Here is a 55,511-nt window from a genome sequence, read left to right as displayed (position 1 = left end):
GGAGGCCTCGCGAGCGGGATATCCGGAAGTCACTCGCTATGCTGACCTCGACACACGCGCCCCTGTAGCTCAGCTGGCCAGAGCACTCGCCTTGTAAGCGAGATGTCGCCGGTTCGATCCCGGCCGGGGGCTCCATATCTACAAGGCTTTTCCCGACGGGCACTGCCACAAGTCGACCGGTTGACAGCAACGCTGACAGCAACGGCCCTCACGAGAGCTTCCCGTCGAGCTTGCCGAGCGCCTGACGCATCGCGTCGAGGTTGGTGTGAGCGTAGACCTTGAGCGTGATCTTCACGTCGGCGTGCCGAGCGATGGCCTGTACGACGTGCGGCGGGACGCCCAACTCCATCAGCAGCGATACGACGGTGTGCCGCAGATCATGTAGGCGGACACCGGGCAGACCGGCGGTTTCCCGGAGCCGGGCGAACGAGCGGCTGAGGTTGGTGGGCTCCATCGGAGTGCCCCGTTCCGAGGGAAACACGAGATCGTGGTCCTCCCACACCTCGGCGAGGGCGGCTCGCTCGGTCTGCTGCCGTTCTTGGTGTTCGAGGAGAGTGAGCCAGGTGACCTCGGGGAGCGGCAACACCGCCTCCGAGTCTTCGGTCTTGGCGTCCTGGACGTGGAGCTGCCCGGCAACCCGCTGCACGGTCTGCTGCACGCGTAGCGTGCCCTCGTCCAAGTCGAGATCCGACCAACGGAGGCCTACCAGCTCACCTCGACGAAGGCCCATGGTCGCCGCCACGACGTAGAGCGCATGGAGTCGGTGACCCGTAGCGGTATCCAGGATCTTTCGTACCTGGTCCACTGAGAGCCCTTTGCCGATCTTATAGCGAGGCGACGGGATGCGAACCAGCCTGGCGACGTTGCGCGACACCAGCTCTTCCCGCATGGCGTGTTGAAGCGCGTTGCGGAGCACGGCGTGCACGAATTGGATCTGGCGGGCGCTGGGGTAGTGCTGGCAGCAGCGGCTGACTGAGCAGCAGCGGCGTTCAGCCGGTCGGATCTTGTCGAGGCCGTTGGTGCAGCAGAGGCACTTTCGGCGGAACTCGTCCATGAACGCCTTGACGTGCTGGACCTGCAACCCATCGAGGCGCTTGGTGCCGAGGGCTGGAACGATGTGCAGCCGTACGGCGCTTTCGTACCCCCGGGCGGTGGTGGGCTTGAGGTCGCTGACGTAGGTGGACAGCCAGTAGGGCAGGTAGTCCACCAGCTTCCAAGCCCGGTCGGTAACAGGGATGCCGCGCTGAGAGCGGGACTTCAGGTCGATGAGCTTGGTGTGAGCTTCTTCCCAGGTCGCACCGTAGACGAACTTGCGCTTGCGGGTGCCCTCGGTAGTGATCACATAAGCCTGCCCGACCCAGCGGCCGTCGCTGGACCGCTGGTAGATCGAGCCTTCGCCGTTGGGATTGCGACGGGCGGTGGACTGGCGTGGCTTGGCTTCTCTGGGCATCAGGCGGCTTCTTCCGTGAGCGTGGCGATGACTTCGTCGATGGCGACGGACGGGATGAGCCGGCGGCTTCCGACCTTGAAGGAGCGGAGGCGACCGGAGCGGATCAGGTCGTAGACGAGCGAACGACCGATGCCGAGCGCTTGGGCGGCTTCCTCCACGCGCAGCACGCGAGGAGTGATCGGAGTGGGGGCGTCCATCGGTTGGCCTTCCTCGTGCGGCGTGGTGGGTGGTCAAGCGGCGGCCGACGCGGTGCCGGCGAGGGTGGTGCCGAGTTCGTGGGCGAGTTCTTCGCGGCCGGTGGTTCGTCGTTCGCGTGCCATGGCGGCGGCGGTGTTGGCCAGGAGGGCATCTCCGGTGGTGTGCCAGCCGACTCCGGCGAAGGTGAGGGTGCCGACGATGAGCGTCGTGTCGTTTTCGTCGAGGTGGTCGACGGCGCGGAGGATGCCGGGTTGCTCGTCGGCCTGGTGCTCGTGCTCGTGGCGTCGGTAGGTGACGCGGGTGTCGCGCAGGAGTTGGAAGGTGACGGAGTAGCGGCGGGCTTTGGTGAGGAAGTGGCCGCCGAAGCCGAGCATGTGCGCCCACCGACGCAGCCGGGCGTAGGGATTGGTGGCCTGCGGTCTTATGGCCGGTCGAGTGTCAAGGGCGGCTTGACGCTGGGCGATGCAGACGGGGCAAGCGGCATATCGGGTATGGGTGCCGCAGTCGGGGCACTCCCAGCGCTTCACGTAGCCGGGTGCGGGCCGGTGGTCCCTGGGCCGTTCCGAGAGTGGGACGGGTGTGGTGGTGGGTCGGCCGGTGTGCCAGCAGGCGTTGATGAGGCGGGCGGTGTGGTCGCCGTCGGGGTCGGCGTAGTCGCCGATGGTGTCGGCGTCGAGCCTGACGGAGCGGTGCCCGGTTACCTCGGTGCTTTTGGTGGCGTACTTGGCAAGGTAGCCCGCGACCATGCTGTCGGTGACCTCGCCGTCGCCGGTGAGGCTGATGGAGCGGATGTCGAGGCCCTTGCCCGGGTCACCCCACGCGATCGGCCACCCTTCGGGCCAATCGGGGTGGGTCGGGGTGGTGAAGGCGACTTGCTCGACGGCGGCGCGGATCGCGTCGTCGAGGTCGGCGACGGTGAAGGCGGCCGGTGGTGGGATGACGGCGGTGGGGTCGTCGGGGTGAACGCCGTCGAGGCGCACCAGGGCGTGGAAGTGCACCGCCCCGCGTGCCTGGAACTCAGCGACCTTTCCGTGCGACATCCGGACCGGTGGGACGGTGCGGATGTTGCCGGAGGCGGTGACGACGTGGACGCGGGGGATCCCCCGTCGGCGGGCGAGTTTCGCGAGGTGGCGTTCCGCGGCTTGCTTGGTGCGGTGCCACAGTTCGCCGGAGAACAGGTTCCACACGACTTGGTGGGTGTGGTCGTAGCAGTCCAGGCACAGCGGCTGCCCGAGCACCTGGTCCCCGGCTTCGTGCCTGGCCCAGCAGACGGCCGGTCGGCCATGCTCGCACAGCCCGGTGTCGCGGCGGGCGTGGCAGGGGTCGGCGCGGCAGTCGCAGCTTTTCCGGTTGCCGCAGGTGTGCCGCTTGACCGCCCGGGTGTGCACGGTCCCGAAGGACGGTGCGGTGAAGGTAGCGAACACGGCCGGATGCTGGGTGACGGTGTCGGGGACGCCTTTGCCGCCGATGAGGCCGGCGCGCAGGAGTTGGAAGGCGTCGCGTTGGTAGGTGTGGGCGCAGGCGGGGCAGACGGTGGCGCGGCGATTGCCGCAGGCGGTGTAGATCGCCGCATCCGGCATCGCGTCGGTGTGCCGCTGGTCCAGGACCCGACCGGTGCCCTGCTCGACGGTGAGGAGTTGCCCGGCGAGGCGGATCGGTCGGCTACACCCGGCGGCGGCGCGGACATGTTCCAGCCACCCGAAGTAGTCCGGGCGGGTGGCGCGGGTGAAGGCGGAACCAGTGGCGGTGTAGTCGTAGGTGGGGATGGTGTCGGCGTTCAAGCCCACACCCCGGGCCGTGATGGTCCGGGGTGTGAGGTCCAGCGTCGAGGCCATCAGCCGCCAACCTCAGTGGTGGGGTGGCGGGTGGTGATGGTGTGTTCGGTGACGATGACCCGGCAGGCGCCGCAATGGCGCTTGACCGGTTCGTGCCGACGGCAGGGGATCACGGCGGTGGTGTCACCGCAGCGGATAGTGACCGGTGCCCGGCAGGGACCACCGGGGATGACGTCAACCAGGGTCCGGCGGATGTCGAACGGGTGGGCGTCGGGGTAGGCGGGGCAGGTGTGGGTGACCTGCTCGATGTCGACCAGGACGATGGTCATCGGGCACCCCGGGGAATGGTGGCGAGGAGTTTCCCGGCGATGACGGTGCTGACGTCGAGTCGGTCGGCAAGTTCGTCAGGGGTGATGGGTTGACCGGTGGCTTGTTCGTGCTGCACGGCCGCGAAACGGGCGGTGGGCAGCAGGTGGGCGGGGACGTCGACCGGCTCCGAGGCCGGAACGGTGACGGGCTCCGGCTCAACGGCTGGGGTTGGCTCGGGGGCCGGGGTGATGGCGGCCGGTGGTGCCGGCTCGGTGGTGACCTGCTCGGCCACCTGAACGCGGATCGGCTCCATCGGCTCAGGAGCCGGTGTCATGGGTTGCGCGGTGGGCGCGGGGGCGAGGACGAGTTTGACCAGGGCCATGAACGCCAGCGCGGGAACAGCCGAGAGGAGCCACCCGGACGGTCCGGGCTTGGCGACGGCGAGTTGGGCTGCGAGGGAGAGGCCGGCGGCGGCGATGAGCAGGACCATCGGGTAACCGATGGGTGCGCCGGTGCGGCGGCGTCGGCGGATGGTGAGCAGAGCGGCGATGGGGACGAGTTCGGAGATGACGGCGTTGGCCCAACCGAACCATCCCGGGGTGTTGGCCGGACTGTTGGCCATCGTCCAGTCGTGAACGTGGGTGAACGATGCGGCTCCGGCGGAGCCGCCGACGACGATGAGGATGAGGACCAGGACCAGGCCTTCCAGGCGGGTGCCGGCGCTGGCCGGAGAGTGAGCGGGCATCAGTGGCCTCCGTGGCAGTCGAGGCAGCAGCCGTAGCGGCGGGGGATGTAGTAGGGCTTCACCTGCTTGCAGTGGCGGCAGGTGCGGCGGGCGAGCAGGGCTTTGGCGATGGCCTCCCGCTGTGCGGGGGTGGCGGTGCGCTTGGGTGCGGCGAGGTCGGTGCGGTAGAGGTAGGCGACCCGCCGGTTGGTGCGGTGTCGCCAATAGATCTGGGCGACGGGGTCGTGTCCTCCGGGGCGGAGGCCGGCGGCGCGCAGTTGCCGCAGGGTGGCCAGCCCATGAGGGGCGCAGTGGTAGGGGAAGGTGGGGAACCCGTAGCGGGTGCCGAGCGGGTCGTAGAACTCGACCCGGATGCCGGTGCGTTCGGCCAGGTTGTCGAGGTCGCGGCTGCGGAGGTCGGTCATGGCTTGTCACCGCCCCAGCGCTGTTGGGCGGCTTGGCGGGAGATGCCGAGGCGGGAGCCGATTTCGGCCCAGGAGTAGCCGAAGGCCCGCAGGCCGATCACGGCTTCGCCGATGGCGTCGTCGATGACGGAGGACAGGGCGATGAGGTCGCGCAGGGCTTCGACGTCTCCGGTGGCGACGCGTCGGCCGTGGGCGCGGATGATGCGCCGAGCGAACGAGGCGAAGGCGTCGTTCTCGACAACGTCCCGACGCCGTTGCCGGGGCAGGTTGGGCGTCAAGGGCTTCTTGACGGTGTTCATCGCGTCTCCCCTTCCGCCCTGCGGAGGGAGTCCCACTCGTCAGCGGCCGTTTCCAGGGCGGTGATGACCTGCTCGGCGGTGCGGGTCGGGTCGTCGTTCCACGAGTAGGGGGAGGTGTGCTCGTCGAGGAGGTAGCCGTCCTCGTCGATGAAGAAGACCGGGGCGGTGGTGTCGAGGTAGTCGACGAACACGCCCAGGGCGGCGAGGTAGTCGGCGAGGGCGTCGGGGTCGAGCTGGGAGAAGTGCTCGACGGTGTGTCCGGCGCAGGCGATGCCGATGGCTCCGGCGGCGCAGGCCGGCGGGGTGAGGGTGTCGGTGTTTTTGGCGTAGTAGGTGCCCTGGGTCCAGCCGTGCCGGCGCAGGTAGAGGGCAGCCATCCGCAGCAGGTCAGCAGGTGTGACCTCTGCTGCGGTGGGTGGGTTTTGGGTAGCCTTCATGGCAACCACGTCCTTTCGAGGTTGTTGGTGGAGGTCGGCAGGACCAGCTCTGCTGGCAGGCGGTCGTCTGGTCCTGTCGGCCGGTTATCGGGCGCGTAGCCGCAGGTAGCGGCGGTGCCGGTTGTCGTCGCCCGGCATCTGCGTGGGTGCGGAGAGGTAGACCAGTCGTCCGCTGCGGGCGACGGCCTGGACCAGGGCGGCGATGTCCTCGGGACTGCCGGTGATCCACAGTTCGGTGAACTGGGCGGCCCGCTGGTTGTTGGCCTTGGCATAGGCGCGTTCGCGGGTGGTCATGCCGCCATCTCCCACTCGGTCGGGTTGACCGCCTGGGCACTGGTGCCGTTGGGGCGGCGGGTCCAGGCGGCGTAGTCGGCGATGTTGTAGATGTCGGTGTCAGTGAGGTAGGCGGCCTTGATGCGACGGGGAACGCCGCCTTCGGCCAGGAGGTAGGCCGCGCCCTGGTTGGTGGGCGCAATGTCGGAGGCGGTGTAGCCCTGCTCGGCCCAGCCCTGACCGAGGATGATGTTCGAGCTGTTCAGCGAGGTGCACCGGAACGCGGCCCGGTAGCCGAACAGGTCCCGCAGGCTGGCGGGGATGATGTCCCACGACGGGCGCTGGGTAGCGGCGATGACGGGCATACCGCAGGCCCGACCGAGGGAGACGAGCCCTCGCAGGAGGGTCGAGAACTCCTCCTGCTGTGCCTTGGTGCCGAGCACCGTGGAGAACATGGCCAGCTCGTCGATGATGGTGACGATGACGGACATGCCATCGCCGTCGGCGAGCTTCCGGCGCCGGTTCGCGAGGAGCCAGGCGTAGCGGTTGGTGGCGACGACCAGGAGGCGACGGAGAACGTCGATGCCCTGGTCGATGTCGGGACCGATGAACGCGTCGGCGAGGTCGCGCCAGGGGCCGAGTTCGACGAGCTTCGCGTCGAACAGCACCAGGCGAGTGCTGTCGCACAGGGCGGCGTGGCCGCAGATGTTGTTGATCAGCCCGGACTTACCGCCGCCGGGTTCGCCTGCGGTGAGCAGGTTGCGGTAGACGACGTCCAGGTAGACGGGTTGGCCGAACTCATCGATCCCGATAAAGATCGGGTCGAACATCGACAGGCCAGGACCCACCGGCACCGCGTCGGCGGTGGTGGGAATCGTGGTGGTCATGGGTGCCCTCCTGGGCGTTGTGGACGCGAGGAGCCACACGAACGAGCCGCCATGGCTCCTCGCATCCGGGTTGGATTGGGGTCAGATCCAGTCGGAAACGTCGTCCGCTTCAGGCGACGCGGAAGAAGCCGCGGGCTTACTGCCGTTGGCCGTAGTAGCCGGGGCCAGCTTCTTGCCGGCGGGCTTGCCCTGAGCCGGGAGGGTGATCGTCGGAGCATCGACGTCCGGCAGGTCCAGGGCGGTGGGGACTGTCAGCGGCGATGCCGAGACGGGCGCGGCCGGGTCGATCACGTCGACCAGCGGAGAGCCGACGTGGGCGGTCAGCACCTCGCGACGTTTGATGTCGAACCGCAGGTAGGCGGCGTTGTTCTCCGAAGCGCGCTCAATCAGCACGGTCGAGGCGTGGCAGGTCACCGCGATCTTGTCGAGGCGGCCTTCCAGGTCCTTCTCGGACAGGCCAGGGCGCAGGTAGACCCAGACCCGCTCACCAACAGGGGTGGGGCGAGCCCACAGGATCAGCGGCAGCGAACCGGACTGGTTGGCGATGATGAACTGCGCGAAGCACACGCGCAGCCGGTGCCGGACGATCAGGCACCATGTCCAGGCTTTGACCTGGCGGCGGACCGGGCGGATGGCGGCGGGGACGCCGACGACCAGGGCGACCACGAGCAGGGTCACCAGGGTTGGGGTGTGGTTGGCGAGCTGCACCCACGCGGTAAGCAGCAAGACGGCGAGGGTGGTTTCCGGGGTCCACCACCACAGCAGCCGGATCACCGGCCAGATCCGCACCAGCACCCAGGCGAGGCCGCCGGTCGGGATGCCGATCAGTGCGCCGACGAAGATGGCGAGGATGGGGTGGATGGAGGAAGCGGCCACCACGGCCGACAGAAGGCCGACGATGACCGCCGTGAGGATGAACGCCATCTTGGCGTTGCGTGCGGAGGAGCGGTGAACTTTGGCCTCGATGACCGTCACCGTTCCGGTTGACCTGCCGGCGAACCGGCGAGGGCTAGACTTGGACATGACGAGTCCTCCCAAGCACATTGGGTTGGATGAGTTGGAGGGCACGGGGTCGGCAGATGTAGGAGTCGGACCGACCCCGCGCCAGCTCTTGCGGGGGATGCCACCACCACTGGTGGTGACGGGCCGGGAATGTAGGAGTCGGAACCACTCCCGGACCTTGGATCTCAGATCAGCGGACCATCAGGCCGCCTTGTGCCAGACACCAGAAGCTCACGCAGTGCAGATGAGCGAGAACCTACTTCGCCGCCGAGTTACCAGCCTTCGGCTTCAGCGTGATCGCACGGAACGCGACGCCGTTACGCCCGTTGGTCGCCCACGGAATAGCCTCCAACTGCTCGACAGCGACGAGCTGTCCCACCGTCACGCCCGGCTTCTCACCCGCCGTGGTGATGGTGATGATCTCGCCGCCAGTCTCGTCGAGCACGAAGACCTGGGTCGACCACATGAGCCGGCCAGTGTTCTTCTCCGACCGCTGATTGCCGTTCTGGTCGTTCTTCGGCTCCGGGTCCTTCGTCACCTGAACCTGCTTGCTCTGGGTGTCCACGTACAGCTTCACGAAGATCTCCTTCGTCTAGAGGATCCAATGGATCCTTTGCTTGTCTGGACCGATCGGCCCGTGACTCAAGGAGACGATGCGCTGGCTTCAGATGCCAGATGAGGCAAGTTAACAAGGCAACAGCAGGTGGTATTAACTTCTTCAAGTTGTCGCATCGACCAGGCATAATGACTTCCACGTAGCTGTTACCAATTTCGGGGAGAGTCATGACGGCTAGGCGGGTCGAGGAAGCAGCGACACTATTGCAACGAGTGCGGCTCGACCTGGGCTGGAAGCAGTCAAAGGTGGTCGCGGCGCTGCTGGCGGCAGCCCGGAGGGAGGGCGTAACGATCGCCGGCCAGGCCAGCCTCAAGACCATGCTGTCTCGGTGGGAAAACGGCACCGGGAAGCCTGACGTGGTCTACCGCCAGCTCTTCTGCACCGTCTACGAGCGAGACGAGGACGAGCTGGGCTTCACCGAGGCGGGCCGAGGGAACCCGAGAGTGGCACCGTCCGTCGATCGGGAGACGATTGATTACTTCCGGTCAGTCTTCGACCAGCACGTCAGAGCCGACAATCTGATGGGTCCGCATCATCTCGTCGATGTTGTCCGCGCGCAGGCAGCGCTTATCGACGACATCCTTCCTGGGGCCAAGAACGACGTGAGGAACGACTTGCTCTTGTGGGCATGCCGCTACAACGAATTCGCCGGATGGCTCTACCAGGACGCGGGCGATCCCAAGAGCGCGATGCATTACTCCGATCGTGCCATGGATTACGCCATGGCCATTGGTGACCCGACCGAGACGGCATACCTGCTCATGCGTAAATCGAACATCGCGAACGACCTTGGCGGGTTTGACCGCGCGGTCGGCCTTGGCTCCGCAGCCCTGCGCGAAGCCCGGCATGTCTCACCAAGGGTTCGCGCTCTGGTACTTGCGCAGCAAGCACGGGCGTACTCGTTGCGCGGACTCGGGGACGACGCCCGTCGGGCAATCGACGCTGCGACCCACGAGCTTGAGCGACCAGGAGCCGACGCCGACGATCTGGCGTCCTACTGCACCCCGGCATACATCGAGATGCAGGCAGCCAGTTGCTGGGCAGACCTTGACGCTCCGGACAGGGCCATTCCGGTATTCCGGCGCGCCCTGGCAACCATGCCTACCGGGATGCGCCGTGATCAAGGCTTGTGCGAGACGCGGCTTGCGCTGGCTCACGCGGTGGCAGGCGACAAGGCGACAGCCTGCCGAGTGGGACACCACGCGGTCCGTACCGTTCGGACGGCCACGTCAGCACGCGCACTGTCAGAGCTGCGTCGGCTACGCGATCGCCTGGCGCCATGGCGGCGCGATGAGGAAGTATCTGAACTGAGCCTCGCCATCAAGCAGTTGACGACAGCGTGAAGGAGCCAACCTCTGGTGATGGAGCTGGTTACGGCTGCCACGGCAGCCGACGAGAAGGAGCGAAACGCCAAGGTCGCGCTGCTACCAGTCGGCAGCTTTGAACAGCACGGCGAATTCCTGCCGCTGGTCACAGACACCGTCGTTGCTGCGGCGATAGCTCGCGACATCGCGACAGTCCACACGGTCATGCTTCTTCCGCCCATCACCATCTCCTGCTCCCACGAACACTCAAGCTGGCGGGGAACAGTCAGCATCAGCTCCCGCACCCTCTCCGCGATCGTGACCGACGTCGCGGACTCCCTGACTCGATCCGGCGTCGAGCACCTGGTCCTCATCAACGGACACGGCGGCAACTACGTCCTGTCGAATGTCGTTCAGGAGTACACCGCAGCCAACGGACCCACGATGAGCCTCTACCCGCAAGGGCATGACTGGACCAAGGCCCGCACCGATGCCGGGATGAAAACCGGTAGCCACGACGACATGCACGCAGGCGAGCTGGAGACATCGCTACTCCTACACGTGGCCCCCGAGCTGATCCGAGCAGGCAATGAAGCCGCGGACTGGACGGCCGACCACCGGCCGCACCTCCTGACACTCGGCATGGCTGCCTACACCACCAGCGGCGTCATCGGCCGACCTTCACTCGGCACCGCCGAGAAGGGCAAAGCCGCTCTAGACAGCCTCACCCGATCGTTCGGCGAGCATCAGGGAAGCCTTGGCCTCTGACCGGGCCGGCCGGACTGCCGGCGAAGTCGTTCAAACTTTCTGTACGTCTTCAAGGCGGCCCTTGACGGGCCGCACGCGCCGCCGCCAGGGCGCGCGGCCTGCACTTCGCTGTCGCTCCGTTCCGGCCACGCAAGACGCCCGGCGCCTGGCGCAGACAGCGGGGAGCCCGGAGGACCGCCGCAGAACGACAGGCCGGTGACCGATGAGGGGGTTGGGCCGGCAGCCGGCCGGGCCGCGCGGCCACGAGCCCGCGCGGCGTAGGGCAGGGCACGCCGGCCGCGTCGGCGAGCTGGCGGGGGTCGCGGGGTCGCGGTTACTGCGCCTCCGGCGGGGGCGCTCCGGCTCCAGGATGGCCGGGGCTGCGTCGGCGGGTCGCGGTCCGTGGGTGGTGGCGGTAGGCCATCCCGCCTGCCATCGACCCGGGCGAGCCGAGCAGACCACCGCCCGACCCGCCAGCGTCCGAACCTGCGTCAAGGTCCGCTTGACGTGGCGGGCCGGGCGGCGGCCCGCTCCCCGGGAGGGCGGGTCGACGGCGAACGGGATGGCGGCCCCTAGCTCAGGTCTTTATCATGCATCTCATTCACGAGCATGTTGGTACTCGTCAAGCTGGAGGGGCGGAAATGCGGCGAATTCCGGCGAGTTGGCGACCCATGCTGCGAGAAGCGGGAATAGGTGCTTCGTCCATTTACTCCGGCCTTACTGCTCTGAGAAAGGCGAACTACGCCGAACAGAGCCTGTACGACCAGGCATTCTTTGGCATCAGCATCGGCCTGGAAAGGATGATGAAGCTAGCGATCCTGATACACGCAAGAACCGCAGCCGGGACGGGGCCTCCAACAGAGAAGCAGTTCAGACGCGAGTACTCCCACGACCTGTTGAAGCTGTTCGCAAAAATAGAGGAAATCCGAGTTTTGTATGCGGGAAGGCTGCATTGGAGCCTTCCCAATATCGATGTTTCGCTCAAGGCGTTGGGCATAATCTCCGACTTTGCCCAGATCACTCGGTACTACAACATGGATCTCCTCGTTGGAAGTGCTCGTGTGACGAGTATGCGAGATCCGGTAGAAGCCTGGTACTCAGAGATTGCGTCTTGGATCCTAGAAGTCAAGTACCCCGAAAAAAGGAAGGCGCGTGACGAGAGGTGGGCGGAATTTCTAGATGCCACGATTAGCGAGTTCTCGGCCGTCGCCTTTACCGCAGAGGATGGGACGCCGATAAGCACAATTCGTGAGGCCACGCTTCGATCGAGCCAGATGGAGATAATCCAGCGTGAGGGTACTGTCGTTTGCGCCTGCCTTGCACGGCACGTCTCAGAACTATTTTTCCCGCTCGAAATGGACGCAAGAAAAAATGGTGCAGCGGACGTTCCTAGCCTTCATGAATTCTTCGCGTTCCTGAACAACAAAGAATCATTTTTTCGATCTCGGAAGACTTTCGGCTAGCTCGTGGAACACGGATGAGCGGGTTCCCTGCCGTCCGGACCGCCGCAAGCAGAGGGCGCGCTGCCTCGGGTAGAGGTGGCTAGAAGAGGAGCATCTGTCGCGCCGGAAGCTTGGCGTACAGCTTGGTTAGACGCATGTTCTCACGGTCCCAATCTCGGTACTCCGGCCTCCGCTCAGCCCGCGGTTCGGCCCATCGCTTGCGGTAGTGCTCGGCCAGGTCGTCGAGGGGATAGGAGAGGGGGGATATTACGTCAGTCTCGCCCCGAAGGAACGCGCGCCAGCCAATAGAGAGGGGCGCCAGAAAGACTTCTCGCCTGATTCCATGCTTGAGCATGTCTCCGGGGAGCCCGAGCCTCTCAAGGGCCGTTCTGATCGTCCGCATCTTCCAGTTTGGTCCGTCACCGTACTTGTGACTGCGGTACGACTCGTCCTCGGAGATGGTATCTACGAGATCCCGGAACAACTCGTCGGAGAATTGAAAGTGCCCAAAGCCCTCTGTGTACCCTACGGGCTGGAAAACTTTCCGGCCGGAGAAAACCACGCGGTTATAGATGGAAGAACGACCTAAGGCTGAACTGGTGGTTACAAGAACGGGGCGGGAGATCTTCTCCTCCCCTCTAATCTTTGTCACCTTGCCTTTGTACTTCTCCTCGAGGAACGAGGTTACCTCATCAGAGACTGTGCACAGGGCGGCCAACTTGCCCGCGATTAGTTGCCGGTACGGGTCAAGCGCACCCAGCACAAAGGCATCGAAAATGTTGTACAGTCGCGCCTCTCGCTGGGCTCCGTCCCAGCCAATCAAAGAGTCACGTACTCGCAAATTGAAGACGGGGTCGCCGAGTGCAAAGATGCCGATCAGCTTACCATTGCTTCGATCGGTAATGAGGAATCGGGTCCGTCTGCCGTAACCCTGGGATACAGGCACTGCCCAGTGCAGGCTCGCGAAGCGAAAAAGAGCCGACTGTTCTTCGGTGGTCACGGGAGTCACTACGGGATGGATCGCCGAGGGGTTAACTTCTCTGCCGTCGGCGAAGTAGTCAATGAGCCTGTCCTCCCACTCGATAATGAAGTCGAGTGACTTTGCCAGCACCTGTGCTCGTTGCTGAGCGTGGAGACTCCGAGCGACTTCCTTCGGGTCACCTTGAGGGGGAACTAGCAGCCCTCCGCGCAGCTCGAAGCCCGCTGCCAACATCTCGGCAATGACACGCCGCCGGACTTCCGCCGCCTCTGGCACCTTCCCCCCTCATGAAGGTGGGGGAGGCTTAGCCTCCCCCACCCGTTGCTACTCGCCCAGACCGTCGTCCAGGTCGTCCTCGGTCTCCCTGACCAGGTCGATGTGCTCGTCGAGCAAGGTCAGGGCCATGTTCAGCCTAGTCGACCACTCGATCCGCTCGGACATGTACACCACCCGCACCGGGCCGGTCGCGTCGAGCTCGCACTGGCCGATCGCGAACAGCAGCAGCTCGAGCCCGGCGCGGGTCTTGGCGCCGTCCGCGCCCGGGACCGCCGCATAGATGTCGGTGTAGAAGCGGTGCGCCCGGTTGAGGATAAGGAGCATCTGACCGCCGTGCTGCTCCGCCCGGAAGAAGGGGCCACCCGTGACGTGTTCGGTGGTGACCTTGAAGGGGTGAGCCTGCACCTCTTCCTTCTTCTTCTCCGCCACGACCTCGGTGGGCAGTCCAGTCTCCGCCGCCGCCCGCTCGATCTCGCGCTGCAGGTTCTCCTCGGCCTCGCGCTCGGCCTCTTCGCTGGCCGGGCGCCGGCGAAGAAGGTCGTTCACCTCTCCCATCACCGTCTCGGACGGGCGCTGCACACTGGGCGTCTTCTCCAGCTCGGCGGACAGGTCGCCCTCGTCCTCCCGGTAGCGCCTCCGCAGGTCCTTCATGATCCGCATGAAGCCCTTCTCCTTGAGGATCTCCCAGATCCGAGGGGAGATGGTGATCTGCTGCTTGGCGGTCGTGACGCCGAACTCCTCATCGAGCTCGGCCGGGAAGTCGAGCTCCAGGCCGATGTACCGGTCGTTGGTCAGGAAAGCGGTCAGCGGATTCTTCGTGACCACGTCGATCTGCCGGCCGTTCCGGCACACGATCAGGCCGGAGTTCTCGCGTCGGACCTGGAGGCGCGGGTTGGCGTTCCTGGCGGTCGCCTTCTTGGTCTTGTCCACCGCGAAAAAGGTGTACGGCATGTAGGAGATGCGCAGCCTGCACAAGTGCTCCGTCTTGCCGTCCTGCCCTTTGACCTTGAACTCGAGCATCGGCAGAGCTTCGGCTCGATCCTGGTCGATGTCGTAGAACCGTCCGTTCGGCGTGGTGAACAGCGGGTCGATGGGCTCACACTTCTTGCCGTTGACCACGATCTTGGTCTGTCGCAGGAAGTTGCGGTACGTCAGACCGAGGTGCTCTAGGAACTTCTGCTCGAGGACATTGGTGGTCTTCCACGTGATCCTGTCGAGCTTCTCCCATACAACCACCGTCCGGAGAACCCCCGCACCGCCGGGGAAGGACTTCTCGGCGTACTTCTCTACCCACTCGGGTAGCGGGTTGACGGTCGGCTCCGGCACAACCACCCGGTTGTTCACGAGGTGCTTGCCGTCGCCGATCTCCTCCACATCCAGGCTGACCGCGTGGAAGTCGCCGCCGTCGATCCGCGAGTAGACGGTGAAGCGCTGGCCCTGACTCACGGACGCGCTGGGCAGCCCATAGCCGTACCGGCCGAAGAGGTCGCGGCTTCCCTCTCGATCGGTTCCGCCCCAGACCACGGCGGCTCGGATCATCGACGGCACCATGCCCCAGCCGTCGTCCATGATGGCAACAGACTCGGGCTTGGCGTTGGACTTGCCGTAGCCGAACGCGATGTGAACATTCTGCGCACCGGCCTCCACGGCGTTGTCGACCAGTTCGTCGACCGCGGTGGCCGCGCTCTTGTATCCGAGATCCCGGATGGAGCGCACGAAGGCGCTGGCGACCGTCAGGCCGTAGTCGAACCCGCTCTTCTCGACCCGAGCGATGTACTCACGCTGCCGCTCGTGCACCTCGGCACTCTTAGGCTGCTTAACCACTTGACTTCTCCTGTTCTGCAGCCATTTGGCCGCGTTGCGTTACGAAGTGTTGGTTGTCAGGGCTTTTGCCCAAGACGCCTCTGTCGAGGCAGAAGGACCCGCGTCGCGCGGACCCTAGGTGAACTGACGCCGAGATACCAGATCCCTAAGGGATCTTTCGGGCATCTCCGGGCATGAAAAAAGCCTTCGCCTCCTCCTCAAGTTGCGAAGGTCGGCTCAGGCCTGGGACTCGATCGTCTCTGCTTCTGCAGCCACATTGGACCGCGTTGGAGGACGACCTCCGCTCATTCGGTTGTGGATGGAGGGTAGCACGGCATCGATGATTCGCGCCAGCATGGAGCGTGGCGGGATCGATCGTCGGTGGTCAACGCTCCGCAACTGCTTGTTGACGCAGGTTGGTGCCGGCCTTGGCCGCCGACAGTTGGAGGCCGCATCCTCCCTGTGGAGTTGGCGGGGCCACCGGCGGGGTGGCCGTCGACAGCAACGCTGACAGCAACCGTGCCGGACGGTGGCATGCGGACGAGGACTGGCATTTATGAGGCATCCCAGGATGCAGCCGTTGCCGGACGCGTGCGGACGCGGTGCACAGAGCTTGTAAGCGAGATGTCGCCGGTTCGATCCCGGCCGGGGGCTCCATCTATACCCCCCGATCCCGCATCGGTGGGCGTAACGGTCGACCGGGCGAGACGGAGGCCCATGAGTCGGGCGGTGGAGGAGTCGAACCGGGCGATGCTGCGCGCCCGGGACGCGATGGACCGGGCGTACGCCGAGCCCCTGGACATCCCCGCGCTGGCGCGGATCGCGCACGTCTCCGAGGCGCACTTCATCCGTACCTTCCGGGCCACGTTCGGTGAGACCCCGCACCGCTACCTGCAACGTCGCCGGGTGGAGCGGGCCATGACGTTCCTGGTGGAGACCGACCGCGACGTGACGGACATCTGCTACGCCGTCGGCTTCGGCAGCCTGGGCACGTTCAGCCGGACGTTCCGCCAGATCGTCGGTGAGTCACCCTCGGATTTCCGGCGTCATCGCGTCGCCGCGGCCAACGTGCCGTCCTGCTTCGCCAAGGCCTGGACCAGACCCAGCAGTTTTGGATAAGCCGCAGGTCACGGCAGGCCTCTAGCGTTATGGGCATGACGATGAACGCGATCAGCCGCTCCCAGATCTACGTCCTCGACCAGGACGAGGCGCTCGATTTCTACGTGAACAAGCTCGGCATGGAGGTCAACACCGATCAGGATCTCGGCTTCATGCGGTGGTTGACGGTCAACCTGCCCGGCGACCCGGAGCGGGAGATCCTGTTGGAGAAGCCCGGCCCGCCGGCACTGGACCCGGCCACCGCCGAGCAGGTCCGTGAGCTGCTCACCAAGGGTGCCCTGGGCGGCTACCTCTTCATGACCACCGGCGACGCCCGCAAGACGCACGAGGACCTGGTGGCGAAGGGTGTCGAGATCACCGACGAGCCGACCGAGCGCCCGTACGGGATCGACTTCGGCATCCGGGACCCGTTCGGCAACAAGATCCGCATCGGCCAGATGTTCCCGCGGGCGTAGGGAAGCGGACGATGAGTCAGGCGGCACATCTCCCCCTGGTACGACCGGCCGCCGTCGGTCGGGACCGTGCACTGCTGATCGCCGGAGTGCTCGCCGGTCCGCTCTTCGCCGTCTCGGCGATCGTGCAGGCGTCGACCCGCGAGGGCTTCGACTTCCGCCGGCATCCGGTCAGCGTGTTGAGCACCGGCGAGTTGGGCTGGATCCAGATCGTCACGTTTCTGGTCAGCGGAGTGTTCTGTGCGCTGGCCGCGAACGCGCTGCGACGCCGTACCGAAGCAGGGTCGGTGTGGCTACCTCGGCTGCTCGCGCTGTACGGCCTGGGCCTGATCGGGGCGGGGATCTTCAGCGCCGATCCGGCCGACGGGTTCCCGGTGGGCACGCCTCGGGGCGCCGGTCAGATCAGCTGGCACGGCGGCCTGCACTTCCTGGTGGCGGCGGTCGCCTTCGTGTCGCTGATCGTGGCGACGGTGGTGGCGGCCCGCCGGGCCGCACGGCAGGGGGCAGGTGGTCGAGCCGCGTACAGCTTGGCGACCGGGGTCTTCTTCGCGGTGAGCTGGGTCGCGCTGATGGTCCGACCGGCACCGACCGTGATGGTGGCGTTCGGCCTGGCGGTCTCGGCCGGTTGGCTGTGGGTGTCGGTCACCTTCGCGCGAGCGGCGTCCGGAAAGGCCGACTGAGCCGACGTGCGCGGGACCGGGAGGCGCGGGGTCGCAACCGCGCCTCCCGGTGTGTTGGGGTGTGCGACATGGTGACCCGACTGCTGTACCTCGCCCGGCACGCCGAACAGGACCTGACCGAGCTGAGTGGCACCGCGACCGAGGAGCCGGACTCCGGCCTGTCGGAGCGCGGCCGCCGCCAGGCCACCCTGCTCGGCGAACGGCTGCGGGGTCGGCGGTTCGCCGCCGTCCACCACGGGCCGTTGCGTCGGGCCGCGCAGACCGCTGAGCTGGTCGCCGATTCGCTGCCCGAGGTTCCGGTGTACGAGACGGAGCTGGCCGGTGACCACCTCCCACACGACACCGATCCGACCGGCCTGCCGCCCGCGTACGCGACGTTCCTGGCGCAGTTCTCGGCGGCCCAGCGGGTCGACGGGCCGCAGGTGACGGCGGCGGCCGTGCGGCGGTTCGCCGGACCGGCAGGCGAGGCGACGGCCGGTGACGAGCCGGTGCGCGAGCTGGTCGTGACGCACACCTTCCTGATCGGCTGGCTGGTACGGCACGCCCTCGACGCGCCGGAGCGGCGATGGTTGGGCCTGAACTCGCACAACGCGGGGTTGACCGTGATCCGGTACAGCCCCTCCGGCCCGCCGAACCTGCTCGCCGTCAACGACGTGGCCCACCTCCCGCCGGAGTTGCGGGGCACCGGCCTGCCCCCGGACTACCTGGTGTAGGTGCCGGTGGCCCGCAGCAGCAGCTTGACCACCGCCTGGGTGGCCGGCGGCGGGCTGGCGTCGGCCGGGCAGTCGGCGTACCCGCTCTCGTTGGTGCCGACGGTCAGCCGGTAGTGGAACACGTCCGAGCAGCTGGTCGAGGTGGGTGGCGGTCCGGCCTCGGCGGCCAGCCGGGGGTCGGTGGCCAGGCTGGTCAGGGTGCCCAGGTCGGCGGGAGTGAGCTTGCCGCTGCGTCGACTGCCGGCCCGGTCCACCATGGTCCACCGGCCGTCCGGCTCGACGGTGATGGAGTCACCACGCCCGGCGAAGCCGCCGGACATCCGTAGCGTCACCTGGGGTGCCGCGCTGGTCGGTGCGAGGCTGGTCGGGGCGGTGGTCGGCAGGAGGGTGCCGGTGGCCGGGACGGTGGCCGTCGGGGCGGGGGTCTCCGGAGGAGGATCTCCGGCGGTGCCGGCCCGGTCGGTGCTGGTGCATCCGGCCAGCAGGGCGACCAGTAGCGCGACGGTGACGCCGGTTGTCGACGTGGCTCTCATCCTCGTCAGACGCTCGGCCCGCAGCGTCGGTTCCCCGGCAAGGGCATCCTCCGGACGGCGTCGTCGATCCGGTGCCTCGCCCAGCACAACGCCTGCGGCGGCCCTGGCCGACCGGTCGCGGGCGGGCGCGGTTATGGTCGCCGGGACCGGCGCGCGGCGTCGGGAGCGTCGCGGGTCGGTCGGCGTCGCGGGGCAGGCGGGAGCGTCGCGGGCCGGTCGGCGGCGTCGCGTACTGCGGCGCGGATGAGGAGGTGGGCGTGTCGGACGCGGAGTTGACGGTCGAGGTGACCGGACCGGTCGCGACCGTGGTGATCCACAACCCGGCTCGGCGTAACGCGATGACGGCCGCCATGTGGCGTCAGCTCCCCGAACTGCTCGATCGGCTGGAACCCGACCCCGGCGTACGGGCGCTGGTGCTCACCGGCGCGGGTGACGCCTTCTGCGCGGGTGCCGACCTCGGCGATCTGTCCGAACTGCTGGACGCCGGTGACGCCAGCATCGCGGTGGACGCCGAGGAACGGCTGGCCCGTTTCGCCAAGCCGACCGTGGCGGCCATCCGTGGTGCCTGCGTCGGCGGGGGCGCCCAGCTCGCGGTCGCCTGCGATCTGCGGATCGCCGCGGACGACGCCCGTTTCGGCGTACCGCCTGCCCGGCTCGGTCTGGTCTATCCGGGGCCGACCACGCGCCGCCTGGCCGGGCTGGTGGGCCCGTCCGCCGCCAAGCATCTGCTGTTCACCGCCGAGCTGATCGACGCCGAACGCGCCCTGCGGGTCGGTCTGGTCGACGAGGTGCTGCCGGGCGACGGGCTCGCCGCCCGGGTGGACGAGTTGACGGCGACGATCGCCCAGCGGTCGCCGGTGAGCGTCGCCGCCGCGAAGGAGATCATCGACGGCCGGGCCGGGCCGGCGCGCGTGGCCTGGTGGCACCGGAAGGTGGTGACCACCGGTGAGGCCAGGGAGGGTGTCGCGGCGATAGCCGAGCGCCGTACGCCCCGCTTCGCCTGGCAGCCACCCACCGGCGACTGACCACAGGGGTCGGCGCGCGATCGGGCTGAGCTGCACCCATTGCGAGACCTCGATCCCGGGTAGCCCGTCACCGGGCCGGTACGGCAGGCTGTCGGTCGTGCAGCGTGATCAGTTGCTCGCGGGCCGCTACCGGCTCCTGGAGCGCCTCGGCAGTGGTGGCATGTCGGCGGTGCACCGGGCGTACGACGAGGTGCTCGAACGGGATGTCGCGGTGAAGGTGCTGGTCGCAGCGGACGCAGGCGCGCGGCAGCGGATCCAGGGCGAGGCCAGGGCGGCGGCCCGTCTGTCCCATCCGCACGTCACAAGCGTCTACGACTACGGCGAGTCGACTGTCGACGGCGTCCTGGTTCCGTTCGTGGTGATGGAGTTGCTCGGCGGTCACACCCTCGAACAACGGTTGGCGGTCGGGCCGTTGCCGCCGCGGGCCGGTCTGCGGGTCTGCGCCGAGGTGGCCTCCGCGCTCGCCGACGCGCACGCGCGGGGGTTGGTACATCGGGACATCAAGCCGGGCAACGTGATGCTCACGCCGACCGGGGCCAAGGTGCTCGACTTCGGCATCGCCGCGGTCACCGGTGACTCGGAGATCGACTTCGAGGGGCGGTTGTTGGGTACGCCTGCGTATCTGGCGCCGGAGCGGCTGGAGGCCGGCAAGGTCCTTCCGGCCTGCGATGTGTACGCCCTCGGCCTGCTGCTGCACCGGGTGCTCACCGGCCGACTGCCGTGGCCCCCCGAGGCGCAGGGTGGGATGCTCCGCGCCCACACGCACGTCGAACCGGCGGCACTGCCCCCGATCGACGGTGTACCGCCCGAGGTCCACCGGCTCTACCGCTGGTGTCTGGCCCGCGACCCCGCCGATCGACCGCCGGCCGTCGAGGCGGCCCGAATCCTGCTCGACGCCGCCGCTGCCAGCCCGGCCGCCGAGGCGAGGGGGGCGGTGAGCGGGACGGCCGCTGAAGCGAGGGCGACGGCCGCTGAGGTGAGCGGGACGGCCGCCGGACCGGCTGCGGACACCGGCGGGATGGCCGCCAAGCCAGGCGTCGACGCGGGCGGGACGGCCGGCGGCGCGGGGGCCGGCGGCACCGCAGAGGACGGCGCACCGCGCGCCGCCCCGACCGCACCAGCGAGCGCCGCCCCGACCGCAGCAGCGAGCGCCGCCCCGACCGTAGCGGCGAGCGCCGCCCCGGCCGCAGCGGCGAGCGCCGCCCCGACCGTAGCGGCGAGCGCCGCCCCGACCGCAGCAGCGAGCGCCGCCCCGACCGTAGCGGCGAGCGCCGCCCCGACCTCCCGGCGGGGAACGTGGCGTCGGCGACGGGCCATGGTGGCGGTCAGCGGCGCGGTACTGGCCGCGGTGGCGATGGCCGGGTCGCTCGGCGACTCGAACAACCGCCGACCCGGCTCGAAGGGGCCTGTGACGGGTACCGGCCCGGGCACCACCACGGTGGGGATGCCGAGCAGGGAGGAGCCGGTCGTCGTGGACGACACGGGACCGGCCGTGGTCCCGCCCGCCCCGACCGACGCGCCTGCCTCCCGGTCGGGCCCTCCGGCCGGGCCGAGCCCGTCCGCCAGCACTCCAGCCCCGAGCCCGAGCGTGAGCCCGACCGGTGCCGCACCGACGCCGACCCCCGGCGGCGACACGTCGGCGGACGCGCGCGGCGGGACCGTCACCTTCCGGTGCGTCGGGAGGTCGGTCGAGGTGCTCGCGGTGACGCCCGCCCCCGGCTTCCGGGCCGAGGCGTACGACCCGGGCCCGGCGAAGCAGGTCCAGGTCGATCTGACCTCCTCGGAGCACCGCAGTGAGATCCGGCTGAACTGCCCCAACGGTCGCCCGAACTCGAAGGTCAAGGAACGTGCCGCCTGATCGGGGGCCGGCGGGTGACGGGCCCGGGACGTACCCGGACCCGGCCCCCCGTTCCCGCCGGCCGGCCCGTCACCGCCCGGCCAGCGCACCCCAGCCCGGGTTCACCGGTTCCCGGAGCAGCGGCATACCCGCCTCCGCCGGAGTCCGGTCGCCCTTGCGCTGGTTGCAGGCGTAGCAGGCGGCGGTGGTGTTCCGCCAGGTGTTCCGGCCGCCGCGCGAGCGGGGCAGGATGTGGTCGATGGTGGAGGCCGCTCTGCCGCAGTACGCGCAGCACCTCTGGTCGCGGCGCAGCACACCGGAGCGGGACCAGGCCGGCCCGGAGTTGAAACGCCACCTGGTGACCACGTAGCGGACCAGCCGTACCACCCGGGGCATCGGGAAGACACCGATCACCCGGTCCGGCTCGGCCTCGTGGATCTCGGCCACCCGGCGGCAGAGCATCCGGACGGCGTGTTGGACGGTGACCCGGTGCAGCGGGCCGAGGTCGGCGTTGACGACGAGGACGGCGTCCACCGGGACTCCTTTCCAGATGGTGACCGGACAGCGAAGAGCCGCCCGGTCCGGCTGTCGGACGGGCGGCTCGGCGCGTACGGGTACGCGTCAGTCGGGCCGGCCCGCCCGGGGACCTTCCGCTCGGCAACCGTCGCCGGGCAGCACCGGCGGCACGGTGGTGACGTGCGACATCGCCATGAGCTGCTCCCGCGGTGGTGGTTGACCTTGCGCGATCACGGTAGGTCGGCGGGGGAGACACCGGCAACGTATTTCGATCGGCCCGCGTCCTCGGGACGCCGCTGGCGGCGGGACGTCGCTCGGGGCGGGGCCTGCGCGGTGGTCAGTGGCCGGTTCAGCCGCACGGCCATCCGCGCGGTGAGTTCGCTGTCCAGCAGCGGGCGGTTGACCTCGCCCGCGACCGCCAGCGCCGGCCCGGACACCGACCGCCAGATCGCTGCCAGCCCGGCGCCGAGGCCCACCAGGGCGACGGTGGCCCGGGTGGTGGGTGAGCCGGCGGCTGCGGCGGCGCTCACGCCGACGACCACGAAGAGCACCAGCAGCACGGGTACGAGCACCGGCCAGAAGATGCCCCGTGCCGCCTGCGCGACCAGTCGGCGGTCCCGGATCATCAGGTTCCTGGCGATCACCGCGTAGTCCTCCTCGTCGAGCAGGTCGCGCGGGTGCAGACCGCCGGTGAGCACGTCGCGCCAGAGGTCACCCTGACCGCGTAGCGCACGGCTCAGCTCGGCGGGCGTCGGCCCGGCCGGGTCGCCGTGCCCGGCCCGGTCGACGGCGCTCGACCAGGCGGCCAGCGACCGGCGTACCACCGCGGCGGAGTACGGCGGCAGGACGGTGGCCAACTCGTCCAACCACCTGCTGATCTGGATCTGCCGACCGCCGAACTGCCGCAGCAACTGGGTGGCGTCACCGGCTCGGACGGTGTCGGCCACCGATCGACCCAGCCGGTAGGCCAGGCCGACCCGGTGGTTGGTGGCCATCGCCCAGCGCAGTACCTCCACGTTGAGGTCGTCGAGGGCGAGCAGTAGGGGCACCGGGTCGGCGGTGTCGGGTCGGTCCAGGTCGGGCAGCAGGGCCCGGGCTGCGGCCGTGTCCGGTACCGGCCCGTTGTGCCTGGTGAGTTCGGCGATCTGGGCCAGGGCGACGTCCACCCCGTCGAGGTACATCCGCATCCGTCGGTGCGGGGACATCTCGGTGAGGTTGGAGAGCTTGGCCGGCGGTACGGCCGGACGCGCCTCGGCGGCAGCGCCCAGCTCCGCGTGCTGCCCGTGGTGGTAGGCGTCGGCCATCCACCAGCCCAGCCGCAACGCGGTGACGATGCAGGAGCGTTCGTCGCGGATCAGCGGGTACGCGTCGTCGCGGCCGATCTCGTCGACCGGCGGGCCGCTCTCCCCGCCGGCGCGGTGCAGTGGTGACATCGTCCGCTGCCCTCCCGCCCGGCCGATCGACGGTTGATCATTCGAGCGTACGGCAGCTTATGTGGCTTATGTCGGGTTTTGTCGATTCGGCTTGCCGCGCCTGGCGAGCAGCCCCCGTGGTCGGATCGAGCGCACCGGCTCGGCCGACGCGCCCGCCGCGCGCAGGATGTGGTTCGCGGCGATGATCCCGGTCGCCGCCGAGCGTTCCATCAACGCGCTCGGGAAGTCCGTGGCGATGCCGTCACCGGCCAGGTAGACGCCGGGCGCGTCGGTGCGTACCCCGGGACGCCAGGTGTGGCTGCCCGGCGTGAACGCCGGCGCCTGCGCCTCGACCCGCGCCCGCACCTCGCGGACCCGCAGGTCGCCGGCCTCCGGCCAGAGCGCGACCAGCTCGCGGCGCATCCGCTCGGCCAGCTCGTCGGCCGGCACGCCGGGCTCGCAGGCGTACGCGTGCAGCTCGATGACCGACCCGCCGGTCTGCCGCGCCCAGCGCCGCGGCTCGTTCTCCAGCCGGTGGTAGAGCGTCACCGAGTCCAGAGTGGGCTGCCGGGACACCCCGCTGAAAACCGCCCGCTCGGCGGCCACGTCCCCGTCACACCAGTAGCGGGCCACCGCGTACGGCGGGCCGGGCCGACCGAACGCGGGCATCCGCGCCGCCAGCTCCGGTGCCTGCTCGACCAGCTCGGGAGAGGCCGCGACCAGTGCGGCGAGCGCCGGCGGGTCGACGGCCAGCACCACGTGACCGGCCGGGTGGCTGCCGCCGTCGGTGGTCGTCACCCGCCAGCCGTCGGCGTCGCGGTGCACGCCGGTCGCGGCGGAGCCGGTGAGCACCCGCCCGCCGTGCTTCTCGACGTGCCGGGTCAGCGGCTCCCAGATCGCCGTGGCGTAGTCCTCGTCGGGGCAGTCGAACGCCAGCCCCTCCGGGTTGCCGAGCAGGTAGAAGTGGAACTGGGCGATCATCTCGGCGGCCGACATCTCGGCCTCGTGGTTGAAGAACGAGTGCGAGAAGACCTCGAACAGCATCGCCCGGGCCCGGTCCGGCAGCCGCAGCGAGGCCAGCAACTCGTCGGCCGTGGTGTCGTCCAGCTCGGCGTAGGTGCGCACCGGATCGTAGGTGAGCAGCGGCAACGCGGCATCCCGGTCCATCAGTCGCAGGTCGGCCAGGCGCAGGCTGGGGCTGCGCAACAGCAGTGCGAGCAGGTTCGTCGGCGGTGCCGGTGGCAGCCTGCCGAACTCCTCGGTCGGCCACTTGGCGCTGAGGATCGGGTAACCCGCGATGGGCTTGAGGAAGCCCAGGCCACTGTCGACCCGGCGGAGGATGGACCGCCAGTTGTAGTACTGCCGGAAGAACGCGTGGAAGCCGTGCTCGTTCTGCTGGCTGCCGTCGGGGAGCGCCTCGGGCCAGGCGCCCAGTCGGCCGCCGAGCGTCGGTGCGGCCTCCAGCACCGTGACCGTCACACCCCGCTCGGCCAGCACCACCGCCGCCGACATGCCGGCGATGCCGCCACCGACCACCACCGCCGTGGTGGGTTGCGGCACGCGGTCCGCGCCACCACCGCCCGGGTCCACCACCTGTTGTCGTACGCCGATGAGCCGACCCACCACTTGCGACAACGCCATGGCACACCTCCGTCGGCCCAGTCTCCCCTACGGCAGGCAGCGGCGCTCGCGATCGGAGGCGGGCCAGACGTACTCCAGATCCTCCGGGACGTCGTCGCCGAACAGGGGGCGGTAGTGCGACGGGTCTTTGCGCAGCAACGACGAGCGGTGGCTCAGGTGCAGGTCGTCGCGGCCCAGCCACGGCGGCAGCTCACCGGCCTGATCCAGCTCCGCCTGGGTGCGTACGACAGCGGTCCCGCAGGCGGCGGCGAGGTCGACCGTCATCGTGGTGGCGCAGGTGTCCGCCCGCCCCGGTTCGGTCCACACCGCGCACATGTCCAGCCCGTAGCGGGTGAGCGCCTCCTCGTACCCGGCCCACATCTTCACGGCCGGGTGGTTGCGCCAGCCGTAGTCGGGTCGGGTGAGCCCGCGCAGCACCTGGATGGCCTCCACCCGCTGCTTGCCCAGCCGCTTCTGGTCCAGCGTGCGGGCGCTGGCCAGGAAGTCCGGGTACGGGAGGAACGTCTGCATGCCGCTGCTCTACCCGTCGCCGGGTCGGGCATGCCTGACCGAGGGATGATCCGGACAGGGTCGCCCAGCAGGGCAGCGCTGATTACGATCCGGGCATGGCAGAGCCGTGGCGGGACCGGGCGCGACGGGCGGTCGAGTGGAACTGGCGACTGCGCTCGGTCGGCGATCCGCGCCCGCACTACGTGGTCTGCGGCAAGGACGCGCTCGCCTACTACGTGGCCCGGGCGATGCTCGAATCCGACCTGCCGGTCGGTGGGGCCCGGGTGACGGTCGTGGTGCCGGAGCGCTACCGCAGCAACGGCCCGGACGTGGCGGCACTGCGGGGGGTCCGGGTGGTCCGCTCGGATCGGTTGGACGTGGCCACCTTCGAGGCCGCCGGTCTGGCCGGGGCCGCCGGGTTGGCCCTGCTGCACCAGGACGACGTGGGCAACCTGCACGCCGCGCTCTGCGCGCAGGCCGTCGACCAGCGGGTCCGGCAGGTGCTGCGGATGTTCAACGGCACCCTCGCCGACGGCGTGCGCAAACTGCTGAAGGCACCGGTCGAGGTGCTCTCCGACGCCGAGATGGCCGCGCCGGCCTTCGTGGCCGCCGCGCTCGGCGAGGTCGACCCCAGTTCCTTCCAACATCGGGACAAGACGCTGCGGGTGGCGCGGCGGGCCGACGTCCGACCGCAGGACGTGGTGTGCGCGTTGGCCCACCTCACCGAGGCGCAGGGGGTGGAGTTGCTGCCGGCCGAGCAGGCCGGCGCGGACCTGGTGCTCGCCGAGGCGACCGGGCAGCCACCGGGCACCGAGGTGGCCGCCCGTCGGCTGGTCCGGGCCCGTCGACGGCGGCGTCCGGTCGCCGTACTGGTGCGGGCCGTACGTGGTTTCGCCACCCGCAAGATCGGCATCGCGGTGATGCTGGTGCTCGCGCTGATCGCGGTGCTGGGGGCGCTGATCTCCCGCGCCGAGAACGTGTCTCCGTTGGAGGCGTTGTACCTGACGCTCGTCACCACGCTCAGCGGCGCCGACCCGGATACCGCCAAGCCGGCGGATGCGCAGATCATGCAGGTGGTGCTCAACCTGGCCGGGTTGGCGCTGATCCCGCTGATCACCGCCGTGGTGGTGGACGGCATCGTCAACGCCCGGCTGGCCCTGCACACCGGCCGGTTGCAGCCGGCGCGGGCCGGGCACGTCGTGGTGATCGGCCTGGGCAACGTCGGCACCCGGGTCGTGGCGCAACTGCGCGAGTACGACGTCGAGGTGGTGGCGATCGACAAGGATCCGGAGCCGCGCGGCGCCGCCCTGGCCCGTCAACTGGAGGTGCCGCTGATCGTCGGTGACGCCGCGCTGCCGGAAACGCTCGTCGCCGCGTCGGTGACGGACTGCCAGGCGCTGGTGGTGGCGTCCACCGACGACGTGGCCAACCTGGAGGCGGCGCTCGCCGCTCGCGATCTGCGCAGCGACCTGCGGGTGGTGCTGCGGTTCTTCGACGGTGATTTCGCCGAACGGGTGGAGGAGACCTTCGCCCTCGGGGTGTCCCGGTCGGTCTCCTACCTGGCCGCCCCGGCCTTCATCGGGGCGCTCACCGAACGTGCGGTGATCACCACCATTCCGGTCGACCGGCACGCGCTGCCGGTGGCCGAGGTGCCGGTCGCGGCCGGCTCCGAGCTGGACGGACGGCCGCTGGACGTGGTCAACCGGGACGGGCAGGTCCGGCTGATCGCCCGGACCCCGGCCGGCGGTGGCAGGACGATCTGGTGGAAGGACCTCGATCCCCGCCAGGTGATCTTCGCGGGCGACCGGTTGACGGTCGTCGCCCGGCGGCGCGGGTTGGACTGGCTGACCCGGCAGTGCGCGCCACCCGTCCCGGGTAGGACGCTGACGCCGCCAGGTCACGTCGACTCGGTGCCCCGGCCCGTACCGGCGGCACCAGGTGCTGCCCGATCGCTGCCCGTCCCCGCCGGGCACGACTCGGCGGCCGGGCCGAGCGATCAGGAGGTCGCGGCCTCCGCCCCGGGCGCGGCCCACCCGGTGGCACCGTCCCGCTCACCGGTCGTCGGGGCCGTGCCACCGGCTCAGAGCGCGGGCACTGGCGTGTGGTCCGGCGAGCCGGTCGACGACGCCCGCACCCGGGACGAGCCCGACTCCCGCGCACACCGCGCATGATTCGCGAACCCTCGAGGGCGCCCTGGGGCGTGTGAACCGCACCCTGCCGCGCCGGCGGGTTGATCCACTCCGGTTCGCCGAAGTGGCGGTATCCCCGGCGCGGTGAAACCGCGATTTCGGCGAACCGGAGTGGATCAGGACCGACCGGCGCTGAGTGACAATCCATGCATGCGATTCCGCATCCTGGGGCCGACCCAGGTGCTGCTGGCCGACGGGCGCGAGATCCCCGTGGGCGGCCCCCGGCTGCGCGCGCTGCTGGCGCTCCTCCTGCTCGACGCGGGCCGCGTCGTCCCCGCCGACCGGCTGATCGACGGCCTGTACGGCGAGCACCCGCCCCGGGGGGCGGGCAACGCGCTCCAGTCCCAGGTGTCGCGTCTGCGTCAGGCGCTGCCCGCCGAGCAGAACCCGGTCGAGTTCCACCCGGCCGGTTACCGCCTCGCCGTGGCCCCCGAGGATGTCGACGCGTACCGGTTCGAGCGATGCGCCGAGGCGGGGCGACGCGCACTCGCCGCCGGTGAGTGGTCCCGGGCCGCGGCCGTGTTGCGGGAGGCGCTGGAGCTGTGGCGTGGCCCCGCCCTGGCCGATGTGCCGGGCGCGCCCGCGCAGGCGGCCCGACTGGACGAGCTGCGGCTGGCCGCGATCGAGGATCGGGTCGACGCGGACCTGGCCTTGGGTGCGTCGCCCGCGCTGGTCGCCGAGTTACGGGAGTTCGTCGTCGCCCATCCGCTGCGGGAGCGGTCACGGGGTCAGCTCATGCGTGCCCTGTCCGCACTCGGTCGGCCGGCGGAGGCGCTGGCCGAGTTCGAGGACGCCCGGCGCATCCTCGCGGACCAACTCGGTGCCGACCCGTCGGCGGCGCTGGCCGCGATCCACCTCGCGGTACTGCGGGGTGCGGAGGGCGGGTCGACCCAACGGGCGTTGCCGAGTCAGCTCACCACGTTCGTGGGGCGGGACGAGGAACTCGGGCGCGTCGGCGTGTTGCTCGGCGACCGGAGGCTGGTCACCCTCATCGGCCCCGGGGGAGCGGGCAAGACCCGGTTGGCGATCGAGGCGGCGGGCCGCCTCGACGGGGAGGTCCGCTTCGTCGAACTGGCCGGGTTGGCCGACGGGTCGGACGTACCGCAGGCGGTGTTGAGCGCGCTCGGCCTGCGCGACGCCGGCCTGCGCGCTCCGGCGGAGCCGGGCCGGCAACCCATCGACCGGCTGGTCGAGGCGCTCGCCGAGCGCCCACTGCTGTTGGTACTCGACAACTGCGAGCACGTCATCGCCGACGTCGCCCGGCTGGCCGCCCGACTGCTGGGTGCGTGCCCGGCGCTGCGTGTCCTGGCCACGAGCCGCGAGCCGCTCGGGTTGGCCGGTGAGGCGTTGTGCCCGCTGTCCGGGCTCACCGTGGCACCGCCCGGCGCGTCCGCGGAGCACGCCGACGACTTCGCCGCCGTCCGTCTCTTCGCCCAGCGGGCCGCCGACGTCGCGCCCGACTTCACCGTCACGCCGGCCAACGTCGACACGGTGCTGCGGATCTGCCGCACCCTCGACGGCCTGCCGCTGGCGATCGAGCTGGCCGCCGCCCGGCTGCGTGCGCTGCCCGTCGCCGAGGTGGCCGCCCGCCTCGACGACCGGGTGCGGCTGTTGTCGATGGGCAGCCGGGCCGCGTCGCCACGACACCGCACCCTCCGGGCGGTCGTCGAGTGGAGCTGGGACCTGCTCGACGACGCCGAACGAAGCCTGGCCCGTCGCCTCACCGTCTTCGCCGGTGGCGCGACCCTCGAAGCGGCTGGACAGGTCTGCGGCCTGCCCGGCGAGGACTTCGTGGGGGCGCTGGCCGGTCTCGTCGACAAGTCCTTCGTGGAGCTGGCCGGTGGTCGGTACCGGATGCTGGAGACGGTCCGTGCGTTCTGCGCCGAACGCCTCGCCGACGCGGGCGAGGCCGACGACCTGCGTCGGGCGCACACCGCGTACTTCCTGGAGTTCGCCTGGACCGCCAGCGACCATCTGCGGCGCGCGGAGCAGTTGCACTGGTTGCGACGGCTCGACGCCGAACGGGACAACCTCCACGCCGCGCTGCGCCGTGCCACCGCAGCCGGCGATGCGGCAGACGCGGCCGGGATGGTCGCGGCCCTGTCGTTCTACTGGTGGCTGCGTGGCATGCGCGGGGAGGGGGCCCGGCTGGCCGCCGACGTCCTCGGCCTGTTCGGCGCCGAAGCGCCTCCGGGGCTGCGCGAGGAGTACGCGCTCTGCGTCTACAACGCCTCCCTCGGCGGATTCGGGCCGTTGGACTCGCTGGGTACGCAGCGGTCCGTCATCCGCAGTCTCGACCGACCGCCCCGGCAACCCTTCCTGCTGTACCTGTCGGGGATCTCGGCCGGCCCGCCGTCGGGCGGGTCCGAGCACGTCAACGAGCTGATGCGGGAGCTGCGCCAGCTGGTCGGCTCGGACGTGTGGATCAACGCGTTGGCCGCGATGGGGAGCGGCTCGGCGCAGATGTGGAGTGGTGGGTGGGACCAGGCCGGGACGGCACTGGCCACCGCGCTCGACGGGTTCCGGCAGGCCGGGGATCGCTGGGGCTGCATGATCACTCTGGGTGTGCTGGGCGAACTCGCCGCCTGGCGCGGTGACGCGGAAGCGGCGGGCGCCCGCATGGACCAGGCCATGACGTTGGCCGAGGAACTCGAATCGGTGGTCGACCAGGCCGACATGCTGCGGACCCGGGGCGAGATCAGGCTGCGCGCCGGTGACCTCGCCGCGGCGCGCGACGACTTCACCGCCGCCCTGCTCCTCGCGCAGCGCAGCGGTGCGCCGGAGTTCGTCGCCGGTGCCCGGCTCGGCCTCGCCCAGGTGGCCCGGCTGCGCGGCGACGTGGTCGAGGCGAGGCGGTTCTGCGAAGCGGCGTTGACCGGCGGACTCACCGGCTGGTACGTCGGCGAGGCCACCCGGACGGAGGTCATGTTCGTTCTCGACCAGATCGCCGAGGCGGAGAAGGCCGAGTCCGGTGCGCCGCCGTCAGCGGACGGTGCGTGACCCGTCAGCGGACCACCGCACTGTGGGGGCATGACGACATTCGAGGTGGTCGCCGAGGGCCTGGGCAAGCGGTACGGCCCCACCCGCGCGCTGGACTCGTTCGACCTGACCGTCCCGACCGGCACGGTCCACGGGCTGCTGGGGCCCAACGGCGCGGGCAAGACGACGGCGGTACGGATCCTTGCCACGCTGCTGCGCTTCGACGCGGGCCGGGCCAGCGTGGCCGGGTACGACGTACTGCGCCGACCGGACGAGGTGCGCGCCCGGATCGGGTTGACCGGGCAGTACGCGGCGGTCGACGAGACCCTCAGTGGCCGACAGAACCTGGAACTGTTCGGCCGGCTGTTCCGGCTCGGCCGACGGGCGGCCCGTCGACGTGCCGACGAGCTGCTGGAGCGGTTCGGGCTGGACCAGGCGGCCACCCGGTCCGCCGGTGAGTACTCCGGTGGGATGCGCCGCCGACTGGACCTCGCCGCCAGCCTGATCCGTACCCCGCGGGTGCTCTTCCTCGACGAACCGACGACCGGCCTGGACCCGCGCAGCCGCAACCAGGTGTGGGACCTGGTCCGCGCCCTGGTCGCGGACGGGACCACGGTGTTGCTCACCACGCAGTACCTGGAGGAGGCCGACCAGCTCGCCGACCGCGTCTCGGTGATCGACGCCGGGCGGGTGGTGGCGGAGGGCTCGCCGGACGAGCTGAAGGCGATGACCGGCGGTGACCGGGTCGAGGTGGTGGTACGCGACGCCGCCGCCCTGATCCGTGCCGCCCGCGTCGTCGCGTCGATCTGCGCCGTCGAGCCCGCTGTCGATCCGGAGGTCCGGCGACTCAGCGTCCCGGTGGCCGACCGGGTCGCCGGTCTGGTCGACGTGGTGCGCGCGTTGGACGACGCCGGGATCGCGGTCGAGGACATCGGTCTGCGGCGCGCGACGCTGGACGAGGCGTTTCTCCACCTGACCGGGCACCGGCCCGACGAGGCCCGCGAGCCGGTGGGAGCCGGACGGAAGGCGGACGTGGCATGACGGCGGCGGTGGTCGACGGTTGGACGATGACCAGGCGGAACATGATCCACGTGATCCGCTCGCCGGAGGAGCTGATCCTCTACTTCTCGCTGCCGATCATGTTCGTGCTGGTCTTCGGGTACGTGTTCGGCAGCGGCATGCAGGTGGCCGGCGGTGGCGACTATCGCGAGTTCCTGGTTCCCGGCGTCTTCGTGATGACGATGCTGTACGGCCTGGGCGCGACCGCGACCGGCGTGGCGCTGGACCTCAGCCGAGGTGTCGTGGACCGGTTCCGGTCGATGCCGATGGCCCGGTCCGCCCTGATGACCGGTCGCAGTGCCGCCGATCTGCTCCGCGCGCTGCTGGAGATGTCCACCCTGCTGGTCTGCGGCCTGCTCGTCGGGTGGCAGTGGCGCCACGGTGTGGCCAAGGCGTTGCTCGCCGTCGGGCTGCTCCTGCTGCTCCGAGTCGCGATCACCTGGATCGGGATCTACCTGGCGCTGCTGGTCCGCAACCCGGACACGGTCGGCGTGATCGTCTTTCCGGCCGCGTTCCCGCTCACCGCGATCTCCAACGTGTTCGTGTCGCCCGAGCTGATGCCGCCGGTCATCGGGACGATCTCGGAGTGGAACCCGCTGTCGGCCACCGTCGCGGCGATGCGTGAGCTGTTCGGCAACCCGGGCCTGGGCGGCGACTCCTGGCCGGCGGAGCACGCCATGCTGCTGGCGGTGCTGTGGCCGGTGCTCCTGATCGCCGTCTTCGCCCCGCTGGCGGTGCGCCGCTACCGGCGGTTGAGCCGCTGACCGTGTCGCTATAGACCAGGCCGCCGGTGGCCCGTCCGTAGCGCGTACCAGGCGGCTCCGACGGCGAGCACGCCGAACCCGGCGAGGACGCTGCCCAGCGGCAGGTTGACAGCGAGCAGCAGGCAGCCGACCAGCCCCAGAACGGCGAGGACCCGGACCGGCGACCGCCGGTCCGGGTCCCGGCCCAGGGTCAGCGCCGCCGCGTTGGTGATCGCGTAGTAGACCAGCACCGTGCAGCTGGAGAAGCCGATCGCCTGCCTGACGTCACCGAGCAGCACCACCACGATCACCACGGCGGCCACCGCCATCTCGGCCCGGTGGGGCACCTTGTGCACCCGGTGGACGGCGGCCAGCGCACCGGGCAGGTCGTGACGGCGGGCCATCGCGAGGGTGGTCCGACCGACCCCGGCGACCAGGGACAGCAGCACGCCGACGACCGCGATCGTCGCCCCGGCGCGGACCACCCAGGCCAGGCCGGGCAGCCCGGCTGCGGTCACCACGTCGACCAGGGGCGCGGCGGACCCGGCCAGCCGGTCGGCGCCGAGCACGCCGAGCGTGACGACCGCCAACGCCAGGTAGATCACGAGTACCAGCCCGAGCGCCAGCGGCACGGCCCGGGGGATGGTCCGCTGCGGGTCGCGGACCTCCTCGCCGAGGGTGGCGATCCGCGCGTACCCGGCGAAGGCGAAGAACAGCAGCCCGGCGGCGGTCAGCACGCCCCGGACGGAGCCGCCGGGCTCGGTCAGCCGGTCCAGGTGCACCGGCCCACCCACCACGCCGACGACAGCGACCACTGTCAGCACCGCGAGCACGAGCGCGACCAGCAGTTTCGTGGCGGTGGCCGTCTTGCCGACGCCGCGCAGGTTCACGGCGGTCACCGCGAGCACCGCGCCGACCGCGACCAGCCGGGCCTGCCCCGGCCACAGGTACGCCCCGATGGTCAACGCCATCGCCGCGCAACTCGCCGTCTTGCCGACGACGAACCCCCAGCCGGCCACGAACCCGGCGAACGGCCCGAGGCGCTCCCGCCCGTAGACGTAGGTGCCGCCCGACTCCGGGTAGCGGGCCGCCAACCGCGCCGAGCTGGTCGCGTTGCAGTAGGCCACGAAACCCGCCAGCACCAGCGCGGGCAGCAGACCGGCGCCGCCGGCCGCCGCCGCGGCCGGGCCGAAGACCACGAAGACGCCCGCACCGAGCATCGAGCCCAACCCGATGACAACCGCATCGGGTACGCCGAGTCGCCGCGCCAGTTGATCCACGGACCGAAACCCTAGGGGTACGACGTGAACGGCCGGTCCCATTCGCGCAACCGGCCGGGGAGGGGCAGGTCGTCCCACGGGACCCGGTGCAGCAACCGGTCCAGGAGCAGGCCCAGCAGCAGCCCGGCCACCGAGTCGGTCAGCCAGTGCCACCCCAGGTAGGTGGTGGTGGTGAGGACCACCAACGGCGGCACGATGCGGATCACGGTGACGAGCCGACTCGGGAGTTGCCGGCCGAAGCTGCGGACCAGCGGGGCGAGCAGCAGGGCGATGACGCCGTACCAGACGATGGCGTTGGCGACGTGCCCCGACGGGTAGGACTGGGCGAATCGCACCGGCAGGTCGTCGTGGAACAGCGGCAGGGTCTGCTCGGGCGACAGGAACGGCTCCTTGACGCTGGCGCTCGGTGCGGCCCGCGCGGTCCAGACCTTCAGCGGGCCGATGGTGAAGGTCGTGATCACGAACCCGACCACCGGCAGCAGGATCGGCCGCACCGACCGCAGCCGGACGGCCAGCAGCACGCCGAGCCCGACGCCGATCAGGGTCAACGGGGTGCCCTGGCCGAGGAAGTTCAGCACCCGGGCGACCCAGTAGGCGGCGGTCGGTCGGTGTGCGTCGGCCCAGTCGGCGACGGCCCGGTCCAATCCGAAGAGTTGATCGGCGGCGAGCGCCACCGTCAAACCGACCAATCCGACCAGCAGCAGCGCGTCGAACCACCAGCCGGCCGGGCGGACCGGCCGTAGCCGCAGGTCACGTCGTACCGCCGTCGGTTTGAGCACGCGACCACGCTACCGGCCCGGTGCGAGGCCGGGGTGTTCGGCGCTGTGGGCCCAACCACGATGTGAGGCGGATGCGGGGGGCGAGGCGTCATGCTTGTGCCCGTGCGGATCACGTCTGCCCTCGTGGACCCGGCGCTGCTCGACCTGCCCTGGTCGACTCCGCTGGAGGAGTGGCCTGCCCAACATCTGGTGGCCCTGCCACAGGGCATCTCCCGACACATCGTCCGGTTCGTCCGGCTCGGTGACTACGTCTACGCCTTCAAGGAGACCCGGGAGCGGATCGCCGAGCGAGAGTACGACCTGCTCCGGGCCCTGGAGCGGATCGACTTCCCCTCGGTCGAGGCGGTGGCGGTCGTCGCCGACCGGCAGACCGAGGACGGCGAGCCCCTCGAATCGGTGCTGATCACCCGGCACCTGCAGTTCTCGCTGCCGTACCGTGCGCTCTTCTCGCACACGTTGCGACCGGAGACGATGAGCCGGCTGCTCGACGCGCTCGCCGCCCTGATCGTGCGGATGCACCTGACCGGCTTCTTCTGGGGCGACTGCTCGCTGTCCAACACGCTGTTCCGCCGGGACGCGGGCGCGTTCGCCGCCTACCTGGTCGACGCGGAGACCGGTGCGTTGCACAACTCGCTCTCCAACGGTCAGCGCGGCGAGGACCTGGAGATCGCCCGGGTGAACATCTTCGGCGAGGCGTTGGACCTCCAGGCCGCCGGCCTGCTGCACGAGTCCATCGACCCGGAGGTGGTCTGCGAGGAGGTCGTGCAGCGCTACGAGCGCCTGTGGCACGAGATCACCTACGAGCAGGCGATCGAGCGGGAGGCGCGGCACGACATCGAGGGGCGGATCCGCCGCCTCAACGAGCTGGGCTTCGACGTGGCCGAGGTGGCCATGTCGGGCGGCGAGGACGGGCGTTTCCTGGTCCGGCCGAAGGTGGTGGACGCCGGCTACCACACCCGGCGGCTGCTGCGGCTGACCGGCCTGGACGCCGAGGAGAACCAGGCGCGCAAGCTGCTCAACGACCTGGACGCCTACCGGGCGGAGAGCGACCTGATCGACGAACAGCAGGCCGCGCACCGCTGGCTCACCGAGGTATTCGAGCCGGTGGTCCGGGCCGTTCCGGCGCACCTGCGTCGCAAGTTGGAGCCACAGGAGCTGTTCGCGCAGATCATCGAGCACAAGTGGCTGCTCTCCGAGCAGGCAGGCCGGGACGTCGGAATGCGCCACGCCGTCCAGTCGTACCTGACCGACGTGCTGGTGCACCGCCCCGACGAGCAGGCCGTCCTCGGCGTGGAAGTCGCCGGCCTGAGCTGAGACCCCGGTTGGTCTGTCCGGGGCCTTGGTCGTCCGGGGTCTGGCGGCTCCGGCCGACTCGAACGGTCGGCTCGGCTACCGGACTTCCTGCCCGCTGCCTTTGGAGCTGATGTCGTAAACGATTCAGCCCTGGTCGGTAGGGCTGGGCTGGTCGGCTCGACCGGGCCGCGCTCCTGGGTCGCCGAGGAGCTTTCACTGATTGTCGCGGTGGCCGAGCAGGCCGGTGACGTCACTGATGTCGTAAACGATTCAGCTCCAAAGGCTCTCCAGAGGGCCGGCCGAGCTGCCCTCACGCGTGGGACGGGCATGGTTCGCCCGCTGGTCTGCCCGGGTGTCAGTCCATCCAGGAGCCCGCGCGCAGCACCCGTACCACGTTGAGGTCGTCGTCCAGCACCACCAGGTCCGCGCGGAGGCCGACCTGGAGGGCGCCGACCCGGTCGCCCAGGCCGATGGCCCGGGCCGGGGTGGTGGCCACCATCCGTGCCGCGTCGGCGATCGGGATTCCGGCATTCACGGCGTGCCGCAGCGCGGCGTCCATGGTCAGGGTGCTTCCGGCGATAGCGCCGTCGCGGGCGAGCCGGGCCACCCCGTCGGCCACGGTGACGGCCTGACCGCCCAGCTCGTACTCCCCGTCGGCCATGCCGGCGGCGGCCATCGCGTCGGTGATCAGCGCGGCCCGGTCCGGGCCGGCGGTCGCGGTGGCGAAGGTCAGCATGCCGTCGTGCAGGTGCACCCCGTCGGCGACCAGCTCACAGATCACCGTGGGCGCGTCGAGCAGGGCCACCACCGGGCCCGGCTCGCGGTGGTGCACCGGTCGCATGCCGTTGAACAGGTGGGTGCCGACGCTGGCGCCGGCGGCGACCGCGGAGCGGGTCTGCTCGTACGTGGCGTCGGTGTGGCCGACCGCCGCCACCACCCGCTGCGAGGTGAGCAGCCTGATCGCCTCCAACGCGCCCTCGCGTTCCGGAGCGAGGGTGACCATCCGGACCGCGCCCCGACCCAGCTTGATCAGCTCGGTCAGCTCGTCGGTCGACGGGTCGCGGAGGTACTCCGGGTTCTGCGCGCCGCACCGCGTCGCGGAGAGGTACGGCCCTTCGAAGTGGACACCCGCCAGCACGCCCTCCTCCACCAGCGGGGCGAACGCCTCGGTCGACGAGCGCATCAACTCGAAGGGGGCGCTGACCAGGCTCGCCAGCACTGTGGTCGTACCGTGCGCGAGGTGGAAGTCGGCCGCCGCCCGCGCCTCGGCGGCATCGCCGGTGGTGAAGGTGTGCCCGCCACCGCCGTGCGTGTGCATGTCCACGAAGCCCGGCAGGATCCAGTGCCCGTCCCGGACCGACGGGTACTCGGCGACCGCGGTGATCCGATCCCCGTCCCACTCGACGCATCCCTGTCGGATGACACCGGTCGGGGTCACCACGCGGCCGTTCACCCGTACGGTCATCGCTTCTCCTGGTGGTCGTGGCCGCGCACGGCGTCCATTGCGAGCAGGGCGGCACCGAGGCAACCGGCCTCGTCGCCGAGGGCTGCCGCGACCAGCTGCGGCTCCCGGTGGAAGGTCATCCGCTCGTGCAGCGCCGCCCGCAGCGGGGTCAGCAGCCGATCCCCGGCCTGGGCGAGGCCGCCACCGAGCACTATCGTCGCCACGTCGAACAGCGCCTGCCCGCTGGCCAGACCGTCGGCGAGGGCCTCGACAGTCTCCCGCCAGACCTGACCGGCGAGCGGTTCGCCGGCTGCGGCCCGCTCGGCCACCTCGGCGGCGGACACCGGACCGTCGGCAGCCTCGCCGGCCAGCTCCGCGTAGCGGCGTCCGACCGCTGCGGCCGAGGCGACCGCCTCCAGGCAGCCGGGTCGGCCGCAGCCGCAGCGCGGCCCGTCCGGCCGGACCAGGATGTGGCCGATCTCCCCGGCGGCGCCGTGCGCGCCGACAGCGGCGTGACCGTCCACGACGTGCGCGGCGGCGATGCCGGTGCCGATCGCCACGAACAGCACGTGCCCGGTGCTGCGCCCGGCACCGAGCCGGGCCTCGGCGAGACCACCCACCCGCACGTCGTGGCCCAGTGCCGTCGGCAGGCCGAGCCGTCGCACCGCCAGGTCCCGCAGGGGTACGTCCCGGAAGCCCACGTTCGCCGACCAGACCGCGACTCCACGTGCCTCGTCCACCACACCGGGGACGGCGATGCCGACCGCGATCGGGGTGAGGCCGTCGGCGCGTGCCTTGTCGGCGAGCCCTTCGGCCACGTCGAGGATGGTGGCGACCACGGCCGCCGGGCCGCGTACGGCGTCGGTGGGGTGCCGCTCGGTGCGTACCGCGACGCCGTCCGGCCGGACCAGGGCGCACTTCATGCCGGTGCCACCGACGTCCAGTGCGACGACCACCGGATCGGTGGGCGCGGCGTCGCCGCTCACGCCAGCACCACGGCCCGGGACAGGTGCCGGGGGGCGTCCGGGTCGAGACCCTGGCTGGTCGCCAGCGCGACCGCGAAGCGTTGCGCCAGGATCAGGTCGGCCATCGGGTCGACCGGGGTACGACCGGCTGACCAACTGCCCAACACCGTGCGCCAACCGTGGGTGCGGCTGTGCACGAAGGCCGCGCCGGTGGCGGCCACGTCCTCGGGTAGCCCGTCGGGCAGGTCGCCGAACGCCCAGACCAGCCGACCGGGGGCGGCGACCGAGATCGGCCCGTGCCGGTAGTCCATGGCCGGGTACGCCTCGGCCCAGAACGTCGCCGCTTCGCGGCACTTCAGCGCCGCCTCCTGGGCCAGCCCGATCGTCCACCCCCGACCGAGGAAGGTGACCTGCCCGATGGTGGCCGGGTCGATCGGCAGCGGGGAGCGCACCGCCACCTCGGCGTCGGCGACGAGCGCGGTCACCGGGTCACCGAGGTGGGCCCGGAGCAGAGCCAGCGCGGTGGTCGCGAAGCGGGTCTGCACCACCGACCGCTCGTCGGCGAAGGGCATGGTCACCGCGGCGGTGGCGAGGTCGACGGCCGGGGAGGCGGGGTCGCCGACGATGACCGTGGTGGGTGTCCGCCCGCGCAGCGCGGCGAGCAGTTCCAGCACCTCGGTGGTGCAGCCGGAACGGGTGATCGCGATCAGCCGGTCGTAGTGGCGGACGGTGGGGAACTCGGACGCCTGGAACGCGTCGGTCTCACCCTGCCCGGCCTGCTCGCGGCGGGCCGCGTACGCCATGGCCATGAACCACGACGTGCCGCAACCGACCACGGCGACTCGTTCACCCGGGCGGGGCAGGTCACCGTGGACGACGCCGGCCAGCTCGGCCGCCTCCCGCCAGCAGTCGGGTTGGCTCGCGATCTCCGCGTCCACGTATGCCATGGAAAACTCCTCGCAGGGGCGACCGGTGCGCAATACGGCTCGTTTGACCCGCATTTCGCGCGTTATTCTGCGCGAACGCGGGTGGCCGTGGCAACCAGCCAGCCGATCGCGCAGGTCAGTCTTTTGCGCCCGCCCAGTTTCGCGCACTAGTGTGCACGCAATCAATCACCGTCCGTGCAGTTGCTGGGAGGGCCTCCGCGGTGGACCGGTACGCCAGATGGAACGCCCTGCTCGAGATGCTGACCGAGAACGGCCGGGTCAGCGTCGAGGCGGCAGCCGAGCGGCTGGACGTCTCCCAGGCCACCATCCGGCGTGACTTCGACCAGCTCGCCCAGCAGCAGATGATCACGAGGACCCGGGGTGGCGCGGTCGCCAACGGTGTCTCGTACGACCTGCCGCTGCGCTACAAGACGGCCAAGCACTCGGCGGAGAAGCAGCGGATCGGGGCGGCCGCCGCCGCACTGGTCGCGCCGGGCACCGTGGTCGGCCTGAACGGCGGCACCACCAGCACCGAGGTGGCGAGGGCCCTCGCCGTACGGCCGGACCTGAACACCAGCGCCGAGGGTGCCCAGCTCACCGTGGTCACCAACGCGCTGAACATCGCCAACGAGCTGCTGGTGCGATCGCGGATGAAGGTCGTGGTGGCCGGTGGGGTGGTGCGTCCGAAGTCGTTCGAACTCGTCGGTCCGCTGGGCGGGGCGCTGCTGCGTGAGGTCACCCTGGACGTCGCGCTGCTCGGTGTGGACGCGATCGACCCACAGCTCGGCGCGGCCGCCCACCACGAGGGTGAGGCGGCGATGAACAACCTGATGGTGGCCCGCGCCAAGCGCGTGGTGATCATCGCCGATTCGTCCAAGTTGGGCGGCCACGCCTTCGCCCGGATCTGCCCCGTCGAGCGGGTGGAGACGCTGGTGACCGACTCCGGTGCCGCACCGGAGGTGGTGGAGGCGTTCCGCGCCGCCGGCGTGCAGGTCGTCTGCGCCTGAGCGGTCACGCTCCGTCGATGAACTAGTCCATTCGGCGCGTCGATGCATACCGCGTATTGCGAGCGTCTACATACCGCGTATGGTGTCGGCTGTCACGCCCACCCATCGGGGGAGGTGCAGCTTGCCAGCTGTCCTGGAGATCGAAGGTCTACGTAAGACGTACAAGAGTCGTCGACGCGGCACCCGCAACGCGCTCGACGGCTTCGACATGCGGGTCGACGCGGGGCAGGTGCACGGCTTCCTGGGCCCCAACGGGTCCGGCAAGACCACCACGCTGCGTACCCTGCTCGGCCTGATCCGACCCGACGGCGGCCGGATGGTGCTGCTCGGGCACGACGTCCCCGACGCACTGCCCACCGTCGCCGGCCAGGTCGGCGCGATCGTGGAGAGCCCGCAGTTCTTCCCGCACTTCACGGCACGGGACACGCTGTCCCTGCTGGCCGGGGCGGGCGAGGTGCCGGCCACCCGGGTCGACGAGGTGTTGGAGCTGGTCGGGCTGCGCGACCGGGCCGGCGAGCGGGTCAAGACGTACTCGCTGGGCATGAAGCAGCGGCTCGCCGTGGCCTCGGCTCTGCTGAAGAACCCGAAGCTGCTCATCCTCGACGAGCCCGCCAACGGCCTCGACCCGGGTGGCATCCGGGAGATGCGCACGTTGATGCGCAACCTCGCCGAGTCGGGGATGACCGTGGTGTTGTCCAGCCACATCCTCGGCGAGATCCAACTGATCTGTGACTCGGTCACCATCATCTCGCTGGGTCGGCGGGTCGCGTTCGGCCCGGTCGACGAGGTGCTCGCCCAGCACTCGTCGGGTGCGGTCCGGATCCGGTTGGAGGCGGTCAGCGACCTGCCGGTGGCCACCGAGGCGCTCACCAAGGCCGGGATCCGGGTCACCGGGCACCCGGACCACCTGATGCTGGCCGGCGTCGACAAGCCCGCCTCGGTGACGCGGCTGCTCGCCGAGCACAACCTGTACGTCAGTGAGTTGGCGCCGATCGCCGTCGATCTGGAGAGCGTCTTCCTCGAACTGACCGCCACCGCGCCGGTACCCGGCCAGCACCGGCAGGTCGACGAGTCCATGAAGGTCGGCGGGACGGGTCAGCCCGGCGCCGCCGGGGGAGGGTGGGGCGCGTGAGCCTCTATCGTACGGAGCTGCGCCGGCTCACCAAGCGGCGTTTCACCAGGTACATGACGCTGCTCGGCCTGGTGGTGCTGGCCGCGGTGGTGGTCGGCGTGTTCTTCACGAACCAGAAGATCGACGCCACGCAGCTCGCCCGTGCCGAACGTCAGGCCGACCAGCAGTATCAGGAGCAGGTGCGCTGGAGCGAGCGGGAACGTGTGGAGTGTGAGAAGGCCAAGACGGCCGGCACGCCGAACGACGGCCGCTACCCCGACGACTGCTCGGTGATCACGCCACCGCCCCGGGAGCAGATCGAGGCGGCGTGGTTCCTGCCGTCGACCTTCGACTTCCGGGAGACGTTCGACGAGACGCTGGTCCCGTTCGCGGCGATCCTCGCGCTCGTCGGGTTCGTGATCGGCGCGTCCTTCGTCGGTGCCGAGTGGAGCACCGGCGGCATGATGAACCTGCTGCTCTGGCGGCCGAAGCGGCTCACCGTACTGCTGACCAAGCTGGCCGCGCTGCTCACCGGCATTCTGGCGGTGACGCTGCCCGCCGCGGTGCTGTGGTTCGCCGGCTTCTGGGCGGTCGCCACCTTCCGGGGCAGCACCGAGAAGATGACCTCAGGTGCCTGGCAGTCGTTCGCCCTGACCGGGTTGCGCGGCGTGGCGCTGGTGTTGGTGATCACCACCATCGGCTTCGCCCTCGCCTCGCTGGGGCGGCACACCGCGATGGCCCTCGGTGGCGTGGTGGCGGTGATGGTGGTCGGCCAGTTCGGCCTGGGCATCCTGCTCTCGATGGCGAGCGTGAAGTTCGCCGAGGCGTGGCTGCTGCCCACCTACGCGCTGGCCTGGATGACGAAGACGGTCACCCTGCAGAACTGGAACTCCTGCGAGGCGACCTACTACGGCGAGTGCAAGCCGGAGACGATGGACATCACCTGGCAGCAGTCGTCAGTGCTGTTCTCGGTCGGGTTGGTGGTGATCCTCGGGGCGGCGCTCTGGGCGATGCGCCGCCGCGACATCTCCTGAGATCCGCCTGCGTTGGCCCTCGGCACACGCCGGGGGCCTTCGCGCGTCCGGGCACCGCCGCGCCGGCTGCTGCGACGGTGGTCCTCGCTGGCTAGGCTGAGCGAATGTCCGCCGACGCCACCACCCCGGAGCCGTCCGCCGACGCTCGCCCGGGTGGCGTCGGGGCGACCGTTCCGACTCCCCGGTCGGCTCCGTCGATCGAGACCGCCGACGAAGCGGCGCTGCCCGTCGAGCCGGTCGAGACCGCCGACGAGTCGCTGCCGCCGGTCGAGTCCGCGCACGTCCAGCCGGTCGACCCGGCGGCCGGGTTGACCGAGCGCGAACGCGCCATCCTCGCCTTCGAGCAGCAGTGGTGGCGGCACGCCGGGGCCAAGGAGCAGGCCGTCCGGGACACCTTCGGGGTCTCCTCGACCCGCTACTACCAACTGCTCAACGGGCTGCTGGACAATCCGGCCGCACTCGCCGCCGACCCCGTGCTGATCGGTCGACTCCGCCGGCTGCGTTCGTCACGGGCGCGCAACCGTCGCCGCTGAACGGTTCCGCTGGTCGTTCGACACCTGAGTGAGCCGTCCGGCCAGGAATGTCACCCGACCCAGGGGGTACGCGGCCGGCGATCCGGCATCGCTGGTGGCTGGACGGTAGGCGACGGAGGGAGCGGGCGGTGACGGGTGCCAACCCTCGGCAGGTGTGCCGGTGATGCGGGTACGATCCGCGTCCGCGCCGGCCCCGGGCCGATCGGTCAACGAGGACCTGGTGTTCCGGATCGGCCCCCTGGTCGGCGTCCTCGACGGCGCGACAGTGCCGGAGGGCTTCGACACCGGCTGCGTGCACGGGCCGGAGTGGTACGTCCGGCACCTGGCCGCCCGGCTGGGCGTGGCGGAGGCGGTCCGCCCGGCGGCCCGGCTGACCAGCAACCTGGCCGCCGCCATCCTCGCCGTGCGCGCCGACCACGGCGAGCAGTGCGACCTCGACCATCCCGGCACCCCGTCCAGTACGGTCTGCCTCCTGCGCGACTGTGGTGACCAGGTCGATTACCTGGTGCTCTGCGACAGCCCCCTGGTCCTGGACTGCGGCGGTCAGGTCAGCGTGGTGACCGACGACCGGCTGGACACGGCGATGGCGGAGTTGCGGGAGACGGTCGCCGCGCTGCCGGGTGGGACGGAGGACCCGGTCACCCGGTTCCGGCACGCCGTGAGCGTCCAGCGGGAGCGGATGAACCGCACCCACGGCTACTGGGTGGCGGCGGCGGACCCCGACGCGGCCTTCCACGCGGTGACCGGGACCCTGCCCCGGCGCGGCCCGACGGCGCTACGCCGGGCGGCTCTGCTCAGCGACGGGGCGTCCAGCGCGGTGGAGCAGTTCGGGTTGACCGACTGGTCCGGTCTGCTGGACCTGCTGGGCGCGGACGGTCCGGGCGGGTTGATCGACCGGGTCCGCGCCGCCGAGCGCGACCACCCCGATCGGCTGCGCCGGCACAAGGCCACCGACGATGCCTCGGTGGTGTTCTGCGAGTTCGAGCCGACCGGCCGACCACCAACGGGTGACGACAGAGCGTGATGAGGAACACCCAGGCCGCCCGACCGGCCGGGACCGGTAGCCGGACCGCCAGTGCATCGCCATTGGGGTGGACTTCGGCCGATGGGGGCGGCAGACTGCGGCACGTGGCGGGTGCGGTCCGGCTGGAGCCGGTGGACGAGCGAAACCTGGAGCCGTTGCTCTCCGTAGCGGCTGCCGAGGCGGAGCCCGGCGATGTCATGCCGCCGGTCGAGGCGCCCGCCGGCTGGTCGCTCGCCCGTCGTGAGGCGTTCCGGGAGTTCCACCGGGCGAGCTTCGGCGGGCTGGACGGCCCGACCCGTTCCCAGATGTACGCGATCCTCGCCGGTGGCGAGGTGGTGGGCATGGTGCGGATGACGCGCTGTGACGAGCCCGACACGGTGGAGACCGGGATGTGGCTCGGTCGCTCGGCGCGCGGGCAGGGGATCGGCGCGGCCGCCCTGCGGGAGTTGTTGAACGCCGCGGCGCGAGCGGGCATGCGGGTCGTCGTGGCGGAGACGACTCCGGACAACGTAGGCGCTGTCGCCGTCCTCGAAAAATGCGGCGCGAAATTGCACGAGCAGGCTGGGAAGGTGCGCGCCGAAATCAGCCTGGATTCGACGCCTCCCGCATTCTGACGCTCCTTCAGGCGTTTCCCCTTTTCTGTTGTTCTCCCTGGTGGAGAGCGCCTTGATGTCCGTTCTGAGGCACCCCGTCACGCCTTTCCGGATCGGCGTCGACCCTTTCGCCGAGAGGTGTGGAATCGGTTTCGGCGGAATGCTGCCGGGTACTGCCCGCCGGGTCCGTAGAGACGGAACGCCTGATCAGAGGAACAGTGCGCCGCTATTTTCCCGGTAGCCCTCCTCCGGCCCCCACGGTCAGGCGTCCGGACCCTCCGGGGAGCGAAGGAGAGCAGATGAAGACCGGCACACGAATCGGATTGGCGGTGGGGTTCGGCTACCTGCTGGGCCGCCGCCGCAAGCTGCGTACGGCCCTCACCCTGGCCGCCGCGGTCGCCGCCGGCCGGGCCAGCCGTGACCCCGGCGGGCTGCTGAAGCGCGGCACCGACGTACTGCACTCGTCCCCTGCCCTGAGCAATCTCAGCCGGCTGGGCGGCCCTCTCGTCAACGCCGGCCGAGCGGCCGCGAACGCGGCGGCGGGCAGCGGCGTGGACGCTCTCAGCGGTCGGCTGCGCAGCTCGGCCGACGCTTTGCGCAGCCGGTCCGGCAGCAGCCAGGACGGCGACGGAGAAGCCGATCAGGGCGTCGACAACGGTGACCCGACCGGGCAACGGGGGCGGTGACGGTGGCGGCGAACGCGAACCCGGGCGGCCTCGGTGACAAGGTCCGCGACCAGCTGGTCGGCGAGGTGCGCAACCTGGCCGGAGCCATCGGCGAACGGGCGATGTCGGCGGTGACGGACCGGATCACCGGTGCGACCGGCCGACTCAGCGATTACGCGCGCCAGGGCGGTGGGCCCGGTCTGATCGCTGCGGCGACCGGAGCGCAGAAGCTGGCCCAGGGTGACTCACCGGTGAAGGCGATGGTTCATGCCGGGGTGGCCGGCGGTAAGGAGAAGGTGATGTCGGCTCTCGGCCGCATGGGCGGTAAGGGCGGCGGCAAGGGCGGCAAGAAGCAGAAGGTCACCAACATCGTCGAGACCATCGAGGTCGGTGTGCCGGTGCGGGCCGCGTACAACCAGTGGACGCAGTTCGGTGACTTCCCGAGCTTCATGAAGAAGGTCGAGAACGTCGACACCGACTCCGACGAGAAGCTGACCTGGAAGGCGCAGGTCTTCTGGTCGCACCGGACGTGGGAGTCGACGATCGTCAAGCAGGTGCCGGACAAGCTCATCCACTGGCGGTCCAAGGGGGAGAAGGGCTCGGTCGACGGCACGGTCAGCTTCCACGAGATCACCCCGGACCTGACCCGCATCCTGGTGGTCCTGGAGTACCACCCGCAGGGCCTCTTCGAGCACACCGGCAACCTGTGGCGGGCCCAGGGCCGGCGGGTGCGGTTGGAGTTGAAGCACTTCGTCCGGCATGTGATGACGGAGGTGGCGCTCGACCCCGACCAGGTCGAGGGCTGGCGTGGCGAGATCCGCGACTCCCAGGTGGTCAGGGACCACGAGACCGCCGTCCGCGAGGAGCGTGAGCAGGCCGAGGAGCGTGAGCCGGAGGAGCGTGAGCAGGCCGAGGAGCGTGAGCCGGAGGAGCCCGCCCGGCGGCCCGCCGGTCGGCAGCGGCAACGGCCAACCCGGCGACCGGTCGAGCCCGAGTACGACGAGGAGTACGAGGCCTACGAGGACGGCTACGACGAGGGGTACGCGGACGAGGCCGACGAGGAACCACCTCCCGCGCCGCGCCGCCGTGCCCCCGGGCGGGCCCGTCGCCCGGAGCCGCGGGAGGAGCCGCAGCGGCCCCGACCGCCGGTCCGTCGTGGAGCCGAGCCGCCGCGTCGCCCGGTGGTGCGTCGTCGGCGGGAGGAGGACGAGTGAGCCTGGTGTCCGGTGACGGCGCGGTCGGTGGCGCCCTGGAACGTACGGGTGCCGCCGGCGGCCTCGCCGACGTCGTGGAGACCGTGCTCGACAAGGGCGTGGTGATCGACGCGCAGGTCACCGTCGGGGTCGTCGGCATCCCGCTCGTGGAGATCAACGCGCGGGTCGTGGTGGCGAGCATCGAGACGTACCTGCGGTTCGCCGACGCGGTCGACCGGCTCGACATCGCTCCGGAGGACGGCGGCGGCCTGGCCGGCCTGGTCGGGGGAGTCACCGACGTCGTCTCCGACGTCACCGGCTCGGTGCGGGGCGTCACCGGCAACGTGCGGGATCTCGGGAGGAGCTGAGATGGCGGACGAGACGGGACTCTTCATCTACGGGCTGGTGCCGGGCGACGTGGAGGCGACGCCCGATGCCGCCGGGGTCGGTGAGCCGCCGGGTGAGGTGACGGTGATCCGGCACGGTGACCTCGGGGCCCTGGTCAGTGAGGTGCCGCTGGACGCCGCACTGGGTCGGTCCGCCGACCTGCGGGCGTACCAGGAGTTGCTGGACGGGACGGCGGCGGTGGCGCCGGTGCTGCCGGTGCGCTTCGGCACCGTGGTGACCGGCCCGGACGCGGTGATCGACGTGCTCGGCCCGCATCACGACCGGTTCGCCGCCGCGCTCGCCGAGTTGGAGGGACGGGTGCAGTACGTCGTGCACGGACGCTTCGACGAGCGGACGTTGCTGCGCGGTGTGCTGGACGAGAACCCGACAGCGGCCGGGCTCGCCGAGCAGATCCGCGGCCGCCCCGAGACGGCGAGCCGCGAACCGCGGATCCGACTGGGCGAGCTGATCAGCCAGGCGGTGGAGCTGCGCCGGGAGGCGGAGAACCGGCGGTTGCTCGACGTCACCGCCGAGTACGTCGTCTCCACGCGACTGCGACCGCCCAGCCACGAGATGGACGCCGCGAACCTGGCGCTGCTGGTCGACACCGACCAGGAGGCGGCGCTGATCGACGTCCTGGAGGAGTACGCCCAGCATCGGCGCGGTCTGCTCCGACTGCGCCTGCTGGGCCCGCTCGCCCCATACGACTTCGTCGCCGAGCACCAACTGGCGGGCTGACCGGTGGACCTGCTCTGGGCGCTGCTGACCCTGCCGTACGCGCCGGTGCGGGGGCTGACGGCGGTGGTGGGGGTGGTCGCCCGGGAGGCCGAGGCGCGGCAGCGGAATCCGGTGAACGTCCGGCGTGAGCTGGAGGAGTTGGATGCCGCTGCCGCCGCCGGTGAGCTGACCCCGGAGGAACGAGACCGGGCCGAGCAGCGGGTGCTGGAACGGCTGACCGGCGGCGTACGTCGGCAGAGCCCGTCGGCCGGTGAGGGAGGTGTACGCGATGTCCGACGACGACGTCCGGGCCCGGCGGCGTGACCCGGCCGCCGAGGACTACCCCGACGACGAGTACGTGGAGCCGGCTTCGGCGGCCGAGGCGGCCCGGGCCGGGCTGCGGCAGCTCGTCGAGCTGACCGGTCGGGAGGCGTCCGGAACCGTCTCGTTGGAGGCGACCGACGACGGCTGGCTGGTCGGTGTGGAGGTGGTGGAGGCGCGGCGCGTCCCGTCGTCCATCGACCTGATGGGCCTCTACGAGGTGGAGCTGGACATCGAGGGCGGCCTGCTCGGCTACCGGCGGGTGCGCAGTTACCAGCGCGGGAAGGGCGAGGTGGGCTGAGATGACCGCTGGGCAGCAGCCGTCGGTGGTGCAGAACTCGGGCCAGGTCCTGCCCGCCGGCCACGAACCGGCGAACCTGGGCGACATCCTGGAGCGGGTCCTCGACCGGGGCATCGTGATCGCCGGGGACATCCGGGTGAGCCTGCTCGACATCGAGCTGCTGACGCTGAAGCTGCGGCTGGTCATCGCGTCGGTCGACACCGCACGGCAGATCGGCATCGACTGGTGGGAGCACGACCCGTGGCTCAGCTCCCGGGCCCGGCCGCCGGTGGAGCCGGGGCCACGTGACCCGGAGGAGGTCGAGGCGGAACGCCGGCCTCGGGTGGAGGCCCGGGCGCGACGCCGGGACGCCGAACGGGAGGAGTGGGATGAGTTCGACGCGTGAGACAGCCGCCCCGGCGGCCGGCGCCTGGTTGCACGGTGTCGTTCGGGACGTCGACCCGGAGGTGCTCGCGAAGATCACCGGGATGGACGGCGGCCCGGTGCGCGGGGTGTCCGCGGCCGGTCTCGTCGCCGTGGTCAGCGCCGCCCCACTTGACGAGTACGGCGAACAGCCGCTGCGTCGCCACCTGGAGGACCTGGCCTGGCTGGAACGGGCGGCGCGGGCGCACCATGGCGTCGTCGAGGCGCTGGCCCACCGGGGGGCGGTGGTCCCGGCCCGACTCGCTACCGTCCACACCGACGACAGCCGGGTGGCCGGGTCGCTCGTCGAGTGCGCCGCCGAGCTGCTCGGCACACTGGACCGCGTCACCGGGCGCGCCGAGTGGGGGGTCAAGGGTTACCTGGTCCCGGGTGTGGTGGCCCGGGCCGGTGGATCCGAGGGTGCCGGCGGGGTGGGGACGGCGTACCTGCGTCGGCGTCGGGCCCAGCTGACCGCCCGCGAGGAGGGCCGGCAGGCAGCGAGCGAGGCGGCGGACGCGGTGCACACGGCCCTGGGTGAGCTGGCCGTCGCGAGCCGACGGCACGCACCGCAGGACCGGCGGCTGTCCGGGGCGTCCACCGCGATGGTGCTCAACGGGGCGTACCTGGTGGACAGTCCGGCCCTGCCCCACTTCACCGATCTGGTCGTCGCGTTGGGCGACCGGCATCCGGGGATCCGGCTGGAGCTGACCGGGCCGTGGCCGGCGTACTCCTTCGTCGCGGAACGACCCGAGTCGGCTCGCGTCGCCGGGGGGCCGCGGTGACCACCGTGCTCGCGCCGAGCAGCGCGGACGACCCGCTGGCCTACCGGCCGGTCGCCCTGGTGGACCTGCTCGACCGGGTGCTCGCCACGGGTGTGGTGATCAGCGGAGACGTCACCCTGGCCATCGCCGAGGTGGACCTCGTCCGGATCTCGCTGCGCGCCCTCGTCGCCTCGGTCGGCGCGTTGACGCCGGTGGTGGACGCCGGACCGGCGACGGGCTCGGGATGACCGGGCGGGACGACGCGGCCGAGCTGGCCGCCGCACTGGACACCGGGTCGTGGCGACCGCCCCGGGTCACCCCGTTGGACCGTCGGATCGCTGTGGACCGCGACTCGGTGGAACGAGGGCTGGCCAGCCTGGTGCTCACGATCGTCGAGTTGCTGCGGCAACTCATGGAACGGCAGGCGCTGCGCCGGGTCGACCTGGGCGACCTCACCGAGGAGCAGGTGGAGCGGATCGGGGTGACGTTGATGGCGCTGGAGGAGCAGATGGTCGGCCTGCGGGAGCACTTCGGTCTGGCCCCGGAGGACCTGAACCTCGACCTCGGTCCGCTCGGTCCGCTCCTGCCCACCGATTGAGCCGGCGTCGCCGAGCCGCGGTCGGCGGCGACCGTGCGGGCCACCGCCGACCGCCTCCACTCAGGCCGGTACGCGGACGATGTCGTAGTCGGTGCTCGGCGTGGATTCCACGTCGAAGCGGCCGTTGACCACGTACAACGCCGACCCGAAGAGGTCACCGGTGGCCGGTGACCGGAGCTGCGGCCCGGTGATCTCCCGCTGCACCACCCCGGCGGTGTACGCGGAGTTCAGCCGCACCACCGCGATGACGTTGGACAGGTTGCGGATCACGTGCAGGGTGCGCCCCCGCAGTACCAGCCCGTCGGCCCGGTCCACCGAGTAGCCGCCGAGGTCGAAGAGGGCGCTGCCGCCGGTACGCGGGTCGACGCGGACCAGTCGCCCGGTCAGCATCTGCGCGACGAGCAGATCGCCGTTCGGCAGCGCCACGATCCCGTTGTTGAACGCGTCCGGCGTCGCCCCTGGGCCGGTGAGCGGCAGCACCCGGAACGCGGTGGGGGCCGGCAGGCGACCGCCGGGGGCCAGCGGCACCACGTACAGCACCGGCCGGATCGAGTCGGTGAAGTAGACCGCCCGTTCGGTGATGACCAGGTCGTTGACCAGGGTGTTCGACCCGTCGTTGAACTGGTAGTGGGCCAGGCGGGCACCGGTGCGCGGGTCGTACACGCCGGCTCCACCGGTGTAGAAGTCGGCGGTCCAGAGCCGACCCCGCCGGTCGAGTTCGAGGCCCGCCTTGGGCATACCCGGTGTGCCGGGGATCAGCACCGAGCCGCGTCCGGTGCGGAGGTCACCCCGCCACACCGCGCCGTCGAGGACCGAGCCCACGTAGACGGTCGTGCCGTGGCCGATCGTCAACCCCTCGGGCGTGAAGCCGTCGGGCAGGGCGATCCGGGCCGGGAACGGCTTCGGCGGGTGCGCCGCCGCCGCCGCGCCGACCGTGGACAGGGTCGCCGCCGCCAGCAGCGGGACGACGAGGAGAGAGAAGAGTCTGTGCAAGGAGCACCGCCTGACGTCGGAGTGGACGACTCCACCGAGGACCATGACGTTCTACGGACGGCTGGGATGCGACGAAAGGTTGTGCCGGTCCACTCACTGTCGGTCAGCGGCGTACGCGGCCAGCCAGGCCACCTGGGCCGGGTCCAGCGACGGGCGTACCCGCGCCCGCGCCGTCGCGACGTGCTCGGCGGTGACCGTGGCGGCGGCGAGCGACTCACGCATGGCGGCCAGTGCCGCCTCCCGGATCAGCGCGGCGCAGTCGGCGGCGGAGAAGCCGGTCAGCTCGTCGCCGAGGGTCGACAGGTCCACGTCCGGGGCCAGCGGCACGTGCCGGGACGCGGCCCGCAGGATCTCCGCGCGGGCGGGCCCGTCCGGCGGCGGCACGTAGACCGGCCGCTCCAACCGGCCCGGCCGCAGCAGCGCCGGGTCGACCAGGTCCGGCCGGTTCGTCGCGCCGACCACCACCACGTTGCGCAGCGTCTCCACCCCGTCCAGCTCGGTGAGCAGCGCGGCGACCACCCGGTCCGTGGTGCCGCCGTCGGTGGCCTGGCCGCGTACCGGGGCCAGCGCGTCCACCTCGTCCAGGAAGATCAGGGTGGGGGCCGCCTCCCGGGCCCGGCGGAACAACTCCCGGACCGCGCGCTCGCTCTCGCCGACCCACTTGGAGAGCAGTTCGGCGCCCTTCACCGACAGCACGTTCGCCCGCCCCGACCCGGCCAGGGCCGTGACCAGGTACGTCTTGCCGCACCCGGGCGGCCCGTAGAGCAGCACACCACGCGGCGGCTGCACCCCGAGCCGGGCGAACGTGTCCGGGTACGTCAACGGCCACAACACCGACTCGGTGAGAGTCTGCTTGACCTCGTCCAGACCACCCACGTCGTCGAGGGTCACCGACGCCAGGTCCAGGGTGGACGCCGCCATCGTGGTCGGCCGGACCACCTCCAGGGCGGCGGCGAAGTCGGTCATCGACACCGTCGGCGTCTCGGCGGACTTCTGTCGCAGCGCGGCGCGTACCCCGGCCTCCCGGACCAGCGCGGCCAGGTCCGCGGCGACGAACCCGGGGGTACGCGCGGCCACCTCGTCCAGCCGGACGTCGTCGGCCAGTGGCACCTGCCGGGTGAGCACGGTGAGCTGTTCGCGGCGTAGCGCCTGGTCGGGGAGCGGGATGCTGATCCGTAGCGACAACAGGTCCGGGGCGCGCAGCGCACTGTCGACCGCCTCCGGTCGGCTGGTGGTGCAGACGACCGCGACGCCGGCCCGGATGCTCTCCGCGAGCACCTGCCGGAACACCGTCGCGACCGGGCCGGGCTCGTCCGCCGGTGCGAGCGCCTCGACGTCGCTGACCAGCAGCACCGCCGGTCCGGCGGTGCGGGCCGCCGTCGCCGCGGCGCGCAGGCGGTCGGCGGCGGCCTGGTTGGCCAGCGCGGCCACCTCCGGTGCCCAGAGCGGGTGGACGCGGGCACCGACCCGGGCGGCGACGGCCCGGACCAGGGCCGACTTCCCGGAGCCCGCCGGGCCGACGAGCAGCACTCCCAACGAGATGGTGGTGCCCAGCCGGCCCAGCACCTCCCGGTGGTGGAAGCCGAGGTCGAGCAGTTCGGTCAGCTCCTCGGCCTGGGCCCGCAGCCCGGGCAACTCGTCCACGTCCGGGGCGTCGTCCACCGGGACCGCGTCGGCCGCCCCGGGTGGCTGCGGCGGCGTGACGCCGACCGGGCCGGGCCCGTGGGTGGTCGCGCCGTGCTCCCAGGCGACCGCCGTGTTCATGGTGACCAGGGCGCCGGCGGCCGGCTCGACCGCGACCACGCTGAGCAGGGTGCTGGTCCAGGCGAAACCGACGGTGTTGGCGAGGCTGCGCCGAGCCGCCTCGACCAGGCCACGCACCGACGCGTCCGGCAGCACGTCCTGCGGCAACAGCGACACGTCGTCACCGGCGGTGAGCACCTTGCCCAGCAGGGCGAGCCGGAGCATCTCCGGGCTGACCGCCGCGACCACCCCCACCGGCCCGGCCAGGACGACCCGACCCGCCGGGGTCAGCGGCGCGGGGGCGACCCGCACCTGACCACCGTCGCGCAGGCCCAGGTTGCCCAGGACCAGGTCGTCGGCGTAGAGCAGGGCGCTGCTCGCGCCCGGGGCAGCAGCCGCCACGATCCCGGCCGTCTCCCGGCGACCGGCCAGCCGGACCGGGTCACCGGGGCGCAGGCCCAGGGCGGTCATCGCCTCCGGGTGCAGCCGCACTATGCCCCGTCGGGCGTCCAGCGCGGCCGGTCGTAGGCTCGCCGTCAAGGTCAGGTCGGGTTGCGCCACCGCCCGACCGTAGCTGTCGTCAGCCAGCTCCGCCGGTCAGCGCCGCGGATCCAACTCGTCCAACAGTGACGGGTCCCGGCGGATCAGCTCGGCCAACCGGGCCGCCGGGTCCGGGGTCAACCCGACCGGGCCGGGAGCCCAGGCGGGCACCGTCCGGCCGGACAGCGGCCAGGTCGGTGGGGGTTCCACCGGGGCCGTCGGGGGCACCGGGCCGACAGTGACGTCCGGCCCGTCCCAGGACACCCGCATCGGGTACGTCCGCCCGTCGTGTTCCACGTGCACGGTCACCGCCAGCCCCGGATGGGCGCCGACGACCTGGCGTACCGCCTCGGCCACCTCCTCGACCGGCCCCCACCCGGTGGTGTCGCCCGAGGGGTCCGCCCCCGCGTGGCGGGGATCGTGCCGGCCGGACCGGGCGTTGCCGCGCCCGAGGACCGGCCGGCCCGACGGCGGTGTGGTGTCGTCCTGGTCGTTGACCCGTCGGCGCTGCGCCTCCTCGCGCCGGGCCAGTCGGGCCAACGTCTCGTCGAGGTCACCCCTCACCACATCACTCCCTTCCCGCCACGGCCGGAGCCGGTCGGCTCAGGCCCTCCGGTCCCGCGTGGCCCGGTCCAGCGCCCGGTCCAGGACGACCAGCAGGGCGTCCCGCACCGAGAGCCGGTCCCGGGCGTCGAACTGCACCAGGGGCACCTGGTCGCCGATGGCCAGCGCCCAGCGGATCTCGCCGAGTTCCAGGGCCAACCGCCCGTCGAAGGCGTTGACCCCGACGACGAACGGCAGCCCGGCCCGCTCGAAGAAGTCGATCGCCGGGAAGCAGTCGTCCAGCCGGGAGCTGTCCACCACCACCAGCGCGCCGAGCGCCCCCCGGGCGAGGTCGTCCCACATGAAACCGAACCGGGACTGCCCCGGCGTGCCGAACAGGTAGAGCTTGAGACTGCGGTCGATGGTCACACAACCGAAATCCATCGCCACCGTGGTGGTCGTCTTGGTCAACCGGGCACCCGGGTCGTCCACCCCGATCCCGGCGCTGGTCATCTCCGCCTCGGTGGTCAGCGGTGCGATCTCGGAGATCGCGCCCACGGTGGTGGTCTTGCCCACCCCGAAGCCCCCGGCGACCAGGATCTTGACCGGGATCGGCGGTGCGGCCGGCTTGCCGACCGACGGGGTCGGCGGCGCGGCGGACGAGGGCTGGTACGGCGGCGGGGGCGCGCTCGGCGGCGGGCCGGCCCGCCCGACTATCGGCCCGGTACCCGGCGACGTGCCGTAACGGGCGGCTGCGCTGTTCGCGGAGGCCCCGCCGAGCGGGGCGACCGGCCATTCAGGAGATCGCACGGAGTCCATCAATCACTCGCAGGATGAGGTTGGGGTCGAGGGCGTCGTCGGTGTCCGTGACGTGTACGTCCAGGTGCCCGGCCGCCCGTAGGTCACCGACCAGGACCCGCGTCACACCGAAGTGCAGCCGGGTCCGGGCCGAGATCTCGGCCACCGAGATCGGCTCGGCGCACAGCGCGATGATCGCCTGCAGCTCCGGTGTCGTCACGGTGTCCGGCGGGCCTGCCCACCAGCCGCTGTCCGTACGGACCGTCACCTGGGTCTCCAGCCCGATCGCCGGGTCGGCACCCGCCACCCGCCCGGAGGTGAGCACGAACGGACGCGGACCCGCCGGCCCACCCTCGCCCGCCTCCGGCTCGGGCAGCGCCGGTGCCGCCGCGCCGTCCACAGCGGAGGGCGGCGTGCGCAGGTACGGGCGGATCCGGACCCGCGGGTCGGGGTCCGCATCCTCGCCGGCGACCTCCGGGGTCACTGCTGGACGGCGTTCTTCAACTCGACGATCAACCGCGGGGTCAGGGCACCGCCGGCCCGCCCGGCGAAGAGCGTCATCTCGTACGCGACGGTGCCCAGGTTCGCCGAACGGTCGGCGACCACCCCGAGCACGGAACCGCTGCTGATCGCGCTGATCAGCAGGTAGCCGTCGGCCATGTCGACGATCACCCGGTTCAGGCCGCCGAGCGCGTACCAGCTGGCTGCCCCACCGGCCAGGCTGGTCATCCCGGACACGACAGCCGCCAGGCGTTCCGCGTTGGACCGGTCCTTGATCGCCGACATGGCCATCAACAGGCCGTCCGAGGAGACCGCGATCGCCTCCAGGACCCCGGCGGTGCTGGAGGTGAAGGAATCAAGCAGCCAGTTGAACGTACGGGCCTCCGGGCTGAGGTCCCCACTGGCGGCGGGCTGGCTCTGGTGCTCGACGTTGTCGTGCAGGAAGGGGCTGGTCACCGTGATGATCCTTCTTCGTTCCGGTGGTCTGGGCTGACTTCGCGCAGAGCGCGGGCAACGCCCGCCTCGAACTCGCTGATGAGGTTCCGGACCTCGGCCGGGTCACCGAGGTGCGTACTGGGTGGCTGGCAGGCCGGGACGGCGGTGAGGTTCGCCCCCGGCACCCGTCGGCTCAGCCGGGGACGGCCGGGCGTGCCGTCCGACGGGCCACCGTTGCTCACCGTGGGGCCCGCGCCTCCCGGTGTGCTCGGCAGATCGACCGTCTCGCCC

At 70.9% G+C, this 55,511-nt stretch carries 60 protein-coding genes, 1 tRNA gene and 1 pseudogene (1 of these 62 running past the window's edge); 31 read left to right on the top strand and 31 right to left on the bottom strand.

Annotated elements, in window-relative coordinates; genetic code table 11:
• Positions 1–58 precede the first annotated feature (58 nt).
• Positions 59–135: transfer RNA gene (locus tag O7616_RS03245), tRNA-Thr, on the top strand.
• Positions 136–208: 73 nt separating this feature from the next.
• Here O7616_RS03245 and O7616_RS03240 read toward each other — a convergent pair.
• The 12 genes from O7616_RS03240 to O7616_RS03185 form a co-directional block, all read right to left on the bottom strand.
• Positions 209–1,450, bottom strand: coding sequence for a site-specific integrase (locus tag O7616_RS03240; RefSeq protein WP_282305549.1), 1,242 nt, complete (start codon positions 1,448–1,450; stop codon positions 209–211).
• The gene (locus O7616_RS03235; protein WP_282264131.1) at positions 1,450–1,647 is read right to left on the bottom strand and encodes a helix-turn-helix domain-containing protein; all 198 of its coding nucleotides are present in this window, start codon (positions 1,645–1,647) and stop codon (positions 1,450–1,452) included. Before O7616_RS03235 ends, O7616_RS03240 begins: the two co-directional genes overlap by 1 nt.
• Positions 1,648–1,680: 33 nt before the next feature.
• Positions 1,681–3,483, bottom strand: coding sequence for a replication initiator (locus O7616_RS03230; RefSeq protein ID WP_282305548.1), 1,803 nt, complete (start codon positions 3,481–3,483; stop codon positions 1,681–1,683).
• Positions 3,483–3,752 (bottom strand): hypothetical protein, encoded by a 270-nt coding sequence (locus tag O7616_RS03225; protein ID WP_282305547.1) that lies wholly within the window; start codon positions 3,750–3,752, stop codon positions 3,483–3,485. Before O7616_RS03225 ends, O7616_RS03230 begins: the two co-directional genes overlap by 1 nt.
• On the bottom strand, positions 3,749–4,477 hold the full coding sequence (locus O7616_RS03220) for a hypothetical protein (RefSeq protein ID WP_282305546.1): 729 nt from the start codon (positions 4,475–4,477) through the stop codon (positions 3,749–3,751). The genes O7616_RS03225 and O7616_RS03220 overlap by 4 nt, the downstream gene beginning before the upstream one ends.
• Entirely contained in the window at positions 4,477–4,881 is a 405-nt protein-coding gene (locus O7616_RS03215) for an RRQRL motif-containing zinc-binding protein (RefSeq protein ID WP_282305545.1), read from the bottom strand. The genes O7616_RS03220 and O7616_RS03215 overlap by 1 nt, the downstream gene beginning before the upstream one ends.
• Positions 4,878–5,180: a hypothetical protein gene (locus O7616_RS03210; protein WP_145789890.1), complete on the bottom strand. Its 303-nt coding sequence runs from the start codon at positions 5,178–5,180 to the stop codon at positions 4,878–4,880. The genes O7616_RS03215 and O7616_RS03210 overlap by 4 nt, the downstream gene beginning before the upstream one ends.
• Positions 5,177–5,617 carry a hypothetical protein gene (locus tag O7616_RS03205; protein ID WP_282305543.1) on the bottom strand — a complete coding sequence of 147 codons (441 nt, stop codon included), beginning with the start codon at positions 5,615–5,617 and terminating at the stop codon, positions 5,177–5,179. Before O7616_RS03205 ends, O7616_RS03210 begins: the two co-directional genes overlap by 4 nt.
• A gap of 84 nt (positions 5,618–5,701) precedes the next feature.
• Positions 5,702–5,911: a hypothetical protein gene (locus O7616_RS03200; protein ID WP_282305542.1), complete on the bottom strand. Its 210-nt coding sequence runs from the start codon at positions 5,909–5,911 to the stop codon at positions 5,702–5,704.
• Entirely contained in the window at positions 5,908–6,777 is an 870-nt protein-coding gene (locus O7616_RS03195) for an FtsK/SpoIIIE domain-containing protein (protein WP_282305541.1), read from the bottom strand. The genes O7616_RS03200 and O7616_RS03195 overlap by 4 nt, the downstream gene beginning before the upstream one ends.
• An 81-nt stretch (positions 6,778–6,858) precedes the next feature.
• Complete coding sequence (locus O7616_RS03190) at positions 6,859–7,800, bottom strand: hypothetical protein (protein ID WP_282305539.1); 942 nt, start codon at positions 7,798–7,800, stop codon at positions 6,859–6,861.
• A gap of 235 nt (positions 7,801–8,035) precedes the next feature.
• Positions 8,036–8,356, bottom strand: a complete 321-nt coding sequence (locus O7616_RS03185) for a hypothetical protein (protein ID WP_112681382.1) — start codon at positions 8,354–8,356, stop codon at positions 8,036–8,038.
• 251 nt (positions 8,357–8,607) lie between these two features.
• Between O7616_RS03185 and O7616_RS03180 the strand changes: the two genes are divergently transcribed.
• From O7616_RS03180 to O7616_RS03170, 3 genes are all read left to right on the top strand, one after another.
• Positions 8,608–9,738, top strand: coding sequence for a hypothetical protein (locus O7616_RS03180; RefSeq protein ID WP_282305538.1), 1,131 nt, complete (start codon positions 8,608–8,610; stop codon positions 9,736–9,738).
• A gap of 18 nt (positions 9,739–9,756) precedes the next feature.
• A complete protein-coding gene (locus O7616_RS03175; RefSeq protein WP_282307513.1) occupies positions 9,757–10,467 on the top strand; it encodes a creatininase family protein in 711 nt (236 codons plus the stop codon).
• 650 nt (positions 10,468–11,117) lie between these two features.
• A complete protein-coding gene (locus O7616_RS03170; protein WP_282305536.1) occupies positions 11,118–11,909 on the top strand; it encodes a hypothetical protein in 792 nt (263 codons plus the stop codon).
• A 79-nt stretch (positions 11,910–11,988) separates the two neighbouring features.
• Here O7616_RS03170 and O7616_RS03165 read toward each other — a convergent pair whose 3' ends face one another.
• Complete coding sequence (locus O7616_RS03165) at positions 11,989–13,143, bottom strand: Druantia anti-phage system protein DruA (RefSeq protein ID WP_282305535.1); 1,155 nt, start codon at positions 13,141–13,143, stop codon at positions 11,989–11,991.
• Between the two features lie 48 nt (positions 13,144–13,191).
• A complete protein-coding gene (locus O7616_RS03160; protein WP_282305534.1) occupies positions 13,192–14,940 on the bottom strand; it encodes an ATP-binding protein in 1,749 nt (582 codons plus the stop codon).
• A 723-nt stretch (positions 14,941–15,663) separates the two neighbouring features.
• Between O7616_RS03160 and O7616_RS03155 the strand changes: the two genes are divergently transcribed.
• From O7616_RS03155 to O7616_RS03140, 4 genes are all read left to right on the top strand, one after another.
• On the top strand, positions 15,664–16,065 hold the full coding sequence (locus O7616_RS03155; RefSeq protein ID WP_282264148.1) for an AraC family transcriptional regulator: 402 nt from the start codon (positions 15,664–15,666) through the stop codon (positions 16,063–16,065).
• Between the two features lie 35 nt (positions 16,066–16,100).
• A complete protein-coding gene (locus O7616_RS03150) occupies positions 16,101–16,520 on the top strand; it encodes a VOC family protein (protein WP_282305533.1) in 420 nt (139 codons plus the stop codon).
• 11 nt (positions 16,521–16,531) lie between these two features.
• Positions 16,532–17,197: a DUF998 domain-containing protein gene (locus O7616_RS03145; protein ID WP_282305531.1), complete on the top strand. Its 666-nt coding sequence runs from the start codon at positions 16,532–16,534 to the stop codon at positions 17,195–17,197.
• 68 nt (positions 17,198–17,265) lie between these two features.
• Complete coding sequence (locus O7616_RS03140; RefSeq protein ID WP_282305530.1) at positions 17,266–17,910, top strand: histidine phosphatase family protein; 645 nt, start codon at positions 17,266–17,268, stop codon at positions 17,908–17,910.
• On the opposite strand, the gene O7616_RS03135 is transcribed toward O7616_RS03140, so the two are convergent.
• Positions 17,898–18,443 carry a hypothetical protein gene (locus O7616_RS03135; RefSeq protein ID WP_282305529.1) on the bottom strand — a complete coding sequence of 182 codons (546 nt, stop codon included), beginning with the start codon at positions 18,441–18,443 and terminating at the stop codon, positions 17,898–17,900. The genes O7616_RS03140 and O7616_RS03135 overlap by 13 nt on opposite strands.
• Before the next feature lie 251 nt (positions 18,444–18,694).
• Here O7616_RS03135 and O7616_RS03130 point away from each other — a divergent pair, with 251 nt between their 5' ends.
• Together O7616_RS03130 and O7616_RS03125 are read left to right on the top strand one after the other, a co-directional pair.
• A complete protein-coding gene (locus O7616_RS03130) occupies positions 18,695–19,468 on the top strand; it encodes an enoyl-CoA hydratase/isomerase family protein (RefSeq protein ID WP_282305528.1) in 774 nt (257 codons plus the stop codon).
• A gap of 97 nt (positions 19,469–19,565) precedes the next feature.
• Positions 19,566–21,326 (top strand): serine/threonine protein kinase, encoded by a 1,761-nt coding sequence (locus tag O7616_RS03125; RefSeq protein ID WP_282305527.1) that lies wholly within the window; start codon positions 19,566–19,568, stop codon positions 21,324–21,326.
• Positions 21,327–21,395: 69 nt separating this feature from the next.
• On the opposite strand, the gene O7616_RS03120 is transcribed toward O7616_RS03125, so the two are convergent.
• From O7616_RS03120 to O7616_RS03105, 4 genes are all read right to left on the bottom strand, one after another.
• Complete coding sequence (locus O7616_RS03120) at positions 21,396–21,839, bottom strand: HNH endonuclease (protein ID WP_282264158.1); 444 nt, start codon at positions 21,837–21,839, stop codon at positions 21,396–21,398.
• Positions 21,840–22,051: 212 nt separating this feature from the next.
• Entirely contained in the window at positions 22,052–23,254 is a 1,203-nt protein-coding gene (locus O7616_RS03115; RefSeq protein WP_282305526.1) for a hypothetical protein, read from the bottom strand.
• Positions 23,255–23,320: 66 nt separating this feature from the next.
• On the bottom strand, positions 23,321–24,874 hold the full coding sequence (locus O7616_RS03110; protein ID WP_282305525.1) for an FAD-dependent oxidoreductase: 1,554 nt from the start codon (positions 24,872–24,874) through the stop codon (positions 23,321–23,323).
• 27 nt (positions 24,875–24,901) lie between these two features.
• Positions 24,902–25,384 carry an MSMEG_6728 family protein gene (locus O7616_RS03105; protein ID WP_282305524.1) on the bottom strand — a complete coding sequence of 161 codons (483 nt, stop codon included), beginning with the start codon at positions 25,382–25,384 and terminating at the stop codon, positions 24,902–24,904.
• A gap of 95 nt (positions 25,385–25,479) precedes the next feature.
• Here O7616_RS03105 and O7616_RS03100 point away from each other — a divergent pair, with 95 nt between their 5' ends.
• From O7616_RS03100 to O7616_RS03085, 4 genes are all read left to right on the top strand, one after another.
• Complete coding sequence (locus tag O7616_RS03100; protein ID WP_282305523.1) at positions 25,480–27,534, top strand: NAD-binding protein; 2,055 nt, start codon at positions 25,480–25,482, stop codon at positions 27,532–27,534.
• Between the two features lie 168 nt (positions 27,535–27,702).
• Positions 27,703–30,552 (top strand): BTAD domain-containing putative transcriptional regulator, encoded by a 2,850-nt coding sequence (locus O7616_RS03095; RefSeq protein ID WP_282305522.1) that lies wholly within the window; start codon positions 27,703–27,705, stop codon positions 30,550–30,552.
• A 30-nt stretch (positions 30,553–30,582) separates the two neighbouring features.
• Positions 30,583–31,572 carry an ATP-binding cassette domain-containing protein gene (locus tag O7616_RS03090; RefSeq protein WP_282305521.1) on the top strand — a complete coding sequence of 330 codons (990 nt, stop codon included), beginning with the start codon at positions 30,583–30,585 and terminating at the stop codon, positions 31,570–31,572.
• Positions 31,569–32,354, top strand: a complete 786-nt coding sequence (locus tag O7616_RS03085; RefSeq protein WP_282305519.1) for an ABC transporter permease — start codon at positions 31,569–31,571, stop codon at positions 32,352–32,354. The genes O7616_RS03090 and O7616_RS03085 overlap by 4 nt, the downstream gene beginning before the upstream one ends.
• An 8-nt stretch (positions 32,355–32,362) precedes the next feature.
• Here O7616_RS03085 and O7616_RS03080 read toward each other — a convergent pair whose 3' ends face one another.
• Both O7616_RS03080 and O7616_RS03075 read right to left on the bottom strand, forming a co-directional pair.
• Positions 32,363–33,613, bottom strand: a complete 1,251-nt coding sequence (locus O7616_RS03080; RefSeq protein WP_282305518.1) for an APC family permease — start codon at positions 33,611–33,613, stop codon at positions 32,363–32,365.
• Positions 33,614–33,624: 11 nt separating this feature from the next.
• Positions 33,625–34,362, bottom strand: a complete 738-nt coding sequence (locus O7616_RS03075; RefSeq protein ID WP_282307512.1) for a phosphatase PAP2 family protein — start codon at positions 34,360–34,362, stop codon at positions 33,625–33,627.
• Between the two features lie 120 nt (positions 34,363–34,482).
• On the opposite strand from O7616_RS03075, the gene O7616_RS03070 reads away from it, so the two are divergent.
• On the top strand, positions 34,483–35,706 hold the full coding sequence (locus O7616_RS03070; RefSeq protein ID WP_282305517.1) for a DUF4032 domain-containing protein: 1,224 nt from the start codon (positions 34,483–34,485) through the stop codon (positions 35,704–35,706).
• Positions 35,707–36,040: 334 nt separating this feature from the next.
• Here O7616_RS03070 and nagA read toward each other — a convergent pair whose 3' ends face one another.
• The 3 genes from nagA to O7616_RS03055 are packed head-to-tail and all read right to left on the bottom strand — an operon-like array spanning position 36,041 to position 39,041.
• Positions 36,041–37,150 carry an N-acetylglucosamine-6-phosphate deacetylase gene (gene nagA / locus O7616_RS03065; RefSeq protein ID WP_282305516.1) on the bottom strand — a complete coding sequence of 370 codons (1,110 nt, stop codon included), beginning with the start codon at positions 37,148–37,150 and terminating at the stop codon, positions 36,041–36,043.
• A complete protein-coding gene (locus O7616_RS03060) occupies positions 37,147–38,115 on the bottom strand; it encodes an ROK family protein (protein ID WP_282305515.1) in 969 nt (322 codons plus the stop codon). The genes nagA and O7616_RS03060 overlap by 4 nt, the downstream gene beginning before the upstream one ends.
• Positions 38,112–39,041: an SIS domain-containing protein gene (locus O7616_RS03055; protein WP_282305514.1), complete on the bottom strand. Its 930-nt coding sequence runs from the start codon at positions 39,039–39,041 to the stop codon at positions 38,112–38,114. Before O7616_RS03055 ends, O7616_RS03060 begins: the two co-directional genes overlap by 4 nt.
• A gap of 200 nt (positions 39,042–39,241) precedes the next feature.
• On the opposite strand from O7616_RS03055, the gene O7616_RS03050 reads away from it, so the two are divergent.
• The 16 genes and pseudogenes from O7616_RS03050 (at position 39,242) to O7616_RS02975 (ending at position 49,667) form a co-directional block, all read left to right on the top strand.
• Positions 39,242–40,027 (top strand): DeoR/GlpR family DNA-binding transcription regulator, encoded by a 786-nt coding sequence (locus tag O7616_RS03050; protein ID WP_282264183.1) that lies wholly within the window; start codon positions 39,242–39,244, stop codon positions 40,025–40,027.
• Between the two features lie 121 nt (positions 40,028–40,148).
• Positions 40,149–41,159, top strand: a complete 1,011-nt coding sequence (locus tag O7616_RS03045; protein ID WP_282305513.1) for an ATP-binding cassette domain-containing protein — start codon at positions 40,149–40,151, stop codon at positions 41,157–41,159.
• Positions 41,156–42,172 (top strand): ABC transporter permease subunit, encoded by a 1,017-nt coding sequence (locus tag O7616_RS03040; RefSeq protein ID WP_282305512.1) that lies wholly within the window; start codon positions 41,156–41,158, stop codon positions 42,170–42,172. The genes O7616_RS03045 and O7616_RS03040 overlap by 4 nt, the downstream gene beginning before the upstream one ends.
• Before the next feature lie 104 nt (positions 42,173–42,276).
• Positions 42,277–42,705, top strand: a complete 429-nt coding sequence (locus tag O7616_RS03035) for a DUF3263 domain-containing protein (RefSeq protein ID WP_282305511.1) — start codon at positions 42,277–42,279, stop codon at positions 42,703–42,705.
• 163 nt (positions 42,706–42,868) lie between these two features.
• Entirely contained in the window at positions 42,869–43,729 is an 861-nt protein-coding gene (locus O7616_RS03030; protein WP_282305510.1) for a hypothetical protein, read from the top strand.
• Positions 43,730–43,833: 104 nt separating this feature from the next.
• Positions 43,834–44,343, top strand: a complete 510-nt coding sequence (locus O7616_RS03025) for a GNAT family N-acetyltransferase (protein WP_282264188.1) — start codon at positions 43,834–43,836, stop codon at positions 44,341–44,343.
• 278 nt (positions 44,344–44,621) lie between these two features.
• Entirely contained in the window at positions 44,622–45,008 is a 387-nt protein-coding gene (locus tag O7616_RS03020) for a hypothetical protein (RefSeq protein ID WP_282305509.1), read from the top strand.
• Positions 45,009–45,010: 2 nt separating this feature from the next.
• Positions 45,011–46,201 (top strand): SRPBCC family protein, encoded by a 1,191-nt coding sequence (locus tag O7616_RS03015; protein WP_282305508.1) that lies wholly within the window; start codon positions 45,011–45,013, stop codon positions 46,199–46,201.
• A 5-nt stretch (positions 46,202–46,206) separates the two neighbouring features.
• A pseudogene (gene gvpJ / locus O7616_RS31120) lies at positions 46,207–46,413 on the top strand (gas vesicle protein GvpJ); the annotation flags it as partial.
• A 136-nt stretch (positions 46,414–46,549) separates the two neighbouring features.
• Positions 46,550–47,305: a GvpL/GvpF family gas vesicle protein gene (locus O7616_RS03005; protein ID WP_282305506.1), complete on the top strand. Its 756-nt coding sequence runs from the start codon at positions 46,550–46,552 to the stop codon at positions 47,303–47,305.
• A 3-nt stretch (positions 47,306–47,308) separates the two neighbouring features.
• Positions 47,309–47,608 carry a gas vesicle protein GvpG gene (locus tag O7616_RS03000; protein WP_282305505.1) on the top strand — a complete coding sequence of 100 codons (300 nt, stop codon included), beginning with the start codon at positions 47,309–47,311 and terminating at the stop codon, positions 47,606–47,608.
• A complete protein-coding gene (gene gvpO, locus O7616_RS02995) occupies positions 47,574–47,906 on the top strand; it encodes a gas vesicle protein GvpO (RefSeq protein ID WP_282305504.1) in 333 nt (110 codons plus the stop codon). The genes O7616_RS03000 and gvpO overlap by 35 nt, the downstream gene beginning before the upstream one ends.
• 1 nt (position 47,907) lies before the next feature.
• On the top strand, positions 47,908–48,291 hold the full coding sequence (gvpJ, locus tag O7616_RS02990; protein WP_282305503.1) for a gas vesicle protein GvpJ: 384 nt from the start codon (positions 47,908–47,910) through the stop codon (positions 48,289–48,291).
• The gene (locus O7616_RS02985) at positions 48,275–49,090 is read left to right on the top strand and encodes a GvpL/GvpF family gas vesicle protein (protein ID WP_282305502.1); all 816 of its coding nucleotides are present in this window, start codon (positions 48,275–48,277) and stop codon (positions 49,088–49,090) included. Before gvpJ (O7616_RS02990) ends, O7616_RS02985 begins: the two co-directional genes overlap by 17 nt.
• On the top strand, positions 49,087–49,317 hold the full coding sequence (locus O7616_RS02980) for a gas vesicle protein (protein ID WP_282305501.1): 231 nt from the start codon (positions 49,087–49,089) through the stop codon (positions 49,315–49,317). Before O7616_RS02985 ends, O7616_RS02980 begins: the two co-directional genes overlap by 4 nt.
• Positions 49,314–49,667, top strand: a complete 354-nt coding sequence (locus tag O7616_RS02975) for a gas vesicle protein K (protein ID WP_282305500.1) — start codon at positions 49,314–49,316, stop codon at positions 49,665–49,667. The genes O7616_RS02980 and O7616_RS02975 overlap by 4 nt, the downstream gene beginning before the upstream one ends.
• Positions 49,668–49,727: 60 nt before the next feature.
• Here O7616_RS02975 and O7616_RS02970 read toward each other — a convergent pair whose 3' ends face one another.
• From O7616_RS02970 to O7616_RS02940, 7 genes are all read right to left on the bottom strand, one after another.
• On the bottom strand, positions 49,728–50,660 hold the full coding sequence (locus O7616_RS02970; RefSeq protein WP_282305499.1) for a superoxide dismutase: 933 nt from the start codon (positions 50,658–50,660) through the stop codon (positions 49,728–49,730).
• A 93-nt stretch (positions 50,661–50,753) separates the two neighbouring features.
• On the bottom strand, positions 50,754–52,964 hold the full coding sequence (locus O7616_RS02965) for an AAA family ATPase (protein ID WP_282305498.1): 2,211 nt from the start codon (positions 52,962–52,964) through the stop codon (positions 50,754–50,756).
• Between the two features lie 36 nt (positions 52,965–53,000).
• A complete protein-coding gene (locus O7616_RS02960) occupies positions 53,001–53,507 on the bottom strand; it encodes a hypothetical protein (protein WP_282305497.1) in 507 nt (168 codons plus the stop codon).
• 39 nt (positions 53,508–53,546) lie between these two features.
• On the bottom strand, positions 53,547–54,305 hold the full coding sequence (locus tag O7616_RS02955; RefSeq protein WP_282305496.1) for an ATP/GTP-binding protein: 759 nt from the start codon (positions 54,303–54,305) through the stop codon (positions 53,547–53,549).
• Entirely contained in the window at positions 54,283–54,768 is a 486-nt protein-coding gene (locus O7616_RS02950; RefSeq protein ID WP_282305495.1) for a DUF742 domain-containing protein, read from the bottom strand. The genes O7616_RS02955 and O7616_RS02950 overlap by 23 nt, the downstream gene beginning before the upstream one ends.
• Positions 54,765–55,241 (bottom strand): roadblock/LC7 domain-containing protein, encoded by a 477-nt coding sequence (locus O7616_RS02945; protein WP_197699335.1) that lies wholly within the window; start codon positions 55,239–55,241, stop codon positions 54,765–54,767. The genes O7616_RS02950 and O7616_RS02945 overlap by 4 nt, the downstream gene beginning before the upstream one ends.
• Positions 55,238–55,511, bottom strand: the end of a protein-coding gene (locus O7616_RS02940) for a HAMP domain-containing histidine kinase (protein ID WP_282305494.1). 2,288 nt of this gene lie beyond the right edge of the window; 274 of the gene's 2,562 nt are visible here — the last part of the coding sequence; its start codon lies off the right edge, out of view — the gene reads right to left on this strand; its stop codon occupies positions 55,238–55,240. The genes O7616_RS02945 and O7616_RS02940 overlap by 4 nt, the downstream gene beginning before the upstream one ends.

The organism is Micromonospora sp. WMMD964, from assembly GCF_029581455.1.
Lineage (GTDB): Bacteria > Actinomycetota > Actinomycetes > Mycobacteriales > Micromonosporaceae > Micromonospora.
Note: the sequence above shows the minus strand (reverse complement) of the source record. Positions and strands in the feature narration are given on the sequence as shown.

What these genes read in the sequence shown, in the direction of transcription:
- O7616_RS03240 (WP_282305549.1), bottom strand. Translation starts at nt 1,450, where the DNA reads ATGCCCAGAGAAGCCAAGCCACGCCAGTCCACCGCCCGTCGCAATCCC.
- O7616_RS03235 (WP_282264131.1), bottom strand. Translation starts at nt 1,647, where the DNA reads ATGGACGCCCCCACTCCGATCACTCCTCGCGTGCTGCGCGTGGAGGAA.
- O7616_RS03230 (WP_282305548.1), bottom strand. Translation starts at nt 3,483, where the DNA reads ATGGCCTCGACGCTGGACCTCACACCCCGGACCATCACGGCCCGGGGT.
- O7616_RS03225 (WP_282305547.1), bottom strand. Translation starts at nt 3,752, where the DNA reads ATGACCATCGTCCTGGTCGACATCGAGCAGGTCACCCACACCTGCCCC.
- O7616_RS03220 (WP_282305546.1), bottom strand. Translation starts at nt 4,477, where the DNA reads ATGCCCGCTCACTCTCCGGCCAGCGCCGGCACCCGCCTGGAAGGCCTG.
- O7616_RS03215 (WP_282305545.1), bottom strand. Translation starts at nt 4,881, where the DNA reads ATGACCGACCTCCGCAGCCGCGACCTCGACAACCTGGCCGAACGCACC.
- O7616_RS03210 (WP_145789890.1), bottom strand. Translation starts at nt 5,180, where the DNA reads ATGAACACCGTCAAGAAGCCCTTGACGCCCAACCTGCCCCGGCAACGG.
- O7616_RS03205 (WP_282305543.1), bottom strand. Translation starts at nt 5,617, where the DNA reads ATGAAGGCTACCCAAAACCCACCCACCGCAGCAGAGGTCACACCTGCT.
- O7616_RS03200 (WP_282305542.1), bottom strand. Translation starts at nt 5,911, where the DNA reads ATGACCACCCGCGAACGCGCCTATGCCAAGGCCAACAACCAGCGGGCC.
- O7616_RS03195 (WP_282305541.1), bottom strand. Translation starts at nt 6,777, where the DNA reads ATGACCACCACGATTCCCACCACCGCCGACGCGGTGCCGGTGGGTCCT.
- O7616_RS03190 (WP_282305539.1), bottom strand. Translation starts at nt 7,800, where the DNA reads ATGTCCAAGTCTAGCCCTCGCCGGTTCGCCGGCAGGTCAACCGGAACG.
- O7616_RS03175 (WP_282307513.1), top strand. Translation starts at nt 9,757, where the DNA reads ATGGAGCTGGTTACGGCTGCCACGGCAGCCGACGAGAAGGAGCGAAAC.
- O7616_RS03170 (WP_282305536.1), top strand. Translation starts at nt 11,118, where the DNA reads ATGCTGCGAGAAGCGGGAATAGGTGCTTCGTCCATTTACTCCGGCCTT.
- O7616_RS03155 (WP_282264148.1), top strand. Translation starts at nt 15,664, where the DNA reads ATGAGTCGGGCGGTGGAGGAGTCGAACCGGGCGATGCTGCGCGCCCGG.
- O7616_RS03150 (WP_282305533.1), top strand. Translation starts at nt 16,101, where the DNA reads ATGACGATGAACGCGATCAGCCGCTCCCAGATCTACGTCCTCGACCAG.
- O7616_RS03145 (WP_282305531.1), top strand. Translation starts at nt 16,532, where the DNA reads ATGAGTCAGGCGGCACATCTCCCCCTGGTACGACCGGCCGCCGTCGGT.
- O7616_RS03140 (WP_282305530.1), top strand. Translation starts at nt 17,266, where the DNA reads ATGGTGACCCGACTGCTGTACCTCGCCCGGCACGCCGAACAGGACCTG.
- O7616_RS03135 (WP_282305529.1), bottom strand. Translation starts at nt 18,443, where the DNA reads ATGAGAGCCACGTCGACAACCGGCGTCACCGTCGCGCTACTGGTCGCC.
- O7616_RS03115 (WP_282305526.1), bottom strand. Translation starts at nt 23,254, where the DNA reads ATGTCACCACTGCACCGCGCCGGCGGGGAGAGCGGCCCGCCGGTCGAC.
- O7616_RS03110 (WP_282305525.1), bottom strand. Translation starts at nt 24,874, where the DNA reads ATGGCGTTGTCGCAAGTGGTGGGTCGGCTCATCGGCGTACGACAACAG.
- O7616_RS03105 (WP_282305524.1), bottom strand. Translation starts at nt 25,384, where the DNA reads ATGCAGACGTTCCTCCCGTACCCGGACTTCCTGGCCAGCGCCCGCACG.
- O7616_RS03100 (WP_282305523.1), top strand. Translation starts at nt 25,480, where the DNA reads ATGGCAGAGCCGTGGCGGGACCGGGCGCGACGGGCGGTCGAGTGGAAC.
- O7616_RS03095 (WP_282305522.1), top strand. Translation starts at nt 27,703, where the DNA reads ATGCGATTCCGCATCCTGGGGCCGACCCAGGTGCTGCTGGCCGACGGG.
- O7616_RS03090 (WP_282305521.1), top strand. Translation starts at nt 30,583, where the DNA reads ATGACGACATTCGAGGTGGTCGCCGAGGGCCTGGGCAAGCGGTACGGC.
- O7616_RS03085 (WP_282305519.1), top strand. Translation starts at nt 31,569, where the DNA reads ATGACGGCGGCGGTGGTCGACGGTTGGACGATGACCAGGCGGAACATG.
- O7616_RS03070 (WP_282305517.1), top strand. Translation starts at nt 34,483, where the DNA reads ATGCTTGTGCCCGTGCGGATCACGTCTGCCCTCGTGGACCCGGCGCTG.
- nagA (WP_282305516.1), bottom strand. Translation starts at nt 37,150, where the DNA reads ATGACCGTACGGGTGAACGGCCGCGTGGTGACCCCGACCGGTGTCATC.
- O7616_RS03055 (WP_282305514.1), bottom strand. Translation starts at nt 39,041, where the DNA reads ATGGCATACGTGGACGCGGAGATCGCGAGCCAACCCGACTGCTGGCGG.
- O7616_RS03035 (WP_282305511.1), top strand. Translation starts at nt 42,277, where the DNA reads ATGTCCGCCGACGCCACCACCCCGGAGCCGTCCGCCGACGCTCGCCCG.
- O7616_RS03030 (WP_282305510.1), top strand. Translation starts at nt 42,869, where the DNA reads ATGCGGGTACGATCCGCGTCCGCGCCGGCCCCGGGCCGATCGGTCAAC.
- O7616_RS03020 (WP_282305509.1), top strand. Translation starts at nt 44,622, where the DNA reads ATGAAGACCGGCACACGAATCGGATTGGCGGTGGGGTTCGGCTACCTG.
- O7616_RS03005 (WP_282305506.1), top strand. Translation starts at nt 46,550, where the DNA reads ATGGCGGACGAGACGGGACTCTTCATCTACGGGCTGGTGCCGGGCGAC.
- gvpO (WP_282305504.1), top strand. Translation starts at nt 47,574, where the DNA reads ATGTCCGACGACGACGTCCGGGCCCGGCGGCGTGACCCGGCCGCCGAG.
- gvpJ (WP_282305503.1), top strand. Translation starts at nt 47,908, where the DNA reads ATGACCGCTGGGCAGCAGCCGTCGGTGGTGCAGAACTCGGGCCAGGTC.
- O7616_RS02985 (WP_282305502.1), top strand. Translation starts at nt 48,275, where the DNA reads ATGAGTTCGACGCGTGAGACAGCCGCCCCGGCGGCCGGCGCCTGGTTG.
- O7616_RS02975 (WP_282305500.1), top strand. Translation starts at nt 49,314, where the DNA reads ATGACCGGGCGGGACGACGCGGCCGAGCTGGCCGCCGCACTGGACACC.
- O7616_RS02955 (WP_282305496.1), bottom strand. Translation starts at nt 54,305, where the DNA reads ATGGACTCCGTGCGATCTCCTGAATGGCCGGTCGCCCCGCTCGGCGGG.